This is a genomic window from Komagataeibacter melaceti, from assembly GCF_003403295.1.
Classification (GTDB): Bacteria; Pseudomonadota; Alphaproteobacteria; order Acetobacterales; family Acetobacteraceae; genus Komagataeibacter; species Komagataeibacter melaceti.
The window spans coordinates 1-56,549 of sequence record NZ_QUWV01000063.1 but is presented as its reverse complement, the minus strand read 5'-3'; the positions used below and the strand labels follow the sequence as shown (position 1 = coordinate 56,549).

At 64.5% G+C, this 56,549-nt stretch carries 52 protein-coding genes, 1 tRNA gene, 1 pseudogene and 1 riboswitch; of the genes and pseudogenes, 26 read left to right on the top strand and 28 right to left on the bottom strand.

Annotation, left to right across the window (positions count from 1 at the left end; translation table 11 throughout):
- Positions 1-579: 579 nt before the first annotated feature.
- Positions 580-1,761, top strand: coding sequence for an adenosyl-hopene transferase HpnH (hpnH, locus tag DY926_RS08270; protein WP_116702929.1), 1,182 nt, complete (start codon positions 580-582; stop codon positions 1,759-1,761).
- A 141-nt stretch (positions 1,762-1,902) separates the two neighbouring features.
- The gene (locus tag DY926_RS08265; RefSeq protein WP_116702928.1) at positions 1,903-3,192 is read left to right on the top strand and encodes a hemolysin family protein; all 1,290 of its coding nucleotides are present in this window, start codon (positions 1,903-1,905) and stop codon (positions 3,190-3,192) included.
- Between the two features lie 206 nt (positions 3,193-3,398).
- On the opposite strand, the gene DY926_RS08260 is transcribed toward DY926_RS08265, so the two are convergent.
- Together DY926_RS08260 and DY926_RS08255 are read right to left on the bottom strand one after the other, a co-directional pair.
- Positions 3,399-5,375 carry a lytic transglycosylase domain-containing protein gene (locus tag DY926_RS08260; protein WP_116702927.1) on the bottom strand — a complete coding sequence of 659 codons (1,977 nt, stop codon included), beginning with the start codon at positions 5,373-5,375 and terminating at the stop codon, positions 3,399-3,401.
- A gap of 184 nt (positions 5,376-5,559) precedes the next feature.
- A complete protein-coding gene (locus DY926_RS08255; protein WP_186336114.1) occupies positions 5,560-6,414 on the bottom strand; it encodes a uracil-DNA glycosylase in 855 nt (284 codons plus the stop codon).
- 129 nt (positions 6,415-6,543) lie between these two features.
- On the opposite strand from DY926_RS08255, the gene DY926_RS08250 reads away from it, so the two are divergent.
- Positions 6,544-8,358: a tetratricopeptide repeat protein gene (locus tag DY926_RS08250; RefSeq protein ID WP_116702925.1), complete on the top strand. Its 1,815-nt coding sequence runs from the start codon at positions 6,544-6,546 to the stop codon at positions 8,356-8,358.
- The gene (locus DY926_RS08245; RefSeq protein WP_116702924.1) at positions 8,358-9,284 is read left to right on the top strand and encodes a 4-(cytidine 5'-diphospho)-2-C-methyl-D-erythritol kinase; all 927 of its coding nucleotides are present in this window, start codon (positions 8,358-8,360) and stop codon (positions 9,282-9,284) included. Before DY926_RS08250 ends, DY926_RS08245 begins: the two co-directional genes overlap by 1 nt.
- A 39-nt stretch (positions 9,285-9,323) precedes the next feature.
- On the opposite strand, the gene DY926_RS08240 is transcribed toward DY926_RS08245, so the two are convergent.
- Both DY926_RS08240 and DY926_RS08235 read right to left on the bottom strand, forming a co-directional pair.
- Positions 9,324-10,310, bottom strand: a complete 987-nt coding sequence (locus DY926_RS08240; RefSeq protein ID WP_116702923.1) for an SDR family oxidoreductase — start codon at positions 10,308-10,310, stop codon at positions 9,324-9,326.
- Between the two features lie 143 nt (positions 10,311-10,453).
- Positions 10,454-11,032 carry a YqaA family protein gene (locus tag DY926_RS08235; protein WP_116702922.1) on the bottom strand — a complete coding sequence of 193 codons (579 nt, stop codon included), beginning with the start codon at positions 11,030-11,032 and terminating at the stop codon, positions 10,454-10,456.
- 75 nt (positions 11,033-11,107) lie between these two features.
- On the opposite strand from DY926_RS08235, the gene DY926_RS08230 reads away from it, so the two are divergent.
- Positions 11,108-11,893, top strand: a complete 786-nt coding sequence (locus tag DY926_RS08230) for a hypothetical protein (protein ID WP_148707750.1) — start codon at positions 11,108-11,110, stop codon at positions 11,891-11,893.
- Positions 11,894-12,091: 198 nt separating this feature from the next.
- Here DY926_RS08230 and DY926_RS08225 read toward each other — a convergent pair whose 3' ends face one another.
- The 3 genes from DY926_RS08225 to DY926_RS08215 all read right to left on the bottom strand — a co-directional run bounded on the left by DY926_RS08225 (position 12,092) and on the right by DY926_RS08215 (position 15,481).
- Entirely contained in the window at positions 12,092-13,663 is a 1,572-nt protein-coding gene (locus DY926_RS08225) for an ATP-binding protein (protein WP_116702920.1), read from the bottom strand.
- Positions 13,664-13,671: 8 nt separating this feature from the next.
- Positions 13,672-14,391, bottom strand: coding sequence for a response regulator (locus DY926_RS08220; RefSeq protein ID WP_116702919.1), 720 nt, complete (start codon positions 14,389-14,391; stop codon positions 13,672-13,674).
- 67 nt (positions 14,392-14,458) lie between these two features.
- Positions 14,459-15,481: a cysteine synthase A gene (locus DY926_RS08215; protein ID WP_116702918.1), complete on the bottom strand. Its 1,023-nt coding sequence runs from the start codon at positions 15,479-15,481 to the stop codon at positions 14,459-14,461.
- Positions 15,482-15,632: 151 nt separating this feature from the next.
- Here DY926_RS08215 and DY926_RS08210 point away from each other — a divergent pair, with 151 nt between their 5' ends.
- The gene (locus tag DY926_RS08210; RefSeq protein ID WP_116702917.1) at positions 15,633-16,043 is read left to right on the top strand and encodes a rhodanese-like domain-containing protein; all 411 of its coding nucleotides are present in this window, start codon (positions 15,633-15,635) and stop codon (positions 16,041-16,043) included.
- A gap of 7 nt (positions 16,044-16,050) precedes the next feature.
- Here DY926_RS08210 and DY926_RS08205 read toward each other — a convergent pair whose 3' ends face one another.
- Positions 16,051-16,938 carry a DUF2272 domain-containing protein gene (locus DY926_RS08205; RefSeq protein WP_116702916.1) on the bottom strand — a complete coding sequence of 296 codons (888 nt, stop codon included), beginning with the start codon at positions 16,936-16,938 and terminating at the stop codon, positions 16,051-16,053.
- A 198-nt stretch (positions 16,939-17,136) separates the two neighbouring features.
- On the opposite strand from DY926_RS08205, the gene DY926_RS08200 reads away from it, so the two are divergent.
- Positions 17,137-18,135, top strand: a complete 999-nt coding sequence (locus DY926_RS08200) for an aldo/keto reductase (protein ID WP_116702915.1) — start codon at positions 17,137-17,139, stop codon at positions 18,133-18,135.
- A gap of 52 nt (positions 18,136-18,187) precedes the next feature.
- On the opposite strand, the gene DY926_RS08195 is transcribed toward DY926_RS08200, so the two are convergent.
- Positions 18,188-18,553, bottom strand: coding sequence for a hypothetical protein (locus DY926_RS08195; RefSeq protein WP_116702934.1), 366 nt, complete (start codon positions 18,551-18,553; stop codon positions 18,188-18,190).
- Positions 18,554-18,639: 86 nt separating this feature from the next.
- Positions 18,640-20,388: a Na+/H+ antiporter gene (locus DY926_RS08190; protein ID WP_116702914.1), complete on the bottom strand. Its 1,749-nt coding sequence runs from the start codon at positions 20,386-20,388 to the stop codon at positions 18,640-18,642.
- Between the two features lie 283 nt (positions 20,389-20,671).
- Here DY926_RS08190 and DY926_RS08185 point away from each other — a divergent pair, with 283 nt between their 5' ends.
- Both DY926_RS08185 and DY926_RS08180 read left to right on the top strand, forming a co-directional pair.
- Positions 20,672-21,598: a DnaJ C-terminal domain-containing protein gene (locus DY926_RS08185; RefSeq protein WP_116702913.1), complete on the top strand. Its 927-nt coding sequence runs from the start codon at positions 20,672-20,674 to the stop codon at positions 21,596-21,598.
- Complete coding sequence (locus tag DY926_RS08180) at positions 21,595-21,939, top strand: chaperone modulator CbpM (protein WP_116702912.1); 345 nt, start codon at positions 21,595-21,597, stop codon at positions 21,937-21,939. Before DY926_RS08185 ends, DY926_RS08180 begins: the two co-directional genes overlap by 4 nt.
- Positions 21,940-22,002: 63 nt before the next feature.
- Here the strand turns inward: DY926_RS08180 and DY926_RS08175 are convergent, their stop codons facing one another.
- Complete coding sequence (locus tag DY926_RS08175; RefSeq protein WP_116702911.1) at positions 22,003-22,407, bottom strand: hypothetical protein; 405 nt, start codon at positions 22,405-22,407, stop codon at positions 22,003-22,005.
- A 231-nt stretch (positions 22,408-22,638) separates the two neighbouring features.
- On the opposite strand from DY926_RS08175, the gene budA reads away from it, so the two are divergent.
- The 5 genes from budA to DY926_RS08150 all read left to right on the top strand — a co-directional run bounded on the left by budA (position 22,639) and on the right by DY926_RS08150 (position 29,418).
- Positions 22,639-23,424, top strand: a complete 786-nt coding sequence (gene budA / locus DY926_RS08170; RefSeq protein ID WP_116702910.1) for an acetolactate decarboxylase — start codon at positions 22,639-22,641, stop codon at positions 23,422-23,424.
- A gap of 74 nt (positions 23,425-23,498) precedes the next feature.
- Positions 23,499-25,190: an acetolactate synthase AlsS gene (gene alsS, locus DY926_RS08165; protein WP_116702909.1), complete on the top strand. Its 1,692-nt coding sequence runs from the start codon at positions 23,499-23,501 to the stop codon at positions 25,188-25,190.
- 174 nt (positions 25,191-25,364) lie between these two features.
- Complete coding sequence (dld, locus tag DY926_RS08160) at positions 25,365-27,098, top strand: D-lactate dehydrogenase (RefSeq protein ID WP_116702908.1); 1,734 nt, start codon at positions 25,365-25,367, stop codon at positions 27,096-27,098.
- 117 nt (positions 27,099-27,215) lie between these two features.
- Positions 27,216-28,910, top strand: coding sequence for an alpha-keto acid decarboxylase family protein (locus DY926_RS08155; RefSeq protein WP_116702907.1), 1,695 nt, complete (start codon positions 27,216-27,218; stop codon positions 28,908-28,910).
- 88 nt (positions 28,911-28,998) lie between these two features.
- Positions 28,999-29,418, top strand: coding sequence for an NUDIX domain-containing protein (locus tag DY926_RS08150; protein ID WP_116702933.1), 420 nt, complete (start codon positions 28,999-29,001; stop codon positions 29,416-29,418).
- A 27-nt stretch (positions 29,419-29,445) separates the two neighbouring features.
- On the opposite strand, the gene DY926_RS08145 is transcribed toward DY926_RS08150, so the two are convergent.
- The 3 genes from DY926_RS08145 to DY926_RS08135 form a co-directional block, all read right to left on the bottom strand.
- A complete protein-coding gene (locus DY926_RS08145; RefSeq protein ID WP_116702906.1) occupies positions 29,446-29,628 on the bottom strand; it encodes a hypothetical protein in 183 nt (60 codons plus the stop codon).
- A 298-nt stretch (positions 29,629-29,926) separates the two neighbouring features.
- A complete protein-coding gene (locus tag DY926_RS08140) occupies positions 29,927-30,910 on the bottom strand; it encodes a phosphotransferase enzyme family protein (RefSeq protein ID WP_116702905.1) in 984 nt (327 codons plus the stop codon).
- Between the two features lie 45 nt (positions 30,911-30,955).
- Positions 30,956-32,434 carry a carbohydrate porin gene (locus tag DY926_RS08135; RefSeq protein WP_116702904.1) on the bottom strand — a complete coding sequence of 493 codons (1,479 nt, stop codon included), beginning with the start codon at positions 32,432-32,434 and terminating at the stop codon, positions 30,956-30,958.
- A 262-nt stretch (positions 32,435-32,696) separates the two neighbouring features.
- On the opposite strand from DY926_RS08135, the gene moaB reads away from it, so the two are divergent.
- Together moaB and DY926_RS08125 are read left to right on the top strand one after the other, a co-directional pair.
- Positions 32,697-33,260, top strand: a complete 564-nt coding sequence (moaB, locus tag DY926_RS08130) for a molybdenum cofactor biosynthesis protein B (RefSeq protein ID WP_116702903.1) — start codon at positions 32,697-32,699, stop codon at positions 33,258-33,260.
- Between the two features lie 85 nt (positions 33,261-33,345).
- A complete protein-coding gene (locus tag DY926_RS08125) occupies positions 33,346-33,921 on the top strand; it encodes a DJ-1/PfpI family protein (protein WP_116702902.1) in 576 nt (191 codons plus the stop codon).
- A gap of 34 nt (positions 33,922-33,955) precedes the next feature.
- Here DY926_RS08125 and folE read toward each other — a convergent pair whose 3' ends face one another.
- The 3 genes from folE to metZ form a co-directional block, all read right to left on the bottom strand.
- Complete coding sequence (gene folE, locus DY926_RS08120; RefSeq protein ID WP_116702901.1) at positions 33,956-34,561, bottom strand: GTP cyclohydrolase I FolE; 606 nt, start codon at positions 34,559-34,561, stop codon at positions 33,956-33,958.
- 60 nt (positions 34,562-34,621) lie between these two features.
- Positions 34,622-35,032 carry a Co2+/Mg2+ efflux protein ApaG gene (gene apaG / locus DY926_RS08115; RefSeq protein WP_116702900.1) on the bottom strand — a complete coding sequence of 137 codons (411 nt, stop codon included), beginning with the start codon at positions 35,030-35,032 and terminating at the stop codon, positions 34,622-34,624.
- Positions 35,033-35,118: 86 nt separating this feature from the next.
- Entirely contained in the window at positions 35,119-36,321 is a 1,203-nt protein-coding gene (gene metZ / locus DY926_RS08110; RefSeq protein ID WP_116702899.1) for an O-succinylhomoserine sulfhydrylase, read from the bottom strand.
- A 123-nt stretch (positions 36,322-36,444) separates the two neighbouring features.
- Positions 36,445-36,525: riboswitch (SAM riboswitch) on the bottom strand.
- Positions 36,526-36,643: 118 nt separating this feature from the next.
- Between metZ and DY926_RS08105 the strand changes: the two genes are divergently transcribed.
- Positions 36,644-36,717 (top strand) — tRNA-Gly (locus DY926_RS08105).
- Positions 36,718-36,740: 23 nt separating this feature from the next.
- Here DY926_RS08105 and DY926_RS08100 read toward each other — a convergent pair.
- From DY926_RS08100 to DY926_RS08050, 11 genes are all read right to left on the bottom strand, one after another.
- Positions 36,741-37,247, bottom strand: a complete 507-nt coding sequence (locus tag DY926_RS08100; protein WP_241503128.1) for a hypothetical protein — start codon at positions 37,245-37,247, stop codon at positions 36,741-36,743.
- 83 nt (positions 37,248-37,330) lie between these two features.
- A complete protein-coding gene (locus tag DY926_RS08095; protein ID WP_116702898.1) occupies positions 37,331-37,999 on the bottom strand; it encodes a PqiC family protein in 669 nt (222 codons plus the stop codon).
- Positions 37,996-38,949, bottom strand: a complete 954-nt coding sequence (locus tag DY926_RS08090; protein WP_116702897.1) for an MlaD family protein — start codon at positions 38,947-38,949, stop codon at positions 37,996-37,998. The genes DY926_RS08095 and DY926_RS08090 overlap by 4 nt, the downstream gene beginning before the upstream one ends.
- A gap of 5 nt (positions 38,950-38,954) precedes the next feature.
- Positions 38,955-39,758, bottom strand: coding sequence for an ABC transporter ATP-binding protein (locus DY926_RS08085; RefSeq protein ID WP_116702896.1), 804 nt, complete (start codon positions 39,756-39,758; stop codon positions 38,955-38,957).
- A gap of 5 nt (positions 39,759-39,763) precedes the next feature.
- Positions 39,764-40,900, bottom strand: coding sequence for an MlaE family ABC transporter permease (locus DY926_RS08080; protein WP_186336113.1), 1,137 nt, complete (start codon positions 40,898-40,900; stop codon positions 39,764-39,766).
- A gap of 237 nt (positions 40,901-41,137) precedes the next feature.
- Positions 41,138-42,169, bottom strand: coding sequence for a hypothetical protein (locus tag DY926_RS08075; protein WP_116702894.1), 1,032 nt, complete (start codon positions 42,167-42,169; stop codon positions 41,138-41,140).
- A complete protein-coding gene (locus DY926_RS08070) occupies positions 42,166-42,900 on the bottom strand; it encodes a 2OG-Fe dioxygenase family protein (protein ID WP_116702893.1) in 735 nt (244 codons plus the stop codon). Before DY926_RS08070 ends, DY926_RS08075 begins: the two co-directional genes overlap by 4 nt.
- Positions 42,893-45,430 carry a mechanosensitive ion channel family protein gene (locus DY926_RS08065; RefSeq protein ID WP_186336112.1) on the bottom strand — a complete coding sequence of 846 codons (2,538 nt, stop codon included), beginning with the start codon at positions 45,428-45,430 and terminating at the stop codon, positions 42,893-42,895. Before DY926_RS08065 ends, DY926_RS08070 begins: the two co-directional genes overlap by 8 nt.
- 195 nt (positions 45,431-45,625) lie before the next feature.
- Complete coding sequence (locus tag DY926_RS08060; RefSeq protein WP_116702892.1) at positions 45,626-46,216, bottom strand: RDD family protein; 591 nt, start codon at positions 46,214-46,216, stop codon at positions 45,626-45,628.
- A gap of 111 nt (positions 46,217-46,327) precedes the next feature.
- On the bottom strand, positions 46,328-47,563 hold the full coding sequence (gene argJ, locus DY926_RS08055; protein WP_116702891.1) for a bifunctional glutamate N-acetyltransferase/amino-acid acetyltransferase ArgJ: 1,236 nt from the start codon (positions 47,561-47,563) through the stop codon (positions 46,328-46,330).
- 102 nt (positions 47,564-47,665) lie between these two features.
- Entirely contained in the window at positions 47,666-48,535 is an 870-nt protein-coding gene (locus tag DY926_RS08050; protein WP_116702890.1) for a peptidylprolyl isomerase, read from the bottom strand.
- A 284-nt stretch (positions 48,536-48,819) separates the two neighbouring features.
- On the opposite strand from DY926_RS08050, the gene secA reads away from it, so the two are divergent.
- The 9 genes and pseudogenes from secA to DY926_RS08005 all read left to right on the top strand — a co-directional run.
- Positions 48,820-51,561: a preprotein translocase subunit SecA gene (gene secA / locus DY926_RS08045; protein ID WP_116702889.1), complete on the top strand. Its 2,742-nt coding sequence runs from the start codon at positions 48,820-48,822 to the stop codon at positions 51,559-51,561.
- 59 nt (positions 51,562-51,620) lie between these two features.
- Positions 51,621-52,370 (top strand): YebC/PmpR family DNA-binding transcriptional regulator, encoded by a 750-nt coding sequence (locus DY926_RS08040; protein ID WP_116702888.1) that lies wholly within the window; start codon positions 51,621-51,623, stop codon positions 52,368-52,370.
- Positions 52,371-52,378: 8 nt separating this feature from the next.
- Complete coding sequence (gene ruvC, locus DY926_RS08035) at positions 52,379-52,885, top strand: crossover junction endodeoxyribonuclease RuvC (RefSeq protein ID WP_116702887.1); 507 nt, start codon at positions 52,379-52,381, stop codon at positions 52,883-52,885.
- On the top strand, positions 52,882-53,502 hold the full coding sequence (gene ruvA, locus DY926_RS08030) for a Holliday junction branch migration protein RuvA (protein WP_116702886.1): 621 nt from the start codon (positions 52,882-52,884) through the stop codon (positions 53,500-53,502). The genes ruvC and ruvA overlap by 4 nt, the downstream gene beginning before the upstream one ends.
- Positions 53,499-54,557 (top strand): Holliday junction branch migration DNA helicase RuvB, encoded by a 1,059-nt coding sequence (gene ruvB, locus DY926_RS08025; RefSeq protein WP_116702885.1) that lies wholly within the window; start codon positions 53,499-53,501, stop codon positions 54,555-54,557. The genes ruvA and ruvB overlap by 4 nt, the downstream gene beginning before the upstream one ends.
- Entirely contained in the window at positions 54,547-54,963 is a 417-nt protein-coding gene (locus tag DY926_RS08020; protein WP_116702884.1) for a YbgC/FadM family acyl-CoA thioesterase, read from the top strand. Before ruvB ends, DY926_RS08020 begins: the two co-directional genes overlap by 11 nt.
- 201 nt (positions 54,964-55,164) lie before the next feature.
- Entirely contained in the window at positions 55,165-55,830 is a 666-nt protein-coding gene (gene tolQ, locus DY926_RS08015; RefSeq protein ID WP_116702930.1) for a protein TolQ, read from the top strand.
- 2 nt (positions 55,831-55,832) lie between these two features.
- Complete coding sequence (gene tolR / locus DY926_RS08010; protein ID WP_116702883.1) at positions 55,833-56,270, top strand: protein TolR; 438 nt, start codon at positions 55,833-55,835, stop codon at positions 56,268-56,270.
- 29 nt (positions 56,271-56,299) lie between these two features.
- Positions 56,300-56,549: pseudogene (locus DY926_RS08005) on the top strand (energy transducer TonB); the annotation flags it as partial.

The window sequence follows — 56,549 nt, the reverse complement described above, 5'->3', positions numbered from 1 at the left end:
GTTCTTCCGCAAGCTGCTTCAGCTGCTCAACGGAGAGGTTGCGCAGGTCATGCGGCATGCGGACGCGGTCAAGCTGCGCATAGCGCCCGAGGGTCGGAATCGCGGGTTTGGGCTGATCCATTATATTCGCGTCCATTGTTCTGCGTTGGCCCTTGCCCCATATGCGGGGTGGAACCAACCCGGTTTCCGGTTGGCTGGCCCGTGCCCTGCATGCAGGGCCGGACCGGGCTGCTCCGGCGGCGATGAATGGCGGCTCATGGCACGAAAACCATGGCGACCGTAGCGTAATCGCGCTGTGTTACTCCGATTAAGTATGTAAATACAGTCTCTAATTGCCTGGCTGTTGTTAATTGGCCACACCTTGGGTGATAGCAATTGAATACAGGATGGTTTTTGTCCTATACCCTCCGGAAAGGCTTCATGTGTCGTAACAAGTCCGCAACCTCGGCATGCTCTGGGTGCAGGGCTGAGTCAGGTTGGGCTTGTTTTCTCGTAGGTGGATGTGAGCATAGTCCAGCCTACCAGACTTGAAATATTGTATGAGACCGGCGGTTGGGCCGGTGCAGGAGCAGAGGTTTCATGGCCGTTCCTATTATGCAGGCAGTCCGCGTGGGCGCCTATGTTGTCAAGCAGCATGTCACGCGGCGCAAACGCTATCCGCTCGTGCTGATGCTCGAGCCGTTGTTCCGTTGCAACCTGGCCTGCGCCGGGTGCGGCAAGATCGACTATCCTGCCCAGATCCTCAATCAGCGCATGAGCGTGCAGGAATGTCTGGATGCGGATACCGAAGCCGGTGCGCCCGTCATTGCCGTGGCCGGTGGCGAGCCGCTGCTGCACAAGGAAATGCCCGAGATCATCCGTGGGCTGATCGCGCGCAAGAAGTACGTATATCTGTGCACGAACGCCCTTCTTCTGGAAAAGAAGATGGACGATTACGAGCCCAGCCCCTTCTTCTCGTGGGACGTGCATCTTGATGGCGACCCGCAGATGCATGACGCCTCCGTCTGTCAGGACGGCGTGTACGAACGCGCGGTCGCGGCGATCAAGAAGGCGAAGGCCCGTGGCTTCCGCGTCTCGATCAACTGCACCCTGTTCGACGGGGCCGACCCCAAGCGCGTTGCCGCCTTCTTTGATGAAGTGATGGCCATGGGCGTGGACGGGATCATGACCGCGCCGGGTTATGCCTACGAACGCGCGCCGGATCAGGAACACTTCCTGAACCGCCAGAAGACGAAGCAGCTCTTCCGTGACATTTTCCGTCTGGGCAAGGGCAAGAAGTGGCGCTTCACGCAGTCGCCGCTGTTCCTGAACTTCCTGGCTGGTAACGAGCAGTACCACTGCACCCCGTGGGGCAAGCCGCTGCGCAACGTGTTCGGCTGGCAGCGCCCGTGCTACCTGCTGGGCGAAGGCTATGCCAAGAGCTTTGAAGAGCTCATGGTCGATACCGACTGGGATGCCTACGGCACCGGCAATTACGAAAAATGCGCCGACTGCATGGTCCATTCGGGCTACGAATCAACGGCCGTGATGGATGCGGTGCGTCGCCCGTGGCACATCGCCAAGGTCGCGCTGTTCGGGCCCGAGACGGAAAAGCCCATGGTTCCGGAAATCTCGCTGGAACACCAGCGCCCGGCTGAATACGTCTTTACCCAGCATGTCGATACCAAGATGGCGGAACTCGCGGCCCGCAAGAAGCCGGCCGCCCCGCCGCGCGTGAGCAAGGTCTCCGCGCCGGTTGAGACAGCCGACGCGGCGGACTGACCACGCGACGGACCTGTTTGCAGGTAGCGTTACGACAGAAGGCGGGGCCAGATGGTCCCGCCTTTTTCTTTGGCATGTCGCATGGGTACATGCATGCGCAATGTGCCCGCGCGGATAATTATGCTGTAGGATGGTGGGATCATGGTTGTCTCACTCATTGTTATATTATGCCTTGTTCTGCTCAATGGGCTTTTTGCCATGGGGGAACTGGCGCTTATTTCCGCGCGGCGCGCGCGGCTTGCCATTCTGGTGCGCAATGGCACGGTGGGGGCCGACCGGGCGCTGAAACTGGCGGGTGACCCGCAGAGCTTCCTGCCCACGGTCCAGATCGGCATGACCCTTGTCTCGATTCTGGAGGGGACATTCGGCGGCAGCAGTATCGAGGTGGGCGTCAGCCACTGGCTGGCCCGAATCCCGGCCCTGCGCTCCATTGCCGATGAAATCGCGATGCTTCTGGTGGTCAGCGCCATTACCGCGCTGATGCTGGTGCTGGGTGAACTGGTGCCCAAGCAGATCGCGCTGCGCCAGCCCGAACTGATCGCGTCGCGCCTGTCGCTGCTGCTGGAATGGATGGCGTGGGTGACCCGGCCGGTCGTATGGCTGCTGGGGCGCTCATCCGAACTGGTGCTGAAGGTGATGGGGATCGGGGGGGCGATCCGCCAGTCCGTCTCGGTCGAGGAACTGCGCGCCTATATTGCCGAGGGCGCGCAGGCGGGCGTGCTGGAGCAGGAGGAGCGCGACATGATCGAGCGCCTGCTGCGTCTGGCCGAACGCCCGGTGCGCGCGATCATGACCCCCCGCAACGAACTGTGCTGGGTGGAACGGCACGTATCGCGCGCGCAACTGCTCCAGGTCCTGCGTTCGACCACCTATTCCCGCATCGTGGTGTGTGAGGGGGGGGTGGATAACCCCGTGGGCGTCATTCTGGCCAAGGACATGCTTGACCGTTTTCTCGATGGCAAGAGCCCTTCCATCGCGGTGGGGCTGCGCCATCCCATTTCGGTGCCTGATACGCTGTCCGCCTTTGACATGCTGGAGCGGATGCGGGCCTCCCCGCTGGGTCTGGCGCTGGTGCTGGATGAATATGGCTCGTTCGAGGGGATCGTGACCTCATCCGACCTGTTCGGCGCGATCGTGGGCGAACAGCACGAGCCGGGCAGCACGCCCCCGCAGCGTCTGGCGCATGACAGTGTCCTGACGCTTGACGGCTCCATGCCTGCTGATGAGGTCAAGGACCGGCTGGGCCTGTCCGACCTGCCGGCGGAAGGCAGCTATCATACGCTGGCCGGCCTGATACTGGCCCTGTTGCGCCGTGTGCCCGCAAAAGGGGACAAGGTGGTGTTTTCAGGCTGGCTATTCGAGGTGCTGGAAATGGAAGGCCGCCGCGTGGTGCGGGTGCAGGCCAGTCGCCAGCTTCTGGCCGAGAACTGACCGGCAGGCACGTTGCGGCGGCCTTTCCGGCATGGTGTCGCACCGCTGGACTCCGCCTTTCCCCGGAGCGGGCGAGGGGTAAAGTGACCGGTGCCGCAACGCGGCAGGGCATGATCCGGTTGCAGGACCCCAGATCGACCCATGAAAAAAGGGACGCATCCGCGCAGGATGCGTCCCTTTTTTACAGCCGATGGGGGCTGTAATGCCTAGTGGATGGTGTGGCCCGCATGGCCCGCCATGGCCATTTCCGCACCGAAGCCGGGCCATTCATTGCGCGCCAGCGTCTCAAGGGACGGTGCGGCAATGCCCAGACGGTCGGCATAGATCCACAGATAGGTAAAGGCCCGGCGGACATAATCGCGGGTCTCGTTGCTGGGCAGGCTCTCGATATAGAGCAGCGGGTCTTCATCCTCGTCCATCGTCGCACTCCGGCGCGAAATGGCCGATGGCCCGGCATTGTAGCTGGCCAGCATGCGGATCATGTCACCGCCCGCGGGCACATGCTGCCCACCGGCCTGCGCGGAAAGCTGGGCCAGGTACAGGACGTAACGCTGCCCGATATCAAGGTTGGTCGCCGGGTCGTGCAATGCCGTGGGGCGGCGGGTGAAGCGGTCCTTGTCATGCACCACGAAACCGGCCGTCACCGGCATGACCTGCATGAGCCCATGCGCGCCGGAGCCGGATACCGCGTTGCTGTCAAAATTGGATTCCAGCCGTGTCAGCGCATAGACCAGCGCCGGGTCCATGCGGAAGCCATGCGCGGGCTGGAGTGGCGGCAGCGGGAAGCGGGCGGCGTGGGTGCTGTATTCGCTCTCATTGGTGTCGATCAGCATGAGCATCTGGGCCGACAGCGCCTTCATGCCCACGGCGTCCGCCACCATCTGGGTGGAGTGGCACAGGGCCGCGTCGTTCTGGATGTCGGGCCACATGCGGCGCAGTGTGGCTTCGGCCCGGTCACGCTCACCCACCTGCAGCAGGGCGAAGGCCCGGCGGCCCGCGGGCGTTGCGGCCACGGCCTCGATGTCGATTTCACCCAGCACCGGGCTGCCCGCATGGAGGCTCTGCTGGTCGGCGGCAAGGGTGAGGGGCGGGGCGGTGCCGATCGTATCCGGATGGCTGCCCGCATGGCCCACGGGCGCGCGCAGGCCCAGTATCTGGGAGGCAAGCAGGCCGTAGAAGGTATGGGGTGCCGCCGCCGCGCGGTGCAGCCACGGGGAGTAGGCTGCCCCATCCCCCATGGCCTGATGGGCGCGGGCGGCCCAGTAGGCTGCCCCGGCACGGATGCTGCCCGGTGTCAGTGGCGCACGGGATGCAGCCTCGAACATGGGCTGAGCCATGTCGGGCCGTCCCTGCCGCCATGCGGCCAGACCGGCGACATAACCCGCCAGGCCGAGGCGCTGGCTGGATTTTTCAAATGCATCGCGGGCGATGGACATGGCCAGCCGGTTTTCACCATTGCTGAACATGGTCATGGCGATTTCCGCCTGCAGGTGGGCCGCATACAGGTCGTTCATGCCCGGTGTCATGGCGATCAGGCGCAGGGCGCTGCGTGCCCCCTTGGCCCCCTGTGCCGCGCGCTCGCGCACGGTATGGTCAAGCATGCTGTTGCGGGTGAAGACCCGCAGGGAGGGGTCATCCTCCTCCGGCAGGTGGATATGCTGGGGCGGGTGGCTGCTGTCCAGCGCGTTGCGGGCGGGTGCCGGGGGCAGGGGACCGCCCTTTGCGGGCATCGCGGCCAGCATGGAATAGATGGCCGGGGAATCCGCCAGCCCCGAGAAGGTACGCAGCCACAGCCGGAGCTGCCCCGCATCGGGGTGGTAGGCCGGGTTGAGGTAGCGCGCGGCCAGGATGTCACCCAGCAGGGTGTCATCATGGATGGCGGCGGTCTCACGAATGGCGGTGTCGAAATCGCCCTCGGCCTGGAGTTTGAACACCCGGCGGATGCGGCTCACGTCCTCGGGCGAGAGGGGGCGCGGCAGCCCGGCGTTACCATGTGCGGGCAGGCGTGGAAGGGCGAGCGCCGTTTCCTCGTTATGGTCGCCCTGGGCGGTCGGATCGTGATCCGTCGCTCCGGGTTCCACTGTTTGGGCACGCAGCGGCGCGAACGCCGCCCCTGCCAGAAATGCGGCACCAGCCAGAAAGGCCGCCACCGCATGATGGGGGGTATTGGTTGTCCCTCGCATAGCGGTGGGGATGTAGGCGCAATGCAGACAGAAAGCAATAGCCAGCTTATCTGGTCACGGTAAATAAGTGTTCAGAACAGATGCGGGAACTGGATGTAACAGTGGGAAACATAAATTGGAACGGGAATGAATACCTGCCCTGCTATATGCTAATACCCCGAAAAGATTACGCAATTATCCCTTGTTACCCGCCAGATATACTCTCCAGTGTCTCACGGATCAGGAGCATGTCTTTCCATGTGTCACGGCGCGCGGTGGCACTCGCGCGCAATTGCAGCGGGTGACGCATGGGAAGGGCCATGAACGTAGGTGCCGGGCCGGGTTGGGCGGGGTCGGCGGGCAGGGTGATTTCGCGCCAGCGGCCCCGCATGCGCGCGGCTGTCGTGCGTTCTTCCAGCAGGACGGATACGGGCAGGTTGCCCATCAGCACCACGCGCGCGGGCTGCGCCAGAACGATGGCACGCTGGATGAAGGGCAGGCAGATCCGTGTCTCGGCGGCGGAGGGGGGGCGCCCCCCCGGTGGCCGCCACGGAATGACCGGGGCGCATAGCAGGCTGGTGCGCTCGACGCCGATGCTGGCGAACATGGCCGAGACCAGCGCCCCGCTTTCCCCCGCGAAGGGGTGGCCGCTGCGGTCCTCGTCCGCGTCGGGCGCTTCGCCAATCAGCATGAGCGGGGCGCCGGTCGGGCCTTCCACGAAAACGCTGTGGGTCGCGCTGTCACGCAGGGTGCAGGCGTCAAAGCCGCGAATGGCCGCATGCAGCTCATCCAGCGTGCGGGCTGCCTGCGCCGCCGTGCGGGCGGCGGTGACGGCCTGGTCAATCAGCGTCGCGGTCCCGCGCGCGGGCGCTGGGGCGGGGCGCGGGGGCGAATTTCTATGTCCATTCCCCGTATCTGGCTGTATGGGGGTGGGCTGTGTAGCCGTGGCGGGATGGTCTATCGTGGCGGGACGGGCCATCCGGTCATGCGGGTGGGTGTCAAGCGCGTCATCGGCGCCCCACTCCACATACAGGCGCAACAGGGTTATGGAATCAGTCATCGGATGGATATGTCCCCTACCGACACAGGTAATGCAGGCGCGCGCCATCCTGCCCCCCGGCGCGGGATTTGGCAGCGGACGCCGCACGCGGTAGATTCTGGCGTCATGCTCTTACCTCGTCTGTCACGCATGGTCGTGGCCTCCCTTGTTGTACCGCTCCTGGCCGGGTTTCCCAACCGGGAAATGCGGGCCGCCACGCTGGATGACGCCATCATGCAGGCCGGGCGGCAGGATCTGGCCACCAACCTGCTTGTCGGCAGTGTTGCCGCCACCGAAGGCGACAACGCCGAAGCCGCGCGTGCGTTCAGCACCGCAGCGCGGCTGGCCCCCGGTTTTCGCCTGTTCAGTGAACGGGCGTTTTTCTACAGCATCATGGCCGGCAGCCCCGAGGCGGTCGCCCTGGCCCCGGACCAGCCCGCCGGGGTCATGCCGGAGCTGGTCATGGGCAATGCTGCCGCCCTTGCGGGCCGGTGGGATGAAGCGGCGACCCATTACCTCAACGCCCCGTCCGACCAGATCATGAACCTGCTGCGCCCGCTGCTGCGCGCATGGGCATTGCAGGGCGCGGGCAGGACGGATGAGGCCCTGGCTACGCTGGAACCCGCGCGCATGGATCATGCGCTGGGGGGCTATTACACACTGCATGCCGCCCTGATCGCCCAGCTTGGCGGCCAGCAGATGCGCGCGGATGTGCTGTTCCGTCAGTCCACCAGCATGTCCGGTGGCGACCTGTTCACCACGCTGGTCCTGGCGCACTGGCTCATCGCACAGGGGCAGGAAGCACAGGCGCAGGCCCTGATCAATGAGCGTATCGCCGCCATGCCGGTGCTGGACGTGGCAAGGCCGGGCATCATGGCCATGGTGCGGCGCCCGGTTGTCACCCACGCGGCGCAGGGGCTGGCGCAGGCCTACGGGCTGGTGGCGCTGCTGATCGACCAGCAGCTTTATGCCCATGACGGCGGGGATGACGAACGCCAGCCCGATGCCGCACAGGAAATCGGCACCCTGCGCGGGACCGAGCAGATGATGCTGCGCATGGCGCTCGTGCTGGACCCGGCGGATTCCGAGGCGCGGCTCCTGCTCTCCTCCATGCTGCATGTGCGCAAGCAGGACCGGCTGGCGCGTGAGGCGCTGGACGGCGCACCGGCGGATGACCCGCTTCAGCCGGTTTACCGGACCGAGCAGGCTGACCTGGATGTCATGATGGGCAACCGGGAACAGGCGGCGCGTGAACTGCGCGACCTGCTGCAGCAGGCCCCTGAAAACCGGATGCTGTGGAGCAGCCTGGGCGATGCCCTGCTGGACCAGCAGAAATGGCCCGAGGCGCTGGACGCCTACCAGCACGCCACGGCCCTGGTACCGCACCGGCTGGAAGGTGACGACTGGCGGCTGCTTTTCGGGCAGGCCATAGCGCAGGAGCGCCAGAACCACTGGCCGCAGGCGCGCGCGCTGCTCCAGCAGGCACTCCAGCTTTCCCCCAACGAGCCGGAACTTCTGAACTACCTTGGCTATTCCATGGTTGAGCATGGCGAGAACCCGGCCATGGCGGAAAGCTACCTGCGCCGCGCGCTGGCGCTGGCCCCGTCCGACAACCAGATTCGTGATAGTGTCGGCTGGGTGCTCATGCGGCTGGGCCATGTGGCGGAGGGGCTGCCCCTGCTGGAACAGGCGGTTGAACAGATGCCGCAGGACCCGGCCATCAACTACCACCTTGGTGTGGCTTACTGGATGGCGGGCCGCAGGCTGGAAGCGGTGAATGAATGGCAGAACGCCATCCAGTTCCAGCCGGACCCGCTGGACCGCCGCAAGATTACCGCGGCCCTTGATTACGCCCGGTTGTGGAAGGGCGGCAATGTCGCCCCCGCAAAGGCCATTCCGGCGGACCTCAAGCCCGTCACCACGCCCGCCCCCGCATCATCTCCCGCTAATGGAACCCGTCACTGATGTCCTCCCTGCACGAACTGGCCCATGCAAAGATCAACCTGTACCTGCATGTCACCGGGCGGCGGGAAGATGGCTATCACCTGCTGGACAGCCTTGCGGTATTTGCCGGTGCGGCGGATGAACTGCGCCTGACCCGGGATGCCGGGCTGGGGGGAGAGGTGAAACTGCGGATCGAGGGTACGTTTGCCCCCGGCCTGCAGGATGACCAGGCGGATAACCTGATCGTGCGCGCGGGCAGGCTGCTGCGTGAGCATGTGGGGGCTGATGCGGCGGCACGGCTGCCAGATGTCGGGATCGTGCTGCGCAAGGAACTGCCGGTGGCGTCGGGCATTGGCGGTGGCTCGGCCGATGCGGCGGCGGCACTACGCCTGCTGATGGATGTGTGGAACCTGTCCATCCCGCATGACCGGTTCATGGCGCTTGCGACCCGCCTGGGGGCGGATGTTCCGGTCTGCGTGGCGCAGCGTGCCGCCCGGATGGAAGGCATTGGCGAGGAACTGTCCGATGCGCCCGGCCTGCCGCCATGCGGGATGATGCTGGTCAATTGCGGGCAGAGTGTCTCGACCCCGCAGGTGTTTAGGGCCCGCAGCCCCGTCTTCACGCCGCGCGCGGACCTGCCTGCCCGGTGGGATACGCTGGCCGACATGGTGCGTGACCTTTCGGCCCAGACCAATGACCTGGAGGCAGCGGCCTGCGCCATCTGCCCGGAAATAGCGGATGTGCTGGCCGCCCTGCGCAATGCGCCGGGTTGCCGCCTTGCGCGCATGAGCGGGTCAGGCGCGACCTGCTTCGCGCTGTTTGATAGCCCCGCCGCCGCACAGGCCGCGCAGGCGGCTGTCAGGCAGGGTAAATGGTGGGTATGGGCGGGCGACCTGTACCGTGGCGGCGCGCGTCAGGCCTCGGCTGCCGCCCCGCTTCATGCCTGATGGCGCTTTGCGCCATCAGGACATCAGGGAAACCGGCCTTCAGCCCCGCCTGCGGCGCAGCGCGAACAGCAGCATCCCCAGCACGCCCGCCACCGTGGCGAACTGCGCGTGGCGGCTGGTCAGCAGCGGCGGCATGCCCTTGCGGGTCACCATGTCAAAACGGCCATGGGCGGCGTAGGCACCCGGCACGGTTTCAAACAGGTCATCGGGTTCATCGCCCGTAACCGGGGTTTTTTCCATCTGTCTGGCATAGCCCTTGCCCGCCAGCCAGCGGTCCGACAGGCCGGGCAGGAAGGTGGCCAGAAGCCAGTTGCGCATGCCTGACAGCCCGACCCAGATGTCACGCTCTCGCCCGAAGGCTGCGCGGCAGATGGCCTCGGCCGCGATTTCGGGTTCATAGACCGGCCCCATCGGCTTGAGGTGCTTGCCGGTATGATTCCGCGTCCATGAAAAATGCGGTGTGTTGATGGCGGGCAGGTGGACCAGCGCGATATGGATGCGGTCCCCATCATGCAGGATTTCGGGGCGCAGGCTTTCAGAAAAGGCGCGGATGGCGGCGCGTGCCCCGTTTTCCACTGCCTGGAGCGGCGGCGGACGCTGGCTTGCCAGCCGGTCGAGGTTGACGATGGTGCCATGCCCGCGCCGCCGCATGCGGTTCAGCGCCGCGCGCGTGCCGTTGACGGTGCCCAGATAGGTTACTTCCGTCGCGCGTCGGATTTCGGCGGGGTCAAGGGCCGCGACCTGCCCGGTAACACTTGCCCCCGCGCAGTTGATCCACAGGGTAATGGGGCCGAGCTGTTCCTCGATCTCCTCGGCAGCCTGTTCGACGGCCGCCGCATCAGCCACGTCGGCGTAGGCGATATGGGTGCGGATGTTGAGTTCACGCAGTTCGGCCGCCGCGTCACCCAGCCGGTCGCGGTTACGGCCGATCAGGGCGACATCGCACCCCGCACGCGCCAGCGTGCGCGCTGTGGCGCGGCCGATCCCCGCGCCCGCTCCGGTAATGACAGCAACCTGCTGCGGCATGAACTATGCTCCCCACGAGTGGATGGATGCCCGCACGGCGCGCGTTACCGGCCCGGGCGGGATGAATGACGATGCACGGACCCTATCACGGCCTGCCGGGGCCGAACACTGCCACCGGGGCAGGCAAGCCCTGTTGATGGCGCTCAGATATATTTCAGCGCCACCACGCCCCCCAGCAGCGCCACCGCGAACATGAGCGCGACCAGCGGCAGCCTGTGTTCGATAAAGCCCTGTATGGGCGCGCCAAAGCGGCGCAGCAGGGCCGCAAGCAGGAAAAACCGCGCCCCGCGTGTTACCGCGCAGGCCAGCAGGAAGGGCAGAAGCGCAAAATGCGCGGCCCCGCTGGCGATGGTGACGAATTTGAACGGGATGGGGGTCAGCCCCTTGAACAGCACGATCCACACCCCCCATTCACGGAAACGGTCCTGCAGGGCATGCAATGTGTTTTCGGCATGATAGAAGCGCGCGATGGGTATGGCGGCATAATCCAGCAGGAACGCGCCGATGGTCCACCCCAACACGGCCCCGCACACGCTTGCCACTGTGCAGATGGCCGCCAGCCGGAACGCATGTTCGCGCCGGGCCAGCACCATGGGCACCAGCATGATGTCGGGCGGCAGCGGGAAGAAGCTGGCCTCGGCAAAGGAGATGACTGCCAGCCAGATGGCGGCATGCGGGCTGGCGGCCAGCGCAATGATGCGGGCGTACAGGCGGTTAAGCATTATCGGGCAATGCCAGCGTCCCCAGTCCGGGGCAAGAGGTTATTGGAACCCGTGGGTCCGGGTTCCTGACGGGATATGAACGGGCCAGAAGCGCAATGGCTCCGCGTGCATGACGAATATGGCATTATTTATTTCGTACCCGAATCTCAGGCGGCATGCGCGCGGCCTCTCCATCCCCTGTCCGGGCATGGTGGAAATGACGGCCGGAAGGCCGGTCCAGCCATGACGTATCTTGATGGAGAGGCCCGTTATCAGGCCATTGCCCGGTGTATGAGAGGTCTGATAATGCACTTCTCAGGAGGTGATTTCATGAATGATGATCCACAACACATTATTATTCCGATTTTTTACAATCATCGTGGGACAATTATCTTCCGGGACCGGCCGGTTAAGGTAAAACCCAAGCCCACGAAAATGCAGAGCCTCCTTGGCCTGATCAATCCCAAGGCTCTCCCGCAGGAGCAGAAGGTCTATCGGGATTATTTTTATTACGCGTTTGAATTCAATCCAAGAAAACAGAAACTCATGAATGTCCTCATGGGAAGTATTTTTGATTACCTCCATTCCCGTGGCGTGACGTTCAACTATCCCGGTGTCGATCAGGACTCGGTGGCCGAATACTGGGTGGGCAGGCGGCGCTATCATGTCGTTGCCGTCATGGCCGATGTGCGTAACAAATTTCTGTGTGCCTATGGCTATCTCGACCCGGAAACACAGGCCTTCATCGAGGACGATAACGAGACACGTTCGCATGCCAAGACAAAGGCCCCTTCCTTCTCCATCGCGAAGGTGAAGGAGATGATCCGGCAGGATCAGATTGACGACACCCACCTCCGCCTGAAATCACTACTGCCGACCTGATCGACCAATTTCATAAAACCCGTATCTGAACGACAGCTTCGATCATCTGATTTCATGAAGAAAATACAGAACAGGCCCCCCTCGGTCAGGAACTGATGACGGACATCTCCTGCATCCCTGCTGTTCTGCACTACCCTGCCTTCACTTGCGTTTTTCCTGCCGTGGCCGATCCCTCCCGGCCCCGGTGGCGTTGTCTCCCTAACAGATCAGGGTAACGGTCACGCGCAGACCGTGCGGCTGCCGGTTGGTCAGCCGGATATCCCCGCCCAGCCCCCATATGATGTTGCGCGAAATGGACAGTCCCAGCCCGGTGCCCCCGGTTTCACGGTTGCGGCTCTGCTCGGCGCGGACAAAGGGGTCGAACATCCGCTCCAGATCCTCGGCTGGCAGGCCGGGGCCGTCATCCTCGATCAGGAGGGTGATCACATCCTCCCCCTGATCCCCGCCGGTGCCGTGATGGGGCGGGTTCAGTGTAATCCGCACGCCACCGCCATATTTTATGGCGTTCGTCACCAGGTTGTTCAGCGCGCGCTTGAGTGCGACGGGCCGGGTGCGGATATGGGTGTCGGGTGTCTCGGCATGAATGAAGGTGATCCGGTCCGCGGATTCGGGGTATGTCTCGGCCGCTTCATCCGCAATGGTCTGGAGCAGGGCGGTCAGGTTGACCTGACCCATCGGTTCGCGCTGTGCCGCGTCGCGACCAAAGGCCAGCGTTGCCGCCACCATGGCCTCAAGCTCGTCGAGGTCAGCGAGCATCTTGGTCCGCATTTCCCCGTCTTCAATGAATTCGGCCCGCAGCTTCAGCCGCGTGATGGGGGTGCGCAGGTCATGGCCGATGGCGGTCAGCATGAGCGTGCGGTCCATGAGATAGCGGCGGATGCGGTGCGCCATGGTGTTGAAGGCATGGGCGGCGCGCGCCACCTCCAGCGGCCCATCCTCGGGCATGGGGGGCGCGTTGACGTTGCGGCCCAGTTCCTCGGCGGCGGCGGCCAGCGTGCTGACCGGCGCGATCAGCCTGCGTACCCCCCACAGGATCAGCAGCCCGCCCGTGAGTGTCATGATCAGGAACGCGATGGGGAAGGTGGGCGAACGGAACAGGCTGGGGCGGGGCGTTACGTAATGGATGGTGACCCACCGCCGCTCGTCAGGCAGCAGGAAGGCGACGGTGCGCCTGCGCCCCATGCCCGGCGAGATCATGACCTGTTCGGGGCGGAGCGACTGCGGCAGCGGGCCCATGCCGGGGTCGCCTTCGCCCGGTCCGTCTGGCCCTCCCGGTCCCCCAGGCCCATCAGGGCCGAAGGGGTGGTGGTGATGTCCCTGATCGAAGGGCGGCGGCCCCATGTCATCGGGCGGCATCCAGCCGCCCGGCCGGTGCATGTGGTGCGGCGGGGGCGGCATGACCAGACCGTTGACCATGTCCGGCTCCGGGCCGGGGGTAAGGGTGATGCTGACCCCTTCGGGCAAATGGAGCGACGCCAGTTCCCTCGCCCGGTCGGAGGGGGCGGTTTCCACAATGGCGCGATAATAGGTGAAGACCTTGCTGCGGGCCTGCGCATTGATCATGCGCTGGTCAAAGTCGAAGCGGTCCATGGCGTGGATGGTCAGGCCGATGATCTGGATGATCCCCAGCCCGCCGATCAGCAGCAGCGTGGTCCGCGCCGCAAGGGACTGTGGCAGCAGCCGCCTGCGCCAACGCCGCCACCGGCCGCCGTCAGGCTGCTTTTCCGGCTCGGGCGGGGACAGGAAGGACTGTTGTGGAATATGGGGCATACGCGCGGTCAGGTACGCTCGACCTCCGCGGCGAGGACATAACCACCCCCACGCACGGTCTTTATGAGCTGCGCGTTGCGTCCGTCATCTTCCAGCTTGCGGCGCAGGCGGCTGATCGCCACGTCAATGGCCCGGTCGAACGGGCCTGCCTGCCGCCCGCGCAGCAGGTCGAACAGCATGTCGCGCGTCATGACGCGGTTGGCGCGTTCCAGCAGGGCATGCAGCAGGTCGTACTCACCCCCGGTCAGCGGGACTTCCACATCATCGGGGTTGAGCAGGCGGCGGCGGCCGGTATCGAGCGACCACCCGGCAAAGCGCAGCGTATGGAGCACCGGCACGCTGCGCGGGTCCGGCGTGTCGGAGGTGCGGCGCAGCACGGCGCGGATGCGCGCCAGCAGTTCACGCGGGTTGAAGGGTTTGGGGACGTAATCATCCGCCCCCAGTTCCAGCCCGATGATCCGGTCGGTGTCATCGCCCATGGCGGTCAGCATCACGATCGGCACATTGGCCTGCGTGCGCAGCCAGCGCGAGATGTCCAGCCCGCTCTCACCGGGCAGCATGAGATCGAGGATGACGAGCTGGTAATGCCCCTCCGCCCAGCGGCGGCGGGCCTCCTGCCCGTCACGCGCGGTGGTGACGCGCAGTTCGTTACGTTCGAGAAAGCGCGCCAGCAGGTCACGGATCTCACGGTCATCATCAATGACCAGAATGTGCGGCAGGGGGGTCATGCCGCTATTCTACATCACCACCTCCGCTGCCGCACCAGATGTTTCACTCCGTTGCAATCGCGGCCGTTCAGGCCAGCCAGGACGGCACCGGCAGGTTCTTGCTGCGCAGGAAGGTGGGGTTGAACAGCTTGGACTGGTAGCGCGCGCCGCCATCGCTCAGGATGGTGACGATACGATGCCCCGGTCCCATGGCGCGCGCCACGCGGATGGCGGCCGCGATGTTGATGCCCGTCGAGCCGCCAACCGACAGCCCCTCGTGAATGAGGAGCTTGTAGATCTGCTCCAGCGCTTCGGCATCGGGGATGCGCTCGGCATCATCGAAGTGCAGCCCCTCAAGGTTGCCGGTCACGCGCGACTGGCCGATTCCCTCGGTAACGGATGAGCCGCTTACGGACAGGTCGCCCGACTTCACCCAGCCATACAAGCCCGATCCCTCCGGGTCGGCCAGTACGATGCGCGGGCGCGCCACCCCGGCCTCACGCGCGCAGTCTTCCAGCCCCAGCGTGATCCCGGCCAGCGTGCCGCCCGTGCCGCATGAGCAGGTGAAGGCGTCAATCCGGCCGCCGGTCTGTTCCCATATCTCGGGGGCGGTGGTGTGGCGGTGCCCCTCGCGGTTGGCGGTGTTGTCGAACTGGTTGGCCCAGACGCCGCCCGTCTCCTCGGCCAGGCGGCGCGAGACATGGACATAGTTGCCCGGATCACGGAACGGCTTGGCGGGCACGAGGCGCAGGTCCGCACCGATCATGCGCAGGAAGTCGATCTTTTCCTGGCTCTGGGTTTCCGGCATGACAATGATCGAGCGGTAGCCACGCGCATTGGCCACCAGCGTCAGCCCGATGCCGGTATTGCCCGCCGTGCCTTCCACGATCGTGCCGCCGGGCCTGAGCGTGCCGCGGCGCTCGGCATCGTTGATGATGGCCAGCGCCGCGCGGTCCTTGACCGAACCGCCGGGGTTCATGAATTCCGCCTTGCCGTAGATATCGCATCCTGTCGCTTCCGATGCCTGCCGCAGGCGGATCAGCGGCGTATGGCCGATGGCGGCCGGCATGTCGGGGGCGAGGGGCAAGACGGGATTTGCACTTTTGGCCATAAGGCAGCACCTTCACTGGTCTGGATAATACGATGCGGCACGGCGGGCGCCATCATGGCCATGCCGTGCGTATTTCATTCCTTACTATCAGGAATGGCGGTGACTTGGCATATCCCTCAGGACAGGTTTTGCCGCTGAAAGGAAAACGGTAATGATTGAAGATATTTCACCCCTCGCCACATGGGAAGCCGTGCAGGGTGACCCTGATACCTATCTGGTTGACGTGCGCACGCCCATGGAATGGAAGGGTGTGGGTGTGCCCGACCTGTCCGGCGTGGGCAGGGAACTGGTGTGTGATAGCTGGCAACTGCCCCCGGTGGGGCTGGTCAATCCCGACTTCATCGCAACGCTGGAAAAGGCGGGGATCGGCAAGACGGCGCGCATCTACTTCATCTGCCGTTCCGGCGCGCGCAGCATGGCGGCCGCCCATGCGGCGTATGAGGCCGGTTACCACAATGTGTACAACGTGGCCGATGGATTCGAGGGGCCGGAAGACGCCACCGGCCGCCGTGGCCGCCTGGCGGGCTGGCAGGCTTCCGAACTGCCCTGGAAGCAGGGCTGATACGGCCCTACTGGCTGGTTACGGGTTCGCGATCGGCATCATAGCGGACCTGTAGCACCACGCACCACGGGTAGCGCGGGTCAAGGCTGTTGCCCCTGCGGTCGGTCAGGCGGCCATCGGGGCCGGTCGGCACATGGGTCAGGGCAACCGCATCATCTATGTTGCCGCCGATGATGCTGAGCTGGTGGCCAAAGGGCGCATCCTCCTGCCCGGTGGCGACCACGATGCCGCAATGGGCGGGAAAGCCCTGCGGGGTTGGCAGGTCACGAAAGCGCACGGACTTGCTGGCTCCGCGCCCCACGCAGATCAGGTCGCCCTGTTTGGGGGCGTAATGGGCGGGGTTGCGTGCCCGGACTCCCTTTTCCTGCCCCGATGCGGCGGCGTTGATGTAGGTCGCGTGGTTGGGGGAGTAGGCAAAGCGGTCATTCGCCCCCGCCACCCGCATCACATAGGAAATGAAGGCCGCCGACCACGCATAAAGCCCGTCATGCGCGAAATCGGTTATGTGTCCGTCGGCATCATGCTTTCCATCCCATGAGGCCTCGGTCTCCTCGGGGTCCTGCCCGATCCACCAGTATTCCCCCACGCGCTGCCACAGGCCGGGCGTGCGCTCGGGCTTGACGGCGGGCGTGGTGGGTTCGGGGCGCAGCAGCGGGTCATCATCATTGACCGGCTGGCCGAACAGACGCCATTCGCGCAGCGCGATGGCCACCACGTCCTGCCGGGTAAAAGGTTCGTAACCACGGGTGGCAAAATCGGGCACATGCGTATTCACCACCAGCGGCCCGGCACCCGTGGCGTATTGCGCGGCGGGTGTCATGGCGCGGTGGGTGTGGCTGTCGGGGGCGCAGGCCGCAAGGCAGGCCAGGGGGGCGAGAAAGGCTATCTTGCGCAAGATCGGCACTCCGTTGCGGGCAGCGTCTTCCCTCCATACGGTGCCAGCCAGCCCGACGGAAGGGCTGCCCGTGCAAAAAGGTGGCGCTCACCACTCCATGCGTGGGGGGAGGGTAACATGCGCGGGCATGCTGTGGCACAGTCACGCCCGCGGTGGAGATATCCGCCATGACCAATGTAAAGACAGGGAGAAGACTTCATGACGGCAACGTCTGTGATGGAAACCACCACCATCCGTGGGCTGAAACATCCTGTATCGCGCATTGCCCTTGGCACGTGGGCCATTGGTGGCTGGATGTGGGGCGGCCCGGATGACAGGCAGGCCATCGCCACCATCCATGAAGCGGTTGAACTGGGCATCACGCTGGTTGATACCGCGCCGGTTTACGGCTTCGGCCATTCGGAGGAAATCGTGGGCCAGGCCCTTGCCGGGCGGCGCGACAGGGTGGCGATCGCAACCAAGGTCGGCCTTGACTGGAAGGATGACCACAAGCCGTTCCGCAATACGTCGGCCGCGCGCATCCGCAAGGAAATCGAGGATTCGCTGCGCCGCCTGCGCACCGACTACATCGACCTGTACCAGGTGCACTGGCCCGATTCCGCCGTGCCGATGGAGGAAACCGCCCGCACCCTCGAGGATCTGGTGCGTGAGGGCAAGGTGCTTGCCCTTGGTGTCAGCAACTTCACCGTGGAGCAGATGGATGCGTTCCGCGCGTTCGCGCCGCTTAGCGCCGTGCAGCCGCCCTACAACCTGTTCGAGCGCGAGATGGAGCGCGACATCCTGCCCTATGCCCGCCAGCATGACCTGACCATTCTGGCCTACGGGCCGCTGTGCCGTGGCCTGCTGTCGGGCAAGATGACGGCGCAGACGGAATTCGGCGCTGATGACCTGCGCAGCGCCGACCCCAAGTTCCAGTCGCCGCGTTTTGCCCAGTATCTGGAGGCCGTGCGCCAGTTGCAGGACTTCGCGCGTGAGCAGCATGGCAAGTCGCTTCTGGCGCTGGCCATCCGCTGGGTGCTGGATCAGGGGCCGACCATCGCGCTGTGGGGCGCGCGCCGCCCGGACCAGATCGCGGCGGTGGCGGATGCCTGTGGCTGGCATCTGAGCGCTGATGACCTGCGTGAGATCGATACGATCCTGAAGACCTGCATCAAGGACCCGGTGGGCCCGGAATTCATGGCGCCTCCGGGGCGCTGATCCCCTTCCGGCGGGAACACGCCCGGCGCTCAGGCGCCGGGCGTGTCCATGATTACTGTTCGATGCGGCCGCCCACGTTACTTTCGTAATGGGCTTTCCACGCGCCGGCCTCGACCATGCAGACGGCGAAATATTTCTTGTGGCTGCTGCCCGCCGCGACCTGCGTGCTGCTGCCGCTGCCATTGTACAGCGCGCCGATGGAGGACTGTGTCTCGCACCGCTGTATGGCGGAGATGTAGCGCGGGTCCTTCTTGTCGTACGCGGGTTCGTAGTTGCGGATGTAACCGTAGGGCGAATTGGTATGGGGGTGGCGCTGGTGCAGTTCGATATGGTGCGAACGCGCATGGGCGCATGACACCACCATGGCAAGGCCCATGCCAAGGCACAGCCCGGCGGGCAGGGCGCGGATGAAAGGCATGAAGGCTGTATCTCCCGTCATTGTCATGGTGGCGTGGCTGTGAGGTGCCGTACGGGGCGCGATCATAGCGCAGCCATGGGGTTCTGTCAGGCTGGCCGCTCCGTGGGTGTGGGGCTGGCAAGCGGTGCTGTGGCGGGCAGGCTGTCGGGGCGGGGCAGGGAACGGGCCTCGATCTGGAGTTCCTGCTCGATGAAATCAAGCTCCTGGTTGATGGTCCATTCGGTCTCGTCATTGATGTGTTTCTGCACCACGCGCATGTGCAGGCGTTCGCGCATGTGCCGGATGATCCGGAAGCGCAGCGCCAGTTCGGCGCGTTTTTCACGTATGGCGGTGGCGCGGATGCTGGCCTCGGCAGCGCGTGAATTGTCCAGCCTGCGCACGGTGTCCTGATATTCGTGCAGGAGGCGGCCCACGGCTTCCTGCTTCAGGTCCACCAGTTCGTCACTGCCGGGGCTGGCATCCAGTTCCCGCTGGGCCAGCGCCGTCTGTTCGGCATGCAGCGTCTGGATGGCGACCTGCGCCAGTTCAATGCGCATCATGTCCAGTTCATGCAGGGTGGGGTCGTTTTCGTCCGCGCTCATGCCGTGCAGCAGCGGCGGGATGGCGAGGCTGGCCAGCAGCAGCGAACAGATGATGACCCCGGCCGCCAGCGTAACCAGCAGGTCACGGCCGGGAAAGCCGGGTCCGGCCGCCGTGACCACCGGCAGCGACAGCACGGCGGCCAGCGTGATCGCCCCGCGCGTGCCCGCCACGGTCATGAGCAGCACGGTGCGGGCGGAGGGCACGACCGTCTTGCGGTGGCGGAAATGCGCGAACAGCCGCCGTGTCGAGATCGAGATCCATATCCACGCAAAACGGATCAGGCTCATCATGACCTGAATCCCGATAATGGCCAGAACCAGGAACCATGGCGGAATCCCGCCCGCCCGCGCGATCTGCGCGCCACCGGTGACCAGATCGGGCAACTGCAGCCCCAGCAGCAGGAAGATCACGGCGTTGAAGGTGAAGTTCACCATGTCCCATACCGTGGTGGCCTTCAGGCGGGTTTCGGTCCGGGCCTCGTTCATCACGCCGGTGAACTTGACGGTCATGCCGCCCGCCACGGCCGCAAGGATGCCCGAGCACTGCATGGCGTCGGCGGTCAGGTAAATGCCGAACGGCAGCATCATGGCCAGCGTGATGTGCGTGGGCGGGTCATCGTAGCCACGCACCAGCAGCATGTGCTCCGCCCGGCAGGCGGCCCATGCGCAGACAATGCCGATCACGATCCCCCCGACCGACATGAAGATGAAGCTGCCCAGCGCCTGCTGGAAGGAAAAAAGCCCCGTCATGGCCGCCGCCACGGCGAATTTGAAGCACACCAGCCCTGATGCGTCGTTCAGCAGTGCTTCCCCATGCAGGATATGCACCACGCGCGCGGGCGCGCGGCCGCCCTCGATCATGCTGCCGACCGATACCGCATCGGTGGGCGACATGACGGCGGCCAGCGCGAAGGCGGCGGGTAGCATGATGGGCGGGATCAGCCAGTGGATGAAATACCCGCACACCAGCGTCGTGAACACCACCAGCCCCAGCGCCATCATGATGATGATGTGGCGCAGCTCCCCGAACTCGCGCATCGGCATGCGGTAGGCATCGGCATAGAGCAGGGGCGGGATGAACAGCAGCAGGAACATGTCCGGATCAAAGCCGATGTTCAGCCCCGCGAGTGCCGCCATGGCCCCCACGCCAATCTGGATCAGCGGCAGGGGCACCGGAATGCGGCCCACGCGTGAGATCAGGCTGCTGATCCCTGTAACAGTCAGTAATGCAAGGGTGATGAAAACGGCATGCATCTGGAACGGGTCTTTTTATATTTCTATTATTCAGACGAAATAATTCATTTTTCTTGAAATGAGAAATACAAAAAATGTTATTCTCAATTCTCTGTTCTGTTATTTTGTCCTGTCAGCCATGCATGGTGGGTAACCCGAAGATTTCCCCGGCGCTTCATTGACCCTTCCCCACGCAATTCCCATTATTAAAAGTAAGAGTGGCCACAAGGCTGTATGATGATGTTCAGGAAACGGCCGTGGCCTGGCCAGGCTGGCATGGTCCTGACAGAGGGGTGATTTTTAAGTGAGCAAGGATCCATACGAAGTACTCGGCGTAGCCCGCACGGCCAGCCAGGATGAGATACGCAAGGCCTACCGCAAGCTGGCAAAGAAGTATCATCCCGACCTCAACCCCGGCGACAAGGTGGCCGAGGAGAATTTCAAGGCCGTGGGCGCCGCCAACGCCCTGCTGTCCGATGAGGCGCAGCGCGCGCGCTTCGACCGTGGCGAGATCGACGCCAGCGGCCAGGAAAAGGGGTACGGGTTTGGCGGCGGCGGTGGCGGCTACCGCGATTACGCCGAAGGGGCGCAGGGCTTCAATTACGGCGGCGGCCAGTTTTCGGAAGATGATCTGGGTGACATTTTCGGCACCATGTTCGGTCAGGGCGGCGGTTTCCGCCGCAGGCCGCAGGGACCGATGAAGGGCGGCGACCGCCAGTACGCCCTGACGGTCAGCTTCCTTGATTCGGTCAATGGCGGCACGTCGCGCATCACCCTGCCCGGTGGGGCCACGCTGGATGTCAAGATTCCGCCCGGCATTACCGACGGGCAGGTCCTGCGCCTGCGCGGCAAGGGTGATCCGGGGCATCAGGGTGGCCCGGCGGGTGATGCACTCATCACCATTACCGTCGCGCCTGACAGCACCTATACCCGTGATGGCAACGACATCCGCATGTCGCTGCCGGTGGACCTGAAAACGGCGGTTCTGGGCGGCAGCATCACCATTCCCACTCCGGCGGGATCGGTCAAGATGAACGTGCCCGCGGGTTCCGACACCGGCAGCGTGCTGCGCCTGCGCGGGCGTGGGGTCAAGGCGCATGGCAAACAGGAAGCGGGCAACCTGTACGTGAAGCTGCAGGTCACCATCGGCAAGGTCGATCCCGCCCTTGAGGAATTCCTGAAGAACTGGACACCCGGCGAGACGGCGAAGCAGGGGGAGGCCAAGGCATGATCACGCTCGAAACCCTGTGCCTGCGCATTGGCAATGTGCCGGCGGAGGACGTGCAGGGCTGGATCGACAGTGAATGGCTGCGGCCCGAAGGCACGCGCGGGCACTACCTGTTCCGCGAGATTGACGAGGCCCGCGCCCGCCTGATCGTGGAACTGCGCGATGACATGGGCATCAATGACGAAGGCGTGCCGGTGGTGCTGTCCCTGCTGGACCAGCTTTACGCCGCCCGCCGCCAGATGCTGCGCCTGCGTGAGGCCATCAGCGTCCCGCGTGAGAACGAACTGCGCGGCAGGCTGCGCGCGCTGCTCAACAGCATGCACGACGCTCACATGCAGGACTGAACGGCCTGCAAGGCCGTGCCCATAACCCCCCGCGCCGGGCCTCCGGCGCGGGGTTTTTTATGCTCAGTCGGCGCGACTGAGCGGCAGGTCCAGCTTCTGGGCCGGTTTTTCGCCCTGCATCTGCAGGTCGGCGCTGTTGGGGGAGACGAGGCGGAACACCGTGCGCGGGTTGTCATCGACCGAACGCAGGGAGGTATCGTCCTGCACCTTCAGCTCGATCGTGCGGCCGGTCAGCCCGGTGATCTTGTTCAGCGCGTCGGGCAGGCGGAGATAAAGCCGCGCCGCCGGGCCAACGGCCTTGTTGGCGGTGATGGTCACGGGCTTGAGGCCCAGCGCCGTCCATGCGCCGGTATAGGCACCGGGGCCATAGGGGGGCTTGGGGTCGGTCTCGTCCGCGCGGGCCACGCCTGCACTGGCGATCATGCCGCCCACGGCCAGCGCGCCAAGCGCCATGGTGAATGATTTCATTACTCTGCCATCCTGATCTTTCTTCACGCGTTACTAATGGCAGGCATGGCGAAAAGGGCAAGGGACGGACTGGCATGCTCCTTCATTCCCATATTTTTTATATATGGAAATAGCCTTGAATATATATTGGACGTACGAAGCGGCATGCCTCACCATTCCCCCGCAATCCCACATGACCACAGGGCATCACGGCTGAAACCGGGCGCCCTTCCATCGCAGGAGACTGAGGCCATGAAGCTGAAATGCTACGCGGTGAACGATATCGACACCCGGTCCAGTGCCGCGGATGCGACGGGCGTGCGCCCCCGCATGAACCGCCTGTACCAGACATCGACCATGGCTGCCCTGCTGGACGCGGTGTACGATGGCGAAACCACGCTTGACGAACTTTTGATGCACGGCAATTTCGGGCTGGGCACCTTCAACGCGCTCGATGGCGAGATGATCGTCAATGACAGCGTGATCCACCAGTTCCGTGCCGACGGGCAGGCCGGCCGCGTGCCGGGCGACCTCAAGACTCCGTTCGCCTGTGTCACCTTCTTCAACCCGGAGAAGGAGTACATGATCGACACCGCGCGCGACAAGGAAGGTTTCGAGGCGATTGTTGACCAGCTCGTCAACAACCCCAACCTGTTCGCCGCCGTGCGCTTCACCGGTCTGTTCGAGCGTGTCGAGACGCGCACCGTGTTCTGCCAGTGCCGTCCCTATCCCCCCATGCTGGACGTGGTCAGCCGCCAGCCGACCATGCAGCTTGGCGCATCGACGGGCACCATGCTGGGCTTCCGCACGCCGGGCTACATGCAGGGCGTGAACGTGGCGGGCTACCACCTGCATTTCCTGACCGAAGACGGACGCCGTGGCGGCCACGTGACCGATTACGCGGTGCTCAAGGGCCGGCTGGAAGTGGGCGTGATCTCGGATGTGGAGATCCAGCTCCCCCGCACGGAACAGTTCGCGCGCGCCAACCTGTCGCCGGAAAACATTCATGAGGCCATTCGCGTGGCCGAGGGCGGCTGAGGGCATCCCTCCCGCCTGAACCAGATGACCGCCCGCGCATGGCCGTGGGTCAACTGCCCAGGAAACCAGACACAATGACTGACAAGACCCAATCGGCCCCGCCACAGTGCGGGGCGGACATGATCGTGCGCAACCTCGTCGCGCATGGTACGACCCACGTGTTCGGCATTCCGGGCGCCAAGGTGGACCGCCTGTTCGATGCGCTGGTCGACTCGCCCATCGAGACGGTCGTGACCCGGCATGAGCAGAACGCGGCTTTCATTGCCGGTGGCATCGGCCGCCTGACGGGTAAGGCGGGTGTGGCCATCGCCACATCCGGCCCCGGCGCGTCCAACTTCGTGACCGGGCTTGCCACCGCCAATTCCGAAGGGGACCCGGTGCTGGCCATTGGCGGCGCGGTGAAGCTTGCGGACCGGCTGAAACTGACCCACCAGAGCATGGACACCGTCTCCCTGTTCCAGCCGGTGACCAAGTACAGCGCGGAAATCACATCCCCCGCCGCCGTGTCCGAGGTCGTGGCCAACGCCCTGCGCTTTGCCGAAAGCGGCCGCCCCGGCGCGGCGTTCGTCAGCACGCCCATGGATATCCTGTCCATGCCCGCCGAAGGGCACGTGCTGGCCGGGCGCAGGCTGCCGGTGCCCGGCGCTGCCCCGGCTGAGGCCGTGGCCGAAGCGCTGAAGCTGGTGCGCAAGGCGCAGCGCCCCGTCATCCTGCTGGGCCTGCTGGCCAGCCGCCCCGATGTGGCCGATGCAGTGCGCGCGCTGGTCGCCACGACCGGCGTGCCGGTAATCGGCACCTATCAGGCTGCGGGCGCGGTATCGCAGGAACTGTCCGACCGCTTTGGCGGCCGGGTGGGGCTGTTCCGCAACCAGCCGGGCGACCAGTTGCTGCATGAGGCCGATCTGGTCATTTCCATCGGCTACAACCCGATCGAGTATGATCCGTGGCTGTGGAATGTCGATAACGCGCGCAAGATCGTGCATGTCGATGTGGTGGCGGCGGAACTCGACACCCATTACGACCCGGCGGTCGAACTGGTGGGCGACATCGCGGCCACCGTGCGGGCACTGGCAGCACAGGCGGGCAAGCTGCCGCGCGCACCCCAGCTTGAGGACATTCTGGCGCAGTACCATGCCACCCGCCTGTCCGCCCTGTCCGGCGCGCGCGGCACGAGCAACGTGGCGGTGCATCCGCTGCAGATCGTGCGCGAGCTTGAGCAGTTCATCACGCCTGATGTCACGATGTGCCTGGACATGGGCACGTTCCATATCTGGCTGGCGCGTTACCTGCTCTCCTTCCGTGCGCGGCAGATGCTGATCAGCAATGGGCAGCAGACCATGGGTGTCGGCCTGCCGTGGGGCATTGCCGCAAGCCTGGTCAACCCGGGGCAGAAGGTCATTTCCATCTCGGGCGATGGCGGGTTCATGATGTCGTGCATGGAGCTGGAAACGGCGGTGCGGCTGAAGTGCAACCTCATCCACATGGTCTGGGTCGATCAGGCCTACAACATGGTCGAGATGCAGGAGAAGAAGAAGTACGGCCGTGGTTCCGGTGTGGAATTCGGGCCGATCGACTTCGCCATGTTCGCCCGTTCGTGCGGGGCGCGTGGCATCGCGGTCCATTCCGCCGATGGCGTGGCGGGCGCACTGCGCGAGGCCATGGAATGTGAAGGCCCGGTGGTGATTTCCGTGCCGGTGGACTACTCGCAGAACCACCTGCTCATGAAGCCGCTGGCCACACTGGGCGAAACGTCAGCCGCCGCATAACTCCCGCCCCGTGACACTCCCACGGGCGGGCTGGCCTGTCCGGGCATGCGACACCGGCATTTTATGCGTAAGTACCCTTGCATCGGACATGCCAGACTGACAGCCATACATTCCCTGCCATGGCCACCCCCGGGCGCGGCCATGGCAGGGACATGGCATTAAGGAAAGCAAAGAATGCTGAATAAGGCACAGGGCACGTCATCACCAGCGGGCGCGGAACTGGTTGCGCAACTGCGCGACATTGTTGGTCACCCCCATATCCTGACCGAAGACGGGGCGACGCTGCCCTACCGGCGCGGCTTCCGCTTCGGGGAAGGGCGGGCACTTGCGGTGGTCATGCCCGGATCGCTGGTTGAACAGTGGCGCGTGCTCCAGGCCTGCGTAAAGGCGGGCGTGATCGTGATCATGCAGGCGGCCAATACGGGGCTGACCGGCGGTTCCACGCCGGACGGCAACAGTTATGACCGTGACATCGTGATCGTGCACAGCATGCGCATGCGCAAGATCCACCTGATCGGGGGCGGCAAGCAGGTCGTGTGCCTGCCGGGTGCCACGCTGGACCAGCTTGAAAACATGCTCAAGCCGATCGGGCGGGAGCCACATTCGGTCATCGGGTCGTCATGCATCGGGGCTTCGGTGTTTGGCGGGGTCAGCAACAATTCGGGTGGCGCGCTGGTGCGGCGTGGCCCGGCCTATACCGACATGGCGCTGTTCGCGCAGGTCTCGGCCACGGGTGAACTGCAGCTTGTCAATCACCTCGGCATCGAACTCGGTTCCGACCCTGAGGAAATCCTCCGGCGCGCGGAGCAGGGCGAATTCCCCGATTCCAGCATCAACTGGCAGGCCGGGCGCGGGCATGATGATGACTATGCCACCCATGTGCGCGACGTGGATGCCGATACCCCGGCCCGCTACAACGCCGACCTGCGCCGCCTGCACGAAGGCGCTGGCTGCGCGGGCAAGCTGGGGCTGTTCGCCGTCCGGCTTGATACGTTCGAGGCGGAAAAGAATCCTGTCGTCTTCTACATCGGCACCAACGGGACCGACGTGCTGGAAGACGTGCGGCGGCACATCCTGTCCTCCTTTTCGGAACTGCCGATCGCGGGTGAATACCTGCATCGTGACGCCTTCAATATCGCCGAGAAATACGGCAAGGACACATTCGTCATCATCCGGCTGATCGGCACCAAGCGCCTGCCCGCCCTGTTTGCGATGAAGAATGCGTTTGACCGGCTGGCGGGGCGGCTGGGTTTCCTGCCAAAGCATTTCAGCGACCGCTGCATGCAGTTGCTCAGCCATTTCTTTCCCCAGCACCTGCCCGCGCGCATGCGTGACTTCCGTGACCGCTTCGAGCACCATCTGATGCTCAAGGTCAGCGCATCCGGGGCGCAGGAAGCGCGCGAGTTCCTGCAGAGCCATTTCGCGACGCATGAGGGCGACTTCTTTGAATGTACCCCCGATGAGGGGTCAAAGGCATTCCTGCACCGCTTTGCCGCCGCCGGTGCGGCCATTCGCTATCGTGACATCCATACCGACACGACCGAGAACATCGTGGCGCTGGACGTGGCCCTGCGGCGCAATGACCGCAACTGGTTCGAGGTACTGCCGCAGGACATCGAGGACGAAATCATCGTCAAGCTGTATTACGGCCATTTCCTGTGCCACGTGATGCATCAGGATTACGTGGTCCGCAAAGGCTATGACTGCATGGCGCTCGAACACCGCATGCTGCCGCTGCTGGACCGGCGCGGCGCGCGCTACCCGGCGGAACATAATTTCGGGCATCTCTACAGCGCGCCGGATGATGTGCTGGCCCATTACCGCCAGCTTGATCCCTGCAACTGTTTCAATCCCGGCATTGGCCAGGCGACCAAGCGCCGGAACTGGGTTGCCGAAAGTGTAGGCTAGGACCACCCGGCCATGCTTTGGGCGGGCTGGCCCGGTCATGGGCCAGCCATTGCCCCCATGGGGAAAAGGAGGGGCGCGCACTGATGCGCCCCCGCACAAGGGAAGGAAGTCTCTATAATGACACATACGGTTGGCCACTATCTTGGCGAACGTCTGGCGCAGATCGGGCTTGCGCACCATTTTGCCGTCGCGGGCGACTACAACCTTGTCCTGCTGGACCAGCTTCTGGAAATCGAGGGCCTGGAACAGGTCTATTGCTGTAACGAACTCAACTGTGGTTTCAGCGCCGAAGGCTATGCCCGCGCCAAGGGGGCCGGGGCCGCGGTTGTCACCTTCAGCGTGGGCGCGCTCTCGGCGCTGAACGCCATTGGCGGGGCCTATGCCGAGAACCTGCCGGTCATCCTGATTTCGGGCGCGCCCAATTCCAACGACCATGGCAGCGGGCATATCCTGCACCACACCATCGGCACGCCGGATTATTCCTACCAGCTTGAAATCGCAAAGCGTCTGACCTGCGCTGCCGTGTCCATCACATCGGCGGAAGAGGCGCCGGTCCTGATCGACCACGCCATCCGTACCGCCCTGCGTGAGAAGAAGCCCGCCTATATCGAGATCGCGTGCAATATCGCCGCCCAGCCCTGCCCGCGTCCCGGCCCGGTTGGCGCGATTCTGGCCGATGTGCCGTCCGATGCCGCGACACTCAGCCAGGCGGTGGATGAACTGGCCGGCTTCATCGCCGCGCGCAAGAAGCCGATGCTGCTGCTGGGCAGCCGCCTGCGCGCCGCCGGGTGCGAGGAAGCGGCCGTGCGCCTGGCCGATGCGCTGGGCTGTGCCGTGGCGACCATGGCGGCGGCCAAGAGCTTCTTCCCCGAGGATCATGCAGGCTATGTCGGCACCTACTGGGGCGATGTGAGCAGCCCCAAGGCGCAGCAGATCTTTGACTGGTCCGATGGCGTGCTGTGCCTTGCCCCGGTCTTCAACGACTACTCCACCGTGGGCTGGACGGCGTGGCCCAAGGGCGACAATGTCGCGCTGCTTGACAGCCACCATATTGCGGCGGGCGGCAGGACGTTTGACGGCATCCACCTGCGCGATGTGCTCGACGCCCTGACCGAGCGGCTGAAAAGCCAGCCGAAAAAGGATGCCACGCTGGTCGAATACCGCCGCGTCCATACCGCCCCGGCGCAGCCTGCGCCTGCCGCCCCCAACGCGCCGCTGGTGCGGGCGGAAATGGCCCGGCAGATCCAGGCCCTGCTGACCGGCAACACCTCCGTCATCGCCGAGACGGGGGATTCATGGTTCAACGCCATGCAGATGAAGCTGCCGCATGGCGCGCGCGTGGAACTGGAAATGCAGTGGGGCCATATCGGCTGGTCCGTTCCCGCCACGTTCGGTTACGCAGTGGGGGCGCCGGAGCGCCGGATCATTGCCATGATCGGTGATGGTTCCTTCCAGCTTACCGCGCAGGAAGTGGCCCAGATGGTGCGGCGGAACCTGCCGGTCATCATCTTCCTGGTCAATAACCGGGGCTACACCATTGAAGTCCAGATTCATGATGGCCCGTACAACAACATCAAGAACTGGGATTACGCCGGCCTCATGAACGTGTTCAATGCCGAGGACGGGCACGGCAAGGGCTTCCGCGCCACCACGGGTGCGGAAATGGAAAAGGCGATTGCCGCTGCCGTTGCGAACACGCAGGGACCGACGCTGATCGAATGTGTGATCGACCGTGACGACTGCACCGCCGACCTGATTTCGTGGGGTCGTCGTGTGGCCACGGCCAATGCCCGCCCGCCCGTGGCGCGCTGAAGCCCGGCGACATTTTTTCGTCTTTCAGGGGGTGCCTTCGGGCACCCCCTGTCATATGGAACAGGCTGGTCTGACAGGGAGCATGCTGATGTTGGATACCACTGGCCCACGGGTGGGATGTGGCGCGGCCATTATGGACCGGGATGGCCGGATTCTGCTGTTGCGGCGTCTGCGCGGGCTGGAGGCGGGATGCTGGGGCCTGCCCGGCGGCAAGGTCGATCCGTACGAGACGACCGCCCATGCAACGGAGCGTGAAATTGCCGAGGAACTGGGCATAACCATACAGGCCCGTGACCTGCTGTGCCTGGTGGAGGAAATGGATGCCATCGGCGGGCATCACTGGGTTTCCCCCGTCTATCTGGTAAAATCATGGCTGGGGACGCCACGGCTCATGGAGCCCGACAAGCACGAAGGCCCGCAATGGTTTGCCCCCGGCAGCCTGCCCGACCGGCTGACGACACCCACCTGTCAGGCCCTGACCGCCCTGCAGCGGCGCGCGGCGGGTTAGGTTACGGAACCGGGGTCCCGCCGGAGGTCAGGACGGGTCAGTCGTCGCGCCAAGCTTGCGGGCATAGTCACGCAGCGCGCGGCGGTGGCGGGAATAGATCATCTGCGTGGTCTGGGAGCGGGTGGGTACATCCTCGGTCGTAAGTGGCAGCGTGGCCACGACAGGCGCAGGCGCGGGGGATGTGGCGGTGGGACTGACTGCCGGGGTCATTGCTGCTTCTCCGCTATGTGCCAAGGACGGTACGAGCTCCGCTGGGTCGGATCATTAACTGGCTGCCACAATCCATACGTCTCATACATGTCAGGAATGAGGCATTAAAGTCATGGTAACTTTTAAAAAACGCGCCGGTTCATCACGTTTATTTGTTCCATGAAACTTTTTCGAAAACACGTTTTGTCCGCCCGGAATTGCCAGAAGTTAATGTGATCAAATCCGCGCGGTACACATATTAAAAAAATATCTAATGAGTGCGTCCGCCCGGAAATCCGGCGGTGGCGAGACGCCCGATTCAGCCAATATCGCGCAGCAGCCGTCCGTCCAGCCATGCCCGGCACAGCGCAAGCGTGCGCCCGAACCAGTCCGGCCCGAGGCTTTCCACCTGCCGGGTGTGCCGATGGGTGCCGGTCCATGCCAGAAGCTGGATACGCCGCTGGATGATCAGCGCAGGCAGGACATTCAGGTCGGCCTGCGTTATCACGCCCGCCATCGTGTAGCCGCGCAGCCAGTGATCGACCCAGCGGGGAACCTGCGGGTGGTCTTCATGAAAGCTGATGGCCGCCGCCAGATCCTGCATGAACCAGCTTATGCCGCAGTCATCAAAATCAATCAGGCGGGTATGCGCGCCACTGACCAGCAGGTTCGCCAGCCGCAGGTCGGCATGGATCAGGCCGAAACGCCCCGGCTGCTGGCCATACGCCTCCAGTTCCGTATGGACCTGGCGCAGGCTGTGCGTGATCAGCTCATGGGCCGCATCCGTCATGCCCGGCACATCTTCCCACCGGCCCCACAGGGCATGGGGTCCGGTCATGGTTTCGGGTGTCCATGCCTTGCGGATGAAACCATCGGGCCGCACCCAGTGGCGGCTGTGGTCATGCAGCCGGGCGGTAATGCGACCCAGACGGGTGAAGGCGGCGGGGTCTATGTCCGGAGTCGGCTCGGTGCCCTCCATCCACGCAAACAGCACGGCATGCCGGGTGATGCCATCAGGTCCGGACAGGGTACGCAGAAGGGTGCCGTCGGGGGCGGGGATGGGCAGGGGCACTTCCAGCCCGGCCTCATGCAGCGCGCCAAGCCAGGCCAGTTCGCTGCCGATCTCGGCGGCGTCATGATAGCCGGGCCGGTGCAGGCGCAGCGCGTAACGCTGCCCGCCCGCGGCATCGACCCGGAAAATGACGTTTTCTGAAATGGAAACCAGACTGGCCCGTGCATCACGCAGGGCGTAATCAGCCAGCGCGGCATGGGCCAGGGTGTGGAGGAAGGCGGAATCGGTCATGATCCGCCAGCCATACCCCGTGCCGCCGCGCGGATGAAGGGTGCGTTACAGGATGCAGTTGAACTGCAGGCCCATCACCGCCGCATCATGATAGGTGGTGGTCGCACCGGGGCGGTTGATGTACTGGAAATCCGGCTGGAAGCTCATGCCGCGCGCGGTGTGGATGTTGTAGAAGACTTCGTACACATCCTCATGCGTCTGGATGCCCCATGCCGGGCCCCACTGGTTGTTGAGGAAGGGGGTACCCGCCAGCGCTGACGATTCCTGCTGCAGGACTGATGCGCGGCTCATCTCGAAATAATGGAACATGGCGCCCATCGTATCGAGCGGGCGGCCCCATTTGGCGCCCGTTTCGACCATACCGGCCCATGCATGCTGCTTCATGGCCGAGATCTTGCCCGATGTGTACATGTACCCTGCCAGCACGATCAGGCCGTTGGTCGGGCCTTCGCCATTGCGCACGAGCATCTGGTCCGCCTGGAACCACGCGGTGCTGACACCGGACTGCTTGCGGAAGGGCAGGTGGGTCAGAACGGCGGAGTTGCCGTTTATATCGGAATACAGGTCATTGTACTGCGAATTGTCATAACCGTACCCGGCCTTGTAATGCCCGGCCAGGTGGTGGCGGCCGAATTCCGGCAGCCAGCCGAATTCAACAGGGGTGGAGAACTTGCCAAGGCCGCTCTGCGCCCATGCCCAGCCTGAAATGCCGCCGTTGAAGGAATGGGGGGAGACGGCAAACATACTGGCCATGATGTAGGTATCGACCGTGGGCATGACGCGCATCACCACACCAAGGTTGCCCGAAGGCCAGTCACGCCCGCCCGGCACGTATTTGCCCGGTGCCGGGTTACCGCAGATGGATACGTTCATGAAGTCACAGAACAGGGGGGATGCGGCAAAGAAGCTGCCCACCGGAATCCAGCCTGCGCTGATATCGAGTCGGTTATGGAACAGGGACTGTTCCGCATACATATAGACAAGGTGGGCGACCACGTTACCACGCGCACCGTAGATCTGCTGCACGCCGCCAAGGGAATCGTGAATGTAATCGGTGCTGAGGTTCCGCCCGTGACCGTTCACGATCATGGTATGGGTCCAGAAATTCTTGGGGGCACCGGCCAGCTTGTGCCAGTCGATATCGACTTCCACGCCCACCTGCCCGGCATCCGTCACGCCCTGCTTGGCGCCGCCACGGAAGTTGCCGGCCAGTTCCTCATGCACATCGGCCTCGATATGCACGCCATGGCGCAGCAGGAAGGGCTGCAGCCCGGCCCAGTCACCAAAAAAATGCTGGTTGCCGTAGGGCGCGCTGAAGAACTGACCCGGGTCCTGCACCGATGTGTTGCGCCGGGCGTTAACATTAAGGCTGGGCTGCGCGCCGATCACGCCCTGTCCTTCCCCCGGTATGGCTTGTGCCAGCGCGGCCGCGCGCGGGGTGAAAAAGGCAAGAAGAAACAGGGGCAGGAGTATAAAAAAGCGGGCAGATGTTCTGATCATTCGCACATCGATAGCATATTTCATGCCGAATATAAACCTTGGCGGGGGAATTATGAAAAAAACCAGAGGGGCGGAAAATAATCATAAAGATATTTTTTTTGTCATATCAATATATTGATATAGTACGTCACTATTCCTTGTCATATTTTTTTGTGCAACGCACAAATACATCAGAAGTTTGTGTTTCTTCTCACATAATACTCATTTCCTCCCTTCGTTTTGTGTCAGTCCTGTCACAATTCAATGATCGTTGACGCCAGCCCCGCGGAATGGTGAACATTGCCAAATGTCGCGACTAGATATGAACAAACCCTTCCTGCCCGTCCGCATCGCGGTACTGACAGTTTCCGATACCCGCACCCCGCAAACGGACAGGTCGGGTGATATTCTGGCCGAACGGATCGCCAGCGCCGGCCATGTCGTGGCCGCGCGCGCCATCGTGGCCGATGACGCTCCGCGCATCGCGGCCGCCCTGTCCGCATGGATCGCGGATGAACAGGTGGATGTCATCATCTCAAGCGGCGGCACCGGCGTGACCGGCCGCGATGTCACGCCCGAGGCGTTCGATCAGGTGATCGAAAAGCGCATCGAAGGGTTTGGCGAACTGTTCCGCATGCTGTCCTACCAGAAAATCGGGACCTCGACGATCCAGTCCCGCGCCATGGCGGGCGTTGCGAACGGAACCTACCTGTTCGCGCTGCCCGGCTCGTCCGGCGCGGTGAAGGACGGGTGGGACGACATTCTGGTCTGGCAGCTCGACAGCCGCCATGTGCCCTGCAATTTTGTCGAACTCATGCCCCGCCTGCGCGAACACCTTGCCCCCGGCGGGCATGAAGGACACGGGCATTAAAAGCCTGTTCCGGACGTTATGACACCCGGCGGGCACAGGACCGCCGGGCCGGGAATCCCGGCCGCCCCAACGGAAGGAAACGGATATGAGCACACCAAGGCTCCTGCTGCTGGCAGGTGATTACGTCGAGGATTACGAGGTCATGGTGCCCTATCAGGCCCTGACCATGCTGGGCTACCAGGTCGATGCGGTCTGCCCCGGCCGCAGGAAGGGCGAACATGTCCTGACCGCCATCCATGATTTCGAGGGTGCCCAGACCTATAGCGAAAAGCCGGGCCATCGTTTCACGCTGACCGCTGATTTTGATGCCGTCCGGCACGAGGATTACGCCGGTCTGGTGCTGCCCGGCGGGCGGGCGCCGGAATACCTGCGGCTGGATGCGCGGGTGATCGAACTGGTGCGCGCCTTTGCCGACCGGCCCATTGCCGCGATCTGCCACGCCGGGCAGTTGCTGGCGGCCGCCCGGATCATTTCGGGCCGCAAGGTATCGGCCTATCCCGCCTGCCGCCCGGAGGTGGAACTGGCGGACGGTATTTACGCCGATATTGCCATTGATGCCGCGATAACCGATGGCAGGCTCGTCACCGCCCCGGCATGGCCCGCCCACCCGGCATGGCTGGCGCAGTTCATTGCCGTGCTGGGGGCGAAGGTCACGCTCTGAACTTCATTCCCCCGGCCTTGACCCGCGCCCGGTTTCAGATCCCGCTGCTGTTCAGGGCCGGGCGGTTCAGGATGGACAGGAATTCCCGCCGCGTGTCGGAATTGGAGCGGAACGTGCCCAGCATCCGGCTGGTCACCATGGACACGCCGGGGCGGTGCACGCCCCGGGTGGTCATACACTGGTGGGATGCCTCGATCACCACGCCCACGCCATAGGGCTGGAGTTCCTCGTTAATGGTATTGGCGATCTGGGCCGTCAGGCGTTCCTGTATCTGGAAACGCCGGGCATAGGCATCGACCACGCGGGCCAGCTTGGATATGCCCACCACGCGCTTGCGCGGCAGGTAGGCGACATGGGCCACGCCGATGATGGGCACCATGTGGTGTTCGCAATGGCTCTCCACGCGGATGTCACGCAGCAGCACCATCTCGTCATAATCATCAACTTCGGAGAAGGTACGGCGCAGCAGGTCAACGGGGTCTTCGGCATAGCCGCTGAAGAATTCGTCATATGACCGGATGACGCGCTCCGGCGTGTCGCGCAGGCCCTCGCGGTCCGGGTCTTCACCAGCCCAGCGCAGCAGGGTGCGTACGGCTTCTTGTGCTTCCGTGCGGGAAGGGCGGGAATCGATGGAGGTCATGCTTGTCGGTTTTCTTGTCGCATGGGCTGGCCCGGCAGGCCACGCCACAGGGGGGAAGATTTAATGAAGGACCGCGCGCTGGTGCGGACTGTCCAGGCTGAAGACGGGAATGTTGACATCGAACTGTTCCCGGCTGGCCGGGCGGATCATGTGGTACGTGCCGCCCATGAAGCCGGTTGGCGTTTCAAGTGCCGCGCCCGACATGTATTCGAAACTGGCGCTGGCGTCGATAACCGGCTGTTCGCCCACCACGCCATCGCCTTCCACCCGGTCGATCCGGCCCTGCCCGTCCACGATGCGCCAGCTCCGGCGCAGGAGCTGGATCTGTTCGGCGCCGTGGTTCTCGATGCGGATACGGTAAGCCCACACATAGCGGTGCTCATCGGGTTCCGACTGGTCATCGAGCCAGAAGGTCTGGACAACCACGCGCACGTCATCGGTCGTTGCCTCGAAACAGGGGGCATTGTCCATTGTCTCACCCAGCGGGGACTCCGCTCCTTCCCCACCGGGGGGAGGGAAAGGCCTGTTCTTGCTCATGGAAGGGGAGGCTCCTCAGGTTACCGGTTGGCCAGCGCCGCAACGCCGCGCTTGAGGTCATCAATCAGGTCATCGGCATCTTCCAGCCCGACGGAGAAGCGGATCGCACCGTCGGTAATGCCAAGGCGCGCCCGTTCCTCGGGGGCCAGCTTCATGTGCGTGGTGGTGGCCGGATGCGTGACGAGGGAGCGCGCATCGCCCAGGTTGTTCGAGATCGAGATGACGCGCAGCGCGTTCATGAACGCGAAAGCCGCATCCTTGCCGCCCTCGACCTCAAAGGCCACCAGCGTGGAGCCAGCCGACATCTGCTTCCTGGCCAGTTCGTACTGCGGGTGGTCCTTGCGGCCCGGATAGAACACGCGGCGGATGCCCGGTGCCTCGGCCAGGAAGTCCGCCACCTTCGCCGCGTTGCGGGTCATGGCATCCACGCGCAGCGCCAGTGTCTCGATGCTCTTGAGCATCACCCACGCGTTGAAGGGGGAAATGCTGTTGCCGGTGTTGCGGATGAACGGGCGCAGCACCTCATCAACCCACTTGGACGAAGACAGCACGGCACCACCCAGAACCCGGCCCTGACCGTCGATATGCTTGGTGCATGAATACACCACCACATCCGCACCCAGTTCCAGCGGCTTCTGGTACAGCGGCGTGGCGAAGACATTGTCCACCACCACGGTCGCGCCCGCTTTATGCGCGAGGTCACAGATCATGCGGATGTCGAGCACATCCAGCATAGGGTTGGACGGGCTTTCCAGCAGTACGGCGCGGGTGGGCCTGGACAGCGCTTCCTTCCACGCGGCAAGGTCGCCACCATCCACGAACACGGTCTCGACGCCGTAGCGGGGCAGCAGTTCGGCCACGATCCAGTGGCATGAACCGAACAGCGCGCGCGAGGCGACAACACGGTCACCCGCACGGACCTGCGCCAGCAGCGCGGAGGACACCGCCCCCATGCCCGTTGCGGTCAGCGCGCAGGCTTCCGCCCCCTCAAGGTCACACAGGCGGCGTTCGAGGTTGGAGACGGTCGGGTTGCCAAAGCGTGAATACTGGTAGTGCGAGACATCGCCCGTAAAGGTGCCTTCGGCCTGCTCGGCATTGTCATAGACAAAGCCGGAGGTCAGGAACAGCGCCTCGCTGGTTTCCCCATAGGGGGTGCGTTCAAGGCCCGCATTGATCAGGCGGGTGGCGGGACGGAGCGATTTGGGGTCAGGCTGGTCAGTCATGGGAAATGGAAATTCCTGCAAACAGGTGATCTGGACAGGCGGGTCGAGACCAGCGCCGGTTCATGGGCGGCAGCCAGCCCGCCAGGGCGGTTCACGACCGTGGAAACCATGATACCCGCGTCCTGCCGACGGGATCTGGCCTCTTTAGCGCGTATGTTTTACCTCGCCGCAAGCCGGCCATATCAAATCACGAGGGCCCGGCACCTGTTGCACCGGACATGCATGCTTATTGCGGATCAGGACCGGGTGCGTCAACTACCGCCGGTATGCTGAAGGGGGTGATTGCATCAGCCATGTTTGTGCAGTATAGAGGGCGCGGCCCGCGGGTGTAGTTCAATGGTAGAACGGCAGCTTCCCAAGCTGCATACGAGGGTTCGATTCCCTTCACCCGCTCCATTTTCCCCTGAAAATACGATGACTTACGGCGCTGCATCCCCGCTTGGGGGGCTGGCTGCCGCCTGTGTGTCGGTATAGGTCTCGCCATTCCATATCCAGCGGTCCGTGCCATCCACCAGCAGGTCATGCATCTCGCCATGGGTCTGCGGGGTAATGGTGACCGGCCCGCTGACGGAATCCAGCACCAGCTTCCAGCCATGCCCGTCGGGCAGATAGACCGAGGTGGTACATCCCGCCGAGCCGCATAGGCTCTCGGACTGCACCTGTGCAAACAGCGCCGTGCGGCGCGGGTCTGTTGAAAGCTGGGCTGATCCGGTCAGCAGTACGGGGTGTTCGCCATGGGCGGCGGCGTCATGCAGGGCGCGCGACATCAGCACCCGCGCCTGCCGGTCAGGCTCGGTGCCCGGATGCTGCGCCAGGATGACCGGGCCACCCTGCGCCCATGCCGTGCCCATGCCCGTGACAATGGCCAGCAGCGCGGGCAGGAGCGGGCGGGTTGCAGCGTGATGGGGGCGGAAGAGACGCGGCATGCAGGATGCTCCCACGGTTGGTACGATATGGCGCCCCAAATGCCCCGCACGGGGAAAGGTTCCCCCGTTTAAGGGGGAAGGCCTCAGCTCCGGCCGGACCGGTGGGGGGCAGTGGACGGGGTGGCGGTGGGCCAGCTTGCCTCGATCCGGTTGCTCAGTTCATTGAGCAGGCTTTCGCTGACCTTGGCGACGTTGGCGTTGCTGGCAGCGCTGCTTTCCGTCGCAATGACGGTGCGGCTGCGCAGGATGGAAGCCTGCGGGTCCTGCGGAATGATGGCCCAGTCCGCGTTCAGCGCGGCCTTGCCGTCACGGCTCACATCAAGGCGGCTGATGTTGATCTGCAGCCGCCATGTCGGCCGTTCCGGCTGCGGCTGGTCGGTTACGAAAATGGTGGGCCATTTTTCCGCCAGCCGCGCGGTGATCAGGTCGGTCGCGCCAACAGACAGGCGGCTGGCCCAGCGGCCCAGCCCGCTGCGCACGATCTCATGCCCGTCACGCACCATGATGTCCTGACTGTCCAGATAATCCGGCATGCGGGCGCGTTCGACCTCGATGACCGGCGTGCTGTCGGTAATCTGGGTCGTGCCGACCGTCTGCTCCCCGGTGGCGATGGCGGGCGCGCCAAGGGTATAGAAGCGCACCGGCGCCGAGGAACAGGCCGAAAGCATCATGGCCGAGAGCAGCAATCCGCCCCCCGCCCGCAGGGCCGGATGCGAACGGGAAGGGGAGACAGCGGGCTGGCGCGTTTTCATTGGTTGCGTCCCATCAGCAGAAGTTGCGGATTACTTGTGACTTCGTTGGCGAAACCGCGCAGCCCGTAACCTGCTTCCATAACGTCCCGCATCGTATCAGCCAGGTTGAGGCTGTCACGCGATTGCGGGTCCATCAGGGCGCGCAGGCCCGCCATGGTTTCATGGGCCTGCGCCATGGTCTGGCGGGTATTGGTGATCAGGGTGCGCAGCTCCGCGCGGCGGGCGACAAACTGGCTGTTATTGGTCACGATCAGCCGGTCCAGCGCGTTGATGGTCAGGGCGGAGCGGTCCTTCAGGTCCTCCACCGTGGCGCGCAGGGTGCGTGCCGCCGTCTCCGCATGGGCGGATGTGGTGCGGACGCTGGACAGTACACCCGGCAGGTCACGGTTCACGTCAGCCGCCAGCTTGCGGACACTCAGCAGCGCCGTCTGGAGGTCATGGTGAAGCTGCTTGATCGAGGTGGCGACCAGCATGGTCTCGAGCTGCTGGAGCGCTGTCTGCCCCATCGGGATTTCCGGCACGTTGGTCAGGCCGGGGTGCAGCAGTGCGGGCGTGGAGGGGGATAGGTCAAGGTCGATTTCGGTCTGGCCCGTCACCAGGCTGTGCAGCGCCATTTCCGCGCGCAGCCCGTGGCTGATCAGCTCATGCAGCGGCGGCAGGTCGCCCCGCCCCGGCGCATGGGCCGGATCGAACAGGATATAGACCGGCATGTAGGTCCGGTGGCTGGCCGGATCGACCTGCACGCTCAGGCGCTTGACCGCGCCCACCGGCAGGCCGCGAAAATTGACGGGTGATCCGATGTCCAGCCCGTTGGTCGGGCTTTCGAACACCACGACAGCCTCGCTCCCCGCGCCGGGCAGGGGCACGTCGCCCCACACCACCAGCGCGCCAAGGGCGATGGCCGCCAACCCCAGTACGACCGAGCCGATCAGTGTCTGCCTGCCGGCCATGGGGGCTAACCGTTTTCGTGCGGGCTGGACGTATCCAGCTGTTCGCGATGCATGAAGGCATGGACCAGCGGATCGGTGCAGTGGTCACGCAGCCATGTGGGCGAGCCGTGGGCGACGGCGGTTTTCTGCCCCGCATCCAGAAAGATGCCGTCATCGGCAATATGGAACAGGCTGGACAGTTCGTGGCTGACGATGATGATGGTCGCCCCCAGTCCATCGCGCAGGTTCAGGATCAGGTCATCCAGCCGGGCGGAGGTGATCGGGTCAAGCCCGGCGGACGGTTCATCGAAAAACAGGATGTCCGGGTCCAGCGATATGGCGCGCGCCAGCCCCGCGCGCTTGCGCATGCCGCCGCTGAGTTCGGAAGGATACTGGTCAATGGCGTGCAGCATGCCGACCAGCCCCAGCTTGAGTTCCACAAGCTGGCGGATGACGGGTGGCGTGAGGCTGGTGAACATCTGCATGGGCAGGGCCACGTTTTCGCCCACCGTCATGGAACTCCACAGCGCGCCACTCTGGAACAGGACGCCGAACCGCCGCCCGATCTGGATGCGGCTCTGGTCATCACCGGACCAGTAATTGTCCTTGCCCACCATATAGGTGCCCTGCCTGGGGCGCAGCAGGCCGATCATGCTCTTGAGCAGGGTGCTCTTGCCGCAGCCCGACCCGCCCATTACGGCGAAGATGCTGCCGCGTTTGACCTCGAACGACACATCATGCTGGATCACGCGCGAACCGAAGGCCAGCGTCAGGTCACTGACGGAAATCAGCGTCGGGCGGTCATTGGTGGAGGGCATCTGGTTATTCATGGCGATCAGATCCCGATAACATTGGCAATAACCGCGAACACCGCATCCAGCGCGATCACGCCCACAATGCCCACAACCACGGCCTTGGTCGCCGCAATACCCACATCCGCCGCGCTGCGCCCGGCCTTCAGCCCGATGCGGCAGCTTGTCAGCCCGATGAACGTGCCGAACACGAAGCTCTTGATGAACCCGAAGGTGAACTGGTCCAGCGGCAGGGCCTGCAGCGTTTCATGGAAATAGCCCAGCGGCGAGACGTGCAGCATGATGTACGAGACGCAGAACCCGCCAAACATGCCGATCAGGCACCCATACAGGTAGAGCAGCGGCATGGTGAAGGCGAGCGCCAGGACCGAAGGCAGGATCAGGTAACTGGAAACCGGGATGCCGAACACCTGCAGGGCGTCGATTTCCTCATTCCCCTGCATGGTCGAAATACGCGCGGCATACGCGCCGCCGGTGCGCCCGGCCATGATGATGGCGGTCATGACGGCCGACATCTCGCGCACCATCGCAATGGCGACAAGGCTGGCCACGTAGATGTCGGCCGCGAATTTATGCAGTTCGACCGACCCAACGAAGGCCAGGATCGCGCCGACAAGGAAATTCACCACCCCCACGATCAGCAGCGCCGCAGGCCCCGCGGCGCTGAGGTCGGTCATGAGGTCAACGGTGCGCATCATTCCGCGCCCCACCAGGGCCGCGAACCCGCCGCGCGCGGCGGCGGTGCCCATCTCGCTCACGCAGCCGATCTCGTTCAGGGTATCGAGCGTAAGCTGGCCCACCGCCGCGACGGGCGCGAAGTGATGGGGGGCGGGCGGCTGTGGCTGGGGCGGGTTTTCGGGCAGGAGGTCGAGCAGCTTGTGCGCGGATTCGGGCAGGGTGTCCATGCGCAGGTCCACATGGGCCTCAAGCGCGCTGCGCTTGAGCTTCCACAGGAAGCTGATCAGCGACGTATCCCACCTGCCAAGCTGGTCGGTGCTGAATTCCACAGGCTCGCCCTGCCGGATTTCCTTGAGGGCGGAGTCCGGAAACTCGGGGATACGTCCTTCCTGCGCGATCCAGTTACCCGACAGCGTAACAAGGGTCCGGTTCGCCTCGGGCTGTAGCTGCCATTGCGGCGCACCATTGACGGACGTATTCACCAGCCTCTCCAACCTCAGTGCCGCGACCCTGCCTGCCCGGTCATGCAGGCATCCCGCACATAATGCACTCCGTGCCCGCCATCCGCCCGCATCGGGCATGCGAACGGGCAGGCATTGCACGGTAGTCCATTTTCCATACCAGATGACCCGCCCCGCACAAGCCCCGCCACCGGGGAGGCTCCGCGATGGCAGCGCATGGCTTTGGCCGCGCGCGTCCGTGGCGGGGCGGGCCAGGGGCTATCTGGCATGCAGGATATCAAGTGCCGGGTCATCCACCGGGCCGCCATGCATGGCGGCGGCGATATCCGCCATGACCCGGTGGGCTACGGGCTGGCGGTAATGCAGCGGGTCCCAGAAATTGTCGCGGTTTTCCGTCACGCTGGTGTCACGGTTGAAGTCGAGCGCCAGTGTCTGCGGTGTCCGTTCCGCAAGCTGGCGGATTCCCGCACGGCAGGCCTGCAGCCGGGCGGCGGCGACACTGCCCGCCACGCCATGCAGGCTGGATGAGCCGGGGGGGAACCACAGGATCTTGATGGTGGAAGCAGGCATGCGCCCGACCATGGCCACCAGCAGTTCCATGCTGGCAGGGGGGGTATCGGCCATGCCGGGCGGGGCAGGGGAATTGTCCGGCGGCCCCCAGTGCGAGAAGATGACCTGCACGCGGGCGGGATCATACTGGCTGTCGGGCGGGACGAAGCTGGTATAGCCATCCGAGCCAAAGCGCTGCGCCTTCAGTCCCGCCAGCCACAGGAACTGGTTCGCGGCTTCCTGCAGGGCGAACAGGCTGGCCATGTGCAGGTAGCCCTGCCACGCCGGGTGGCCGTACATCCATTCCGGCCATGGCCGGTTGGGCGTGGTCAGGCTGCCGGGGTGCAGGTGGCACCATGCTGCGTCAATCCCGATCATGACAATGCGTGGGTTGGGGTGATGGCGCAGGAACACATCGAGTTCGCGCGCCTGCTCCCACGGGCTGGCGCTGTTCATGGCCATGTTCAGGAAATGCGCGCCCAGCGCCGGGTCCAGTATAGCAGGCTGCATGAGCCGGCTGGTCGATGTGCCCAGGATGACGGAATCAAACCGTGGGTCGCGGGCCAGCGCCGGCATGGTGTAGCGGGCGTTCGATGTAATGGGGATGCGCGCCAGCCGGGGGGACAGGGGCAGCATGTCCCATGGATCGACCGTTACGATGAACAGGTAGAGGCTTCCCCCCGCCACGATGATGGCAAGGAGGGCGGCAAGACAGAACCGCCGCCACGGATCGGGTGTCATTGATGGCGGAGGGTCACCACCAGCACATCACGATAGGCCGGGCGGGATGGGTCAAGCGGGCGTACCGGCGTTACGCCGTGATAGACGCGGTTGTCATTGACGATGGCGGTGTCGAGTGGCTGGTCCAGCATGAACCCGCCAACCATGTTGCGCTGCAGGTCATGGATGGTCGTCTCGCCACACATCACGTTTTCACGCCGGACCATGACCACCATCACCCAGTCCACGCCATCACGGTGCAATCCCTCGGGCGTGGGCAGGCCTGGATTACCCTCCAGCGCCTCGATACGGAACTGGTGGATTTCCGCATGCCATGCCTCGGGCAGGCTGCCCGGATCACTCAGGTCGCTTACGATCCGGTGCATGAGCCGCATGATGGCCAGCAGCGCCGGATGCCCGCCCGTTTCCGGCTCCACGGCGCGGAACCAGCGTTCGACGCCGCCATTGAGCTCGTTGTAGTCGCGGCTCTGGTAATGCGGCTGGTGTTTCTTGCGCCGGATGCCATCGGCCGTGATGGCGAAGGTGGCGTGCCGACGGCGGCGGTAGCGACCGCCATCGGCCATGTAACGGTCCAGACCCAGGCGGTTCCAGCTTTCGGCAAAGCTGTCCCAGTCACGCAGGCCATACCGCTCCAGCAGCGGCAGCATCTCGCCCGCGGGCACGAAGGCAAAGCCATCCGAGCCCAGCGGGGATTCAAGACGCGCAAGGAGCGGCGGCAGGCCATCAGTCATGGGCGGGGTCTTTTCCTTCTGGCGTGGGGGCCGGCTTGCCGTCGGTCTCCTGCGGGGCGCTGGTGGGCTGCGCGGGCATGGGCATGGTGGGGGTTTCCTCCATCTTCATGCGCAGGGTGCCGGTGGCGTTGTTCCCCAGCAGGTTGACGGATGTGGGGATGGGGAAGGCCACGTGTTCCTTGACCATGCGCGCGGCAAGGCGGCTGTAATATTCACGGTAAACCTTCCATTTCGCACCCGGTGCGGTGCGGATGGAGCCAAGGAATTTCGACCCGTTGCCATCCGCCTGCTCCACGCCAAGGAACGAGAAGTCCGACTTGATCAGCGGGCCATAGACATGGTCCTTGCGCATGAGCGCCAGTTCATCCTGCAAGATGGCGGCGACCCGGTGCGGGTTTTCCGACAGGTCGAGCATGAAGCTGACCACCACAAGGTTGTAGTCACGCGACGTATTGGCGATGGACGTGACCGAGGAGAACGGGATGATGTGCAGGTCCCCGTTCACCGCGCGCAGCCGCAGGGTGCGGATGGACAGGTGCTCCACCGTGCCGGAAACACTTCCGGCCGTAACCCAGTCGCCCACCTGCATGGCGTTTTCCACCAGCATGAAGAAGCCGGTGATGAAGTCCTTGACCAGGCTCTGCGAACCGAATGCGATGGCCGCACCCATGATGCCCGCACCAGTCAGCAGCGGGGTCACGTTGATGCCGATCTGCGACAGGGTGGTCACCGTCACGATGATGATGATGAAGGTCAGCAGCACCGTGCGGATGATCGGCAGCACCGTGCGCAGTCGCGTCGCGCGGGATGCCTGGTCCGAACTCTCGAAGCGGGTGATCTGGTTCTGCAGCGTGGCGTTGACGATTTCCCACACCATGATGGCGATGGTGTAGGCGACCATGATCGTCAGCATCGCGCCGACGATGCGCGGGCCAAGCGAGCCATGCACGAAGAAGCGGATCGCGGGCAGACCCCATGACTGGAGCAGCAGCACCACGGTCAGGAACGTCAGCAGCACGGACAGCGCGCGGCGGGCGATCGGGTAATAGTAGTCCACGCGGGCCTGAAGGCCGGGATAGCGCTTTTCCGTTTCCTCGGGGACGTGGAATATCTTGTTCTGCAGGCTGAACGCCAGGACCGAGACCAGCCGCGACACCAGCGTGACCACGATGGTCAGGGACAGCGTGCGCAGGATCCACGCATACCCGCCACGGATCTGCGTCGCCCAGACCAGCCACAGCGCCAGGTCAAAGAACATGGCCGGAATCCACCAGAAGCGGACCATCCTGCCCACGAACAGCCAGAAAGGCTTCTTCTGCAGCCGGGCGGGGGGCTGGAGTGCGGCCCCCACATGGTGGCGGATGCGCCAGATGAAGATGGCGACAAGGATATGCTCGATCAGCACGACCGCGCGGATGATCGCTTCCGTGCCGCGCGCGGGCATGGCGAACACGCTGCCCAGCGTGGACAGGCAGACCACGATGGAAGGGGCTGCGACAAGGAAGTTCCACCACCGCGTGACCATGAGCGCCGTCGCGTCGGACGCGTTGCACAGGCGGATGGTGGGGGAGTGGGGGACGAATACCGTCTCGAGCAGCAGGTAGATCACACGTGCGATGACATAGGCATTGGTCAGCGTGATCGTGACCAGTGCGGCCTGATCGGTGGAGGTCAGTACGGCGGAGCCGCCATACCCGAGGCCAAGGAACAGGCCCACCGGCAGCAGCTTGATCAGGAAATGCAGCAGCGAATACGGAACGCGCGTGATGATGCGCAGCGTCTCGTGCTGCTTGCGGTCATCCTGCTGGCGGGTCTGTTCGGTCTGCTGTTCGGCCTTTGCGTCCACGGCGGAGGAATCGGCGGGCGGCGGCGGCTGGTCGTCTTCACGGTCTTCCGTGTTCAGGCGCTGGTTCAGGTGGGCTTCGGTCGCGACGGCGCGCGCGGTCACGGCAGCCAGCGGCTTGCGCGTGGCGATGGACAGCGCGCGTTCGGCAATCAGCGCCAGTATGAAGATCAGCCCGGCGCGGCTGAGCGCATCAAACAGGATCTGGCGTGAATCCGTGTTGGACAGGATGGAGTGGACCCAGCGCCCCACAAAGGCCAGATCCTTGAACAGCGCGATGAAGTTCTGCCCCTGCTGCAACGCGATGTCGCGTATGTGGGTCAGCTCGTTCATGGTTTCGCTGCTGATGCTGTCCGGCTCAAGCGACACATCGCTGGCGGGCGCGGCCTTTTTGGCGGGCGCGGGGGCTGCTGGCGCGGGTGCCGGGGCAGGCGCGGGCAGGCCGTTGGCAATGGCCTGCAGGGTGCGGGTAAACGCCTCGCGCTTCTGCGGATCGTTCATGACCGACAGCACCTGCTGGGCCTGCTGGGCGTTTATGCCGGGCGATCCCGCCCCCGCATCAGCCGCCCGGGCGGGAAAGGCCCAGGGCAGGAACACCAGCATGAAAGCTGCCACAATGGCCAGGATACCGCGCCGTGGAAAACGGGCCGGCGCGGAATGGGCTGTCGTCACGAAATGGGCCGGCATGCCGATTGTTCACCTCCTTGGAAACACGAAACCCGGCGGGAAAGCCATGCGTTCTCCCGCCGTAACAGCATCCTGCCCGCGTGTTCCGCAGGCTTTGGACCGGCTGTTACACTGCCGCGAAAAAATCCGGCAGCAGAGTAATAAAAGATTGCCAGTATGGCCAAGGTTGCATTTAAGCGTGTCTTTTCCGTTATTTCAGCCCCACTGGGGTGGCGGCGGGGCTACGGCGCGGGCCTCGCGGCGGATGACACAGGTGCCTGCCAGAATGTCATGCAGGCCCTGCTTGCGCTGCGTCCACATGACCATGAGGAAGCCGAACCCGAGGATCAGCGCGGACAGGTATTTGCCAAAATAGCGCCCTGCCGCCCGCATCAGCGTGATGCGGTTGCCATACAGGTCCGTCACCCGCATGCGGCAGGCGATCTTGCCCGGCGTGGCCTGCAGGGTCGAGGCCTCGCACACGATGAAATAGGCCGCGGGCAGCAGCAGGGACACAAGCTCGAACAGGCCGTTGCCGTTCCAGTGCACATGCGGTGTGGTGGACAGGATGGTGTAGTCCGCCGGCTGGATATAGGAGATGCGGTAATCCCCTCCGCTGCCGCTGATCGGCTGCTGGTCGAATATGGAGACTGACAGGCTGGGCGGCACGAGCAGCAGCCCCAGCAGGGCGAGCAGCGCCCAGATCACGATGGAATCGATCAGGTAGGCGACAACCCGGATCCAGAATCCGCCATAGGTCCAGACATCCTGCGGGTTTGAATCGGGGCGGTAGAACGGGTTGGTCATGCAGGGAATTCCTGTCTGGCTGCCGGGTGGTGACCCGAACAGCTTTGCCACTGCTGCGTGCGGAACGGAACAGGAAAAAAGCGAGCGCCCCGGTTCGGGCGCCCATGGGGGCTAGCTGCGGTAGGACCCATTGATGTCAATGTAGCCGTGGGTCAGGTCGCAGCTCCATGCCTGCGCCGTGCCATTGGCCAGGCCGAGGTCGATCGCGATCTCGATTTCCTGCCCCTTCATGTGGGCGACGACAGGGGTCTCGTCATAGCCCGGCACGACCGTGCCATTGCGCGCGATCCATGTGCCGCCAATGCCAACGGACAGCGTATCGCGGTTGGCGGGCTCGCCGCACTTGCCCACGGCCATCACCACGCGGCCCCAGTTGGCGTCCTCGCCCGCCACGGCGGTCTTGACCAGCGGGGAATTGGCCACGGCCATCGCGACCCGGTGGGCGGATTCATCAGATGTCGCGCCGGTGACGGTAATGTGCATTACCTTCGTCACGCCTTCCCCGTCACGGATCACCAGCAGGGCGAGGTCCAGCAGCAGGGAATCGAGTGCGGCGCGGAAATCGGCCAAGGCCGGGTCATCCGCGCTGGTGATGGGGTCGTTGCCCGCCTGCCCCGTGGCGAACAGCAGCACCATGTCGGAGGTGGAGGTATCCGAATCCACCGTGATGCAGTTGAAGCTGCGGTTTACGCCAGCGCTCAGCAGCGGCTGGATCACATTGGCGGGCAGGGCCGCATCGGTCGCGATGAAGGAGAGCATCGTCGCCATGTCGGGCGCGACCATGCCGCTGCCCTTGGCGATGCCCTGGATACGGACGGTGGTGCCACCGATCCGCGCCGTACGTGTCGCGGCCTTGGGGAAGGTGTCGGTGGTCATGATGCCGCGCGCGGCGTCCGCCCATCCGTTTTCCGACAGGGTGGCGTAAAGGCCGGGCAAGGCCGTGGAAATCTTCTGGTAGGGCAGGACCTCGCCAATGACCCCGGTGGAGGCGAGGAACACCTCGGTCGCCGCGCAGTTGACCAGCCGTGCGGCATCGGCCGCGTTGGCCTGCGTCGCCTCGAACCCGGCGCGCCCGGTAAAGACATTGGCGTTGCCCGCATTGACCACCAGCGCGCGGGCGCGGCCATCGGCCATGGCGGCGCGGCACCAGTCAACCGGTGCGCCGGGGCACTTGCTGCGGGTATAGACACCGGCCACGGTCGTGCCCGGCGCGAATTCCGCCATGACCAGGTCGGTCCGACCCTTGTAGCGGATGCCCGCCTCGGTCGCGCCAAAGCGCACGCCCGCCAGCGGCGGCAGTTCCGGCAGGGGCCGGGCGAGGGGGGACACGGGCAGGGCTTTGGCCATGGTCGGTCAGTATCCTGAAATGACAGCGTGATACATCAGATGGGATAAAGACCCCGGGGGCGCACAGGCGTGAAGCCGCGCCCGCCCCGGGGCAGGTGCCGGTCAGTGTTCCGGCTGGGTCTCGGGCAGGGGCTTGCCGTCGGGGCCGAAGCGGACGACCTTGACCTGCGCCAGCGCGTTGCTGACGGCTTTCTGCACGCCTTCCTGGATCAGCTTCTGGCGGATCTGGTCGCGCATGGCGTCAAGCGTCGGAGTCGGCGCGGTGCGCTTGCCCAGCACCTGGATCACGTGCCAGCCGTACTGGGTATGCACCGGCGTCTGGCTGAAGCTGTTGGGCTGCATGGCCGATGCCGCATCCCAGAAGGTGGGCAGCATGTCGCCCTTCTTGAACCAGCCCAGATCGCCGCCGTTCTGCTTGGCCGAACCGGGGTCCTTGGACAGCTTGGCGGCAAGCTGGCCGAAATCGGCGCCAGCCTTGAGCTGCTTGATGATGTCGTTGGCCTGTTCCTCGGTCTGGACGAGGATGTGGCGGGCGTGGATTTCTTCCGCGCCGGGCTTGTTGGCGTAATTCTTGTCGTAATACGCCTTGATGGCATCATCGGTCAGCGACGGCGTGACCTGTGCGGACAGATAGGCATTCTGCAGCGCGTTCTGCGCCGCCGTCTGCATCTGCTGCTGTACGTCGGGCTGCTTGTCCAGGCCGGACTTGGTCGCGGCGACCTGGATGGCGCGCTGGTCCACAAGCTGGTTGAGCAGGATCGGCACGATGATGTTGTCGGGCAGCTTGCGCAGCTGCTCGGGCATCGAGGCCATGGCCTGGCGCACGTCCGTCAGGCGGATGGGCTGCCCGTTCACGCTGGCGAGGACCGGATTCTGGTCCGCCGTGGCGGCGGGCGCGGGCGCGGCCGGAGCCGGGGCGGGGGACGCCGCGAGTGCAGGAGGAATGATGAAGGAGGAAGCAAGCAGGGCCATCGTTGCGACAGCCTTTGCCGGACCGGTCGTCCGCATGTGCAAAAAACCCTAGTTATGAACGCGTTCGGCGGGCATCATGGCGAAGGGTGGCCCAGCCTGCAAGGGTCGGATGCCCGATGGCTGTTTTTCCCCGTTCCGCCCGTGGCGTTGCGGTCCGTCGGTTGACCCGTGGCGGCGTGGGTCCTATCTCATGTCTCCGCGCGAGAATTTTATCCGCCAAGCCTGTCTTCGGTCCCGCCGGTCTGTGGCGGGCCATACGGGACTGTCATTCCTGGAAGGTCTTCATGTTCGCCAGTATTGCCCGCGCTTTGTTCGGAACCGCCAATGACCGGGCGCTGAAATCGTATCAGCGGCGTGTACCCGCGATCAATGCGCTGGAACCGCAGGTCCAGGCGCTGGATGATGCGGGGCTGGCCGCGAAAACGGTGGAATTCCGTGAGCGCATCGCAAAGGGCGAAACGCTTGATGCCCTTCTGCCCGAGGCGTTCGCCGTGTGCCGCGAGGCCTCGCGCCGCGTGCTGGGCATGCGTCATTTCGATGTGCAGCTTATCGGCGGCATGGTGCTGCATGACGGCAAGATCGCGGAAATGCGCACCGGCGAGGGCAAGACCCTGGTGGCGACGCTGGCGGTCTATCTCAGCGCGCTGGCGGGCGAGGGCGTGCATGTCGTGACGGTCAACGACTACCTCGCCAGCCGTGATGCCGAGCAGATGGGCCAGCTTTACGCCTTCCTCGGGCTGAGCACCGGCGTGGTCGTGCCCAACATGCCCGAGGACGAGCGCCGCGCCGCCTACCGTGCCGACATCACCTACGGCACCAATAACGAATTCGGCTTCGACTACCTGCGCGACAATATGAAATATCGCGTGGAAGACATGGTCCAGCGCCCCTTCCATCACGCCATCGTGGATGAGGTCGACTCGATCCTGATCGACGAGGCCCGCACCCCGCTCATCATCTCCGGCCCCGCCGAGGACAGTTCCGACCTCTACCGCTCGGTGGACGAGGTGATGGTCGCGCTGGTGGCGGACCCCGAGACCTATGAAAAGGACGAGAAGTTCCGCTCCGTCATACTGACGGAAAAGGGCGCGGAACAGGCCGAGGAACTGCTGCGCGGCGCGGGCGTGCTGCATGAGGGCGGGCTGTACGACAGCAACAACGTGGCGGTGATCCACCATGTCCAGCAGTCGCTGCGCGCACACACGCTGTTCACGCGTGATGTCGACTACATCGTGCGCGGCGGCAAGGTCGTGATCATTGACGAGTTCACCGGCCGCATGATGGAAGGCCGCCGCTATTCGGACGGGCTGCACCAGGCGCTCGAGGCCAAGGAGCATGTGGAAGTCCAGCAGGAAAACCAGACGCTGGCCTCGATCACGTTCCAGAACTACTTCCGCATGTATCCGCGCCTGTCCGGCATGACCGGCACCGCCATGACCGAGGCGGACGAGTTTGCGGACATCTACAAGCTCGAAGTGATTGAGATCCCGACCAACCTGCCCGTCGCCCGCAAGGACGATGATGACGAGGTCTATCTGACCGCGCGTGAGAAATACGAGGCGGTCAGCAACCTCATCAAGGAAATCAGTTCCACCTCAGGCCAGCCGGTGCTGGTGGGCACGACCTCGATCGAGAAGAGCGAATACCTCTCCTCGCTCCTGCGCCAGAACGGCATCAAGCATAACGTGCTCAACGCCCGCTTCCATGAACTGGAAGCCGAGATCGTGGCGCAGGCGGGGGCGCCCGGCGCCATCACCATCGCCACCAACATGGCCGGGCGCGGGACCGACATCAAGCTGGGCGGCAATGTGGACATGCTGATCAGCCAGCAGCTTGGCGGCATCGAGGACCCGGAGGAACGTGCCCGGCGCGAGACCGAACTGCGCGAGAAGGTGGCCCGTGACCACGAGACCGTGCGCGCGGCGGGCGGCCTGTACGTGATCGGCACCGAACGCCATGAGAGCCGCCGCATCGACAACCAGCTCCGTGGCCGCGCGGGCCGTCAGGGCGACCCGGGCAATTCGCGGTTCTTCATCTCGCTCGAAGATGACCTCATGCGCATCTTCGGTACGGACCGCATGGGCAACATGCTCCAGAAGCTGGGCCTGAAGGAAGGGGAGGCCATCGTCCACCCCTGGATCAACAAGGCCCTTGAGCGCGCGCAGAAAAAGGTCGAGGCCCGCAACTTCGACATGCGCAAGAACACACTCAAATACGATGACGTGATGAATGACCAGCGCAAGGAAGTCTATGCCCAGCGCCGGGAATATATGGCGGCCGAGGACGTGTCCGCCATCGTAACCGAAATGCGCGAGGATGTGGTGCACGACATGGTGGCCCGCCGCATCCCCGAAAAATCCTTCCCCGAACAGTGGCTGAAGGATGAACTGGCGCAGGACGTGCAGACCACGCTGAACCTGACCCTGCCGATTGCGGAGTGGGCGGAGGAAGACGGCGTGGACGCGGCGGTCGTGACCGAGCGGATCGAGCAGGCGGCAGCCCAGGCGCAGGCCAGCCGGGCCGCCAATTTCGGCCCCTCCATCATGCGCTATGTGGAAAAGCAGGTGCTGCTGACCACGTTCGATGCGGTGTGGAAGGAGCATCTGCTCGCCCTTGACCAGCTGCGCCAGGGCATCGGCCTGCGCGCCTATGGGCAGAAGGACCCGCTCAACGAGTTCAAGCACGAGGCGTTCGAGCTGTTCCATGCCATGCTCGACCACCTGCGCGTGCGGGTCACGTCCACCATGGCACGGGTGGAAATGGCGCCCCCGCCGCTCGACAACCCCTTCGCCGGGGTGGCGGAAGTACATTCCGACCCGGAAGTGCCGGGGCTTGAGAACGAGCCGGGGCCGGGTCTCATACCCGATGCAACGGGGCGGCAGGCAGCACCCGCCATGGCGGTGCCGATTGGTGGCGCGGCGATCATGCCCGATGACCCGTCAAGCTGGGGCGAGGTCTCGCGCAACGCGGCATGCCCCTGCGGCTCGGGCCGGAAATACAAGCACTGCCACGGGCGGCTGGTCTGACCAGCCGCCTCCGGGCGAGCCAGAAACGATAGACGAAAGAACAGGATCAGGGACGAACGATGGCGGGTCATTCCCAATTCAAGAACATCATGCACCGCAAGGGCGCGCAGGACGCCAAGCGGGCCAAGCAGTTTGCCAAGGTCATTCGTGAAATCACCGTGGCAACGCGTGAGGGCATGCCCGACCCGGCCATGAACCCGCGCCTGCGCGCCGCCATTTCGGCCGCGCGTGAAGTGAACATGCCCAAGGATACGGTCGAGCGTGCCATCAAGAAGGCCAGCGGCGCCGGGGGCGGGGATGATTACACCGAAGTGCGCTACGAGGGTTACGGCCCCGCCGGTGTCGCCGTGATCGTGGAAGGGCTGACGGACAACCGCAACCGCACCGCATCCGACGTGCGCGCCGCGTTTTCCAAGCATGGCGGTTCGCTGGGGGAGACGAATTCGGTCTCCTTCATGTTCTCCCGTCTGGGCGTGATCACCTATCCGCTCGATGCCGCCAGCGAGGACGACCTGATCGAGGCCGGGCTCGAGGCCGGGGCCGAGAATGTCGAGACCGTGGACGGCATGCATGAAGTGACCTGTCAGGTCGAATCCTTCTTCGCCGTGCGTGATGCGCTGGAAAGCCGCTTTGGCGAACCGGCTTCCGCCAAGCTGGACTGGCGGCCGTCGAACACGGTTGAACTGGACGAGGAAAAGGCCCGCAGCGTGTTCAAGCTGATCGACACGCTGGAAGACCATGACGACGTGCAGGCCGTGTACGCCAACTTTGACCTGCCGGACGACGTGGCCGAGAAGCTTTCGGCCTGATCGCGCGCGTGGTCCGCATCCTTGGCATCGACCCCGGCCTGCGTTTTACCGGCTGGGGGGTAGTGACCGCGCAGGGCAACCGGCTGACGCATGTGGCGGACGGCGTGATCGCCACCGACTCGGCCCTGTCCGTGCCGGAGCGGCTGCGGCACCTGCATGATGCGCTGCTGGAACTGACCCGCAGCTTCGCTCCTGATGAGGCCGCGGTCGAGGAAACCTATGTCAACCGCAACGGGGCCGCGACGCTCAAGCTGGGCTACGCGCGCGGTGTGGGGCTGCTGGTGCCGATGCTGCTGGATATTCCGGTATCGGAATACGGGGCGAAGACGGTCAAGCGCGCGGTGGTCGGAACCGGTGCGGCAACGAAGGAACAGGTCAGCATGATGGTCCGCCGTATCCTGCCCACCGCACTGCTCAAGCGCGCGGACGCGGCGGATGCGCTGGCCGTGGCCATCTGCCATGCACATCACCGCGCCAGTGCCATCCACCTTGCGCGCGCGACGAGGATGGCATGATCGCGCAGCTTCGCGGCCTGCTGGCGCAGGTGGAGGCCGATCGCTGCGTGATTGACGTAAGTGGGGTCGGCTACCTTGTGCAGGCCTCCAGCCGCACGCTGGCGGCCCTGCCCCAGCCGCCGGAACTGGCCTGCGTGCTGGTGGAAACCGTGGTGCGTGAAGATGCAATCCTGCTGTACGGCTTTGCCGAGGCATCGGAGCGGGCATGGTTCCGCCTGCTGACCACGGTGCAGGGGGTGGGCGCCAAGGTGGCGCTGGCCATCCTGTCCGCCCTGCAGCCATCCGACCTGATCAATGCGATCGCGGCAGGTGACAAGGCCATGCTGACCCGCGCAGGCGGCGTGGGCGCGCGGCTGGCCCAGCGTATCGTGACCGAACTGCGTGACAAGTGCGAGGGCATGCCCACCGGCCTGCCCGCGGGGGCGACGGTTGCGGCAGCGGCGTCAGGGCCGGCTGCCACGCGCGGGATCGCGGCGGATGCGTTGCTGGCGCTGTCCGGCCTTGGCTTCCGGCGGGCCGAGGCGCAGCCCGTGGTGGAGCGTGTCCTTGACCGGCATGAGGGCAAGGTGGATCTGGATGTCGTGATCCGTGACGCGCTGAAGGAACTGGCCCGATGACACTGCCGCCCGAGCGTGAGATCGACCCCCGGCGGGGCGAGGAAGACGGCGGCGAAAACACGCTGCGCCCGCAGACGCTGGAGGACTTTACCGGCCAGAAGGCCAGCCGCGAGAATCTGGCCATCTTCATCGCCGCCGCCCGTCAGCGTGGCGATGCGCTGGACCATGTGCTGCTGCACGGGCCGCCGGGCCTGGGCAAGACCACGCTGGCGCAGATCGTGGCCCGTGAACTTGGGGTGGGATTTCGCGCCACTTCCGGCCCGGTCATCCAGCGCGCGGGGGATCTGGCGGCCATCCTGACCAATCTCCAGCCGCGCGATGTCCTGTTCATTGATGAAATCCACCGCCTGCACCCCGCCATCGAGGAGGTGCTGTATCCGGCGATGGAGGATTTCCAGCTCGACCTCATCATTGGGGAAGGCCCGGCGGCGCGCTCGGTGCGCATCGACCTTTCCCCCTTCACCCTCGTTGCCGCCACCACGCGTGCGGGGCTGCTGGCCACCCCGTTGCGGGACCGTTTCGGCATCCCGCTGCGTCTGGTGTTCTACACGCCCGAGGAGCTGTGCCAGATCGTGACCCGGGGCGCGCGCAGGCTGGAATTCGACCTGACGCCTGAAGGGGCGGAGGAAATCGCCCGCCGTTCACGCGGGACGCCACGCATCGCGGGCAGGCTGCTGCGCCGGGTGCGTGACTTTGCTGCCGTAGCGCGGGCGGGGCGCGGGCCGGTTGACCGGGCGCTGGCCGATGCCGCGCTGTCACGGCTGGAAGTCGATTCGATGGGGCTGGACGGCATGGACCGCCGCTACCTGCGCCGCATTGCCGAATACCATCACGGCGGCCCGGTGGGGGTGGAAACCCTTGCCGCCGCCCTGGCCGAGGCGCGTGACACGCTGGAAGACGTGATCGAACCCTACCTGATTCAGGAGGGGCTGGTGCTGCGGACCAGCCGTGGCCGCATGCTGGGTGAGCGGGGCTGGCGGCACCTTGGCCTGCAGCCGCCCGCCCGCATGCCCGGTCAGGGCGACCTGCTGGGGGACGGGCCGGATGGAACATAAGATCGATTTCCGCATTTATTACGAGGATACGGATGCGGGCGGTGTGGTCTATCATGCCCGCTACCTCGCCCTGGCCGAGCGTGCCCGCACCGAGGCCATCCGTGCGCAGGGGCATGCCGTGTCCGAACTGCTGGCCGATTACGGGCTGGCCTTCGTGGTGCGCCATGCCGCCATGGATTACCGTGCGCCGCTGCGTCTTGACGATATCGTGTGCATCACGACTCGCCTGACGGAACTGGGGGCGGCGAGCTGCCGGCTCGTGCAGGATTTCCGGCGCGTGGGCGCGGATGCGGGGGCCGATTGTGGCACGCTGGATGTCCGTCTGGCCTGCATACGCGCCGATGACGGGCGTGCTGCCCGATTTCCGCCGTTATGGCGTGATCTGTTGCGCGTGCTGGTCGCCTGAACGGCGCGGAGGCATGCGGCCTCCATGTTCTTTTCGTGCCATGGGTTGACCATGATGCAGGGCTGTGCGGAAAGCGGGTTGGCCGCAGCTTGCCAAATGGGCAATCTTCGTGTTTGAGCGAACGGCCAAGGTGTGCAGGAGGCGTATTTGGACCAAGCGGTTAACGCGGCGAATCTCGGTGCCGCAGCGGGCGATCTTTCGATGTGGGCGCTGTTCATGCATGCGTCGATTGTCGTCAAGCTGGTCATGGTTGGGCTGGTGACATGCAGTGTGATTGTCTGGGCGATCATATTCGATAAATTCACGACCATCCGCCGGGTCAACCGGCTGGGCAACGATTTTGAGGAACGGTTCTGGGCTGGCGGCAGCCTTGACGACCTGTACGATTCCGATGGCGCGAAGCCGGTCCACCCCATGGCGGCGGTCTTTGGCGCGGCCATGGGTGAATGGCGGCGTTCGTCGCGTATCGCCGGGATCGACCTTGTGCATGGTGGCGTGCAGGACCGCGTCAACCGCGCCATGGCCATTACCATCACGCGTGAGATGGACCGCCTGAACCGGTGGATCATTTTCCTTGCCACCATCGGACCGGTTGCGCCGTTTATCGGCCTGTTCGGCACGGTGTGGGGTATCATGCACGCATTCGGCTCCATCGCGGCGATGCATAACACCAACCTTTCCGTCGTCGCGCCCGGCATTTCCGAGGCCCTGTTCGCCACCGCCATCGGCCTTGTCACGGCCATCCCGGCGGTGATCGCCTATAACGTGATCAGTAACAGCATGAGCGTGTTCGAGGACCGGCTGGACGCGTTCGGCACGGAATTCGCCGCCATCCTGTCGCGCCAGTCCGAAGAAAGGGGTGCGTGAGCATGGGGGCGAGCCTAGGCGACCTGCGTGGGCGGCGGCGCAAGCGGCGGCCCATGGCGGACATCAACGTCACGCCGCTGGTGGACGTGATGCTGGTGCTGCTGATCATCTTCATGGTCACGGCACCGATGATGACAAGCGGCGTGAATGTTGACCTGCCCAAGACGGACGCGGCCCCGGTCAATACCGACACCAAGCCCATTACGGTCTCGATCCGCTCCAACGGGGATCTGTACCTGGGCGATGAGCCGGTATCGCAGGATGAACTGGTCGACCAGCTCAAGGCCGTGGCGCAGAATGACCGTGAACACCGTATTTTCGTGCGTGGTGATTCACATATTGATTATGGCCGGGTGATGCAGGTCATGGGCCAGATCACGGCGGGCGGGTTCACGCATGTCGCCCTTCTCGCACAGCAGCCGCCTGGCGGCGGCAACTGAACCCAACCGGATCGGGGAGCTGTCTGATCGTGGTGCCACCGCGTCGTTCCGAACGCATTCTTATGCGTCGCTCCGTTCTGGTTTCGGGCGGGCTGCATGTCGCATTGCTGCTGGCCGTGCTGCTCAAGCTGCCCGTGCCAGTTCCGCAGGAACCGCCGCCGCCGCCCACGATCGAGATGGAATTCACGAATGACGGCGCGACCTCGGCCCCCCATAAGGGCGACAAGCCCGCGCCCAAGCCCGCGCCAGCTCCCGCCCCGGTAAAGCAGGAAGCCCCCC

Excerpts from the sequence above, each read along its gene's own strand:
- DY926_RS08050 (WP_116702890.1), bottom strand. The coding sequence starts at position 48,535 with ATGGCCCTGCTTGCTTCCTCCTTCATCATTCCTCCTGCACTCGCGGCG.
- budA (WP_116702910.1), top strand. The coding sequence starts at position 22,639 with ATGAAGCTGAAATGCTACGCGGTGAACGATATCGACACCCGGTCCAGT.
- DY926_RS08255 (WP_186336114.1), bottom strand. The coding sequence starts at position 6,414 with ATGACTGATTCCATAACCCTGTTGCGCCTGTATGTGGAGTGGGGCGCC.
- DY926_RS08150 (WP_116702933.1), top strand. The coding sequence starts at position 28,999 with ATGTTGGATACCACTGGCCCACGGGTGGGATGTGGCGCGGCCATTATG.
- DY926_RS08235 (WP_116702922.1), bottom strand. The coding sequence starts at position 11,032 with ATGCTTAACCGCCTGTACGCCCGCATCATTGCGCTGGCCGCCAGCCCG.
- DY926_RS08145 (WP_116702906.1), bottom strand. The coding sequence starts at position 29,628 with ATGACCCCGGCAGTCAGTCCCACCGCCACATCCCCCGCGCCTGCGCCT.
- DY926_RS08095 (WP_116702898.1), bottom strand. The coding sequence starts at position 37,999 with ATGAAAACGCGCCAGCCCGCTGTCTCCCCTTCCCGTTCGCATCCGGCC.
- DY926_RS08215 (WP_116702918.1), bottom strand. The coding sequence starts at position 15,481 with ATGGCCAAAAGTGCAAATCCCGTCTTGCCCCTCGCCCCCGACATGCCG.
- DY926_RS08070 (WP_116702893.1), bottom strand. The coding sequence starts at position 42,900 with ATGACTGATGGCCTGCCGCCGCTCCTTGCGCGTCTTGAATCCCCGCTG.
- DY926_RS08265 (WP_116702928.1), top strand. The coding sequence starts at position 1,903 with ATGGTTGTCTCACTCATTGTTATATTATGCCTTGTTCTGCTCAATGGG.
- metZ (WP_116702899.1), bottom strand. The coding sequence starts at position 36,321 with ATGACTGACCAGCCTGACCCCAAATCGCTCCGTCCCGCCACCCGCCTG.
- DY926_RS08180 (WP_116702912.1), top strand. The coding sequence starts at position 21,595 with ATGATCACGCTCGAAACCCTGTGCCTGCGCATTGGCAATGTGCCGGCG.
- DY926_RS08090 (WP_116702897.1), bottom strand. The coding sequence starts at position 38,949 with ATGGCCGGCAGGCAGACACTGATCGGCTCGGTCGTACTGGGGTTGGCG.
- DY926_RS08125 (WP_116702902.1), top strand. The coding sequence starts at position 33,346 with ATGAGCACACCAAGGCTCCTGCTGCTGGCAGGTGATTACGTCGAGGAT.
- DY926_RS08225 (WP_116702920.1), bottom strand. The coding sequence starts at position 13,663 with ATGCCCCATATTCCACAACAGTCCTTCCTGTCCCCGCCCGAGCCGGAA.
- moaB (WP_116702903.1), top strand. The coding sequence starts at position 32,697 with ATGTCGCGACTAGATATGAACAAACCCTTCCTGCCCGTCCGCATCGCG.
- DY926_RS08140 (WP_116702905.1), bottom strand. The coding sequence starts at position 30,910 with ATGACCGATTCCGCCTTCCTCCACACCCTGGCCCATGCCGCGCTGGCT.
- DY926_RS08085 (WP_116702896.1), bottom strand. The coding sequence starts at position 39,758 with ATGAATAACCAGATGCCCTCCACCAATGACCGCCCGACGCTGATTTCC.
- DY926_RS08230 (WP_148707750.1), top strand. The coding sequence starts at position 11,108 with ATGAACGGGCCAGAAGCGCAATGGCTCCGCGTGCATGACGAATATGGC.
- alsS (WP_116702909.1), top strand. The coding sequence starts at position 23,499 with ATGACTGACAAGACCCAATCGGCCCCGCCACAGTGCGGGGCGGACATG.
- DY926_RS08175 (WP_116702911.1), bottom strand. The coding sequence starts at position 22,407 with ATGAAATCATTCACCATGGCGCTTGGCGCGCTGGCCGTGGGCGGCATG.
- DY926_RS08040 (WP_116702888.1), top strand. The coding sequence starts at position 51,621 with ATGGCGGGTCATTCCCAATTCAAGAACATCATGCACCGCAAGGGCGCG.
- DY926_RS08240 (WP_116702923.1), bottom strand. The coding sequence starts at position 10,310 with ATGCCGCAGCAGGTTGCTGTCATTACCGGAGCGGGCGCGGGGATCGGC.
- apaG (WP_116702900.1), bottom strand. The coding sequence starts at position 35,032 with ATGGACAATGCCCCCTGTTTCGAGGCAACGACCGATGACGTGCGCGTG.
- DY926_RS08260 (WP_116702927.1), bottom strand. The coding sequence starts at position 5,375 with ATGCGAGGGACAACCAATACCCCCCATCATGCGGTGGCGGCCTTTCTG.
- DY926_RS08190 (WP_116702914.1), bottom strand. The coding sequence starts at position 20,388 with ATGCATGCCGTTTTCATCACCCTTGCATTACTGACTGTTACAGGGATC.
- secA (WP_116702889.1), top strand. The coding sequence starts at position 48,820 with ATGTTCGCCAGTATTGCCCGCGCTTTGTTCGGAACCGCCAATGACCGG.
- DY926_RS08075 (WP_116702894.1), bottom strand. The coding sequence starts at position 42,169 with ATGACACCCGATCCGTGGCGGCGGTTCTGTCTTGCCGCCCTCCTTGCC.
- argJ (WP_116702891.1), bottom strand. The coding sequence starts at position 47,563 with ATGGCCAAAGCCCTGCCCGTGTCCCCCCTCGCCCGGCCCCTGCCGGAA.
- tolR (WP_116702883.1), top strand. The coding sequence starts at position 55,833 with ATGGGGGCGAGCCTAGGCGACCTGCGTGGGCGGCGGCGCAAGCGGCGG.
- DY926_RS08250 (WP_116702925.1), top strand. The coding sequence starts at position 6,544 with ATGGTCGTGGCCTCCCTTGTTGTACCGCTCCTGGCCGGGTTTCCCAAC.
- DY926_RS08135 (WP_116702904.1), bottom strand. The coding sequence starts at position 32,434 with ATGAAATATGCTATCGATGTGCGAATGATCAGAACATCTGCCCGCTTT.
- dld (WP_116702908.1), top strand. The coding sequence starts at position 25,365 with ATGCTGAATAAGGCACAGGGCACGTCATCACCAGCGGGCGCGGAACTG.
- ruvB (WP_116702885.1), top strand. The coding sequence starts at position 53,499 with ATGACACTGCCGCCCGAGCGTGAGATCGACCCCCGGCGGGGCGAGGAA.
- DY926_RS08060 (WP_116702892.1), bottom strand. The coding sequence starts at position 46,216 with ATGACCAACCCGTTCTACCGCCCCGATTCAAACCCGCAGGATGTCTGG.
- DY926_RS08020 (WP_116702884.1), top strand. The coding sequence starts at position 54,547 with ATGGAACATAAGATCGATTTCCGCATTTATTACGAGGATACGGATGCG.
- DY926_RS08100 (WP_241503128.1), bottom strand. The coding sequence starts at position 37,247 with ATGCCGCGTCTCTTCCGCCCCCATCACGCTGCAACCCGCCCGCTCCTG.
- DY926_RS08065 (WP_186336112.1), bottom strand. The coding sequence starts at position 45,430 with ATGCCGGCCCATTTCGTGACGACAGCCCATTCCGCGCCGGCCCGTTTT.
- DY926_RS08200 (WP_116702915.1), top strand. The coding sequence starts at position 17,137 with ATGACGGCAACGTCTGTGATGGAAACCACCACCATCCGTGGGCTGAAA.
- DY926_RS08195 (WP_116702934.1), bottom strand. The coding sequence starts at position 18,553 with ATGCCTTTCATCCGCGCCCTGCCCGCCGGGCTGTGCCTTGGCATGGGC.
- DY926_RS08245 (WP_116702924.1), top strand. The coding sequence starts at position 8,358 with ATGTCCTCCCTGCACGAACTGGCCCATGCAAAGATCAACCTGTACCTG.
- ruvA (WP_116702886.1), top strand. The coding sequence starts at position 52,882 with ATGATCGCGCAGCTTCGCGGCCTGCTGGCGCAGGTGGAGGCCGATCGC.
- DY926_RS08220 (WP_116702919.1), bottom strand. The coding sequence starts at position 14,391 with ATGACCCCCCTGCCGCACATTCTGGTCATTGATGATGACCGTGAGATC.
- DY926_RS08210 (WP_116702917.1), top strand. The coding sequence starts at position 15,633 with ATGATTGAAGATATTTCACCCCTCGCCACATGGGAAGCCGTGCAGGGT.
- tolQ (WP_116702930.1), top strand. The coding sequence starts at position 55,165 with ATGTGGGCGCTGTTCATGCATGCGTCGATTGTCGTCAAGCTGGTCATG.
- hpnH (WP_116702929.1), top strand. The coding sequence starts at position 580 with ATGGCCGTTCCTATTATGCAGGCAGTCCGCGTGGGCGCCTATGTTGTC.
- DY926_RS08155 (WP_116702907.1), top strand. The coding sequence starts at position 27,216 with ATGACACATACGGTTGGCCACTATCTTGGCGAACGTCTGGCGCAGATC.
- folE (WP_116702901.1), bottom strand. The coding sequence starts at position 34,561 with ATGACCTCCATCGATTCCCGCCCTTCCCGCACGGAAGCACAAGAAGCC.